This is a genomic window from Paenibacillus sp. FSL R5-0810 (assembly GCF_038002285.1).
Classification (GTDB): domain Bacteria; phylum Bacillota; class Bacilli; order Paenibacillales; family Paenibacillaceae; genus Paenibacillus_AQ; species Paenibacillus_AQ lactis.
This window is the reverse complement of the sequence record NZ_JBBOCF010000001.1, coordinates 3,577,986-3,635,656: the sequence shown is the minus strand read 5'-3', so window position 1 is coordinate 3,635,656 and position 57,671 is coordinate 3,577,986. Positions and strand designations below refer to the sequence as shown.

General features: G+C 53.4%; 41 protein-coding genes, 1 pseudogene and 1 riboswitch (2 of these 43 cut by a window edge). Of the genes and pseudogenes, 29 read left to right on the top strand and 13 right to left on the bottom strand.

The window, feature by feature from the left end; translation table 11 throughout:
* The 12 genes from MKX76_RS16425 to MKX76_RS16370 all read left to right on the top strand — a co-directional run.
* Window positions 1–2,765 carry the 3' portion of a hypothetical protein gene (locus MKX76_RS16425; protein WP_341034218.1) on the top strand. Its footprint begins 505 nt before the window's first position, so the window shows 2,765 of its 3,270 coding nt (coding positions 506–3,270); its start codon lies off the left edge, out of view; the stop codon is at window positions 2,763–2,765.
* A 26-nt stretch (window positions 2,766–2,791) separates the two neighbouring features.
* Window positions 2,792–3,031 carry an RHS repeat domain-containing protein gene (locus tag MKX76_RS16420; RefSeq protein WP_341034217.1) on the top strand — a complete coding sequence of 80 codons (240 nt, stop codon included), beginning with the start codon at window positions 2,792–2,794 and terminating at the stop codon, window positions 3,029–3,031.
* A gap of 29 nt (window positions 3,032–3,060) precedes the next feature.
* Entirely contained in the window at window positions 3,061–4,296 is a 1,236-nt protein-coding gene (locus MKX76_RS16415; protein WP_341034216.1) for a DUF6531 domain-containing protein, read from the top strand.
* Window positions 4,277–7,834 (top strand): RHS repeat-associated core domain-containing protein, encoded by a 3,558-nt coding sequence (locus MKX76_RS16410; protein ID WP_341034215.1) that lies wholly within the window; start codon window positions 4,277–4,279, stop codon window positions 7,832–7,834. The genes MKX76_RS16415 and MKX76_RS16410 overlap by 20 nt, the downstream gene beginning before the upstream one ends.
* Before the next feature lie 14 nt (window positions 7,835–7,848).
* A complete protein-coding gene (locus tag MKX76_RS16405; protein WP_341034214.1) occupies window positions 7,849–8,397 on the top strand; it encodes a hypothetical protein in 549 nt (182 codons plus the stop codon).
* 948 nt (window positions 8,398–9,345) lie between these two features.
* Window positions 9,346–11,649 (top strand): helix-turn-helix domain-containing protein, encoded by a 2,304-nt coding sequence (locus tag MKX76_RS16400; protein WP_341034213.1) that lies wholly within the window; start codon window positions 9,346–9,348, stop codon window positions 11,647–11,649.
* A gap of 204 nt (window positions 11,650–11,853) precedes the next feature.
* A complete protein-coding gene (locus MKX76_RS16395; RefSeq protein ID WP_007131600.1) occupies window positions 11,854–12,774 on the top strand; it encodes an ABC transporter permease in 921 nt (306 codons plus the stop codon).
* 12 nt (window positions 12,775–12,786) lie between these two features.
* A complete protein-coding gene (locus MKX76_RS16390; protein WP_341034212.1) occupies window positions 12,787–13,647 on the top strand; it encodes a carbohydrate ABC transporter permease in 861 nt (286 codons plus the stop codon).
* An 85-nt stretch (window positions 13,648–13,732) separates the two neighbouring features.
* Complete coding sequence (locus tag MKX76_RS16385; protein ID WP_341034211.1) at window positions 13,733–15,283, top strand: extracellular solute-binding protein; 1,551 nt, start codon at window positions 13,733–13,735, stop codon at window positions 15,281–15,283.
* A 47-nt stretch (window positions 15,284–15,330) separates the two neighbouring features.
* A complete protein-coding gene (locus tag MKX76_RS16380; RefSeq protein ID WP_034272725.1) occupies window positions 15,331–16,386 on the top strand; it encodes an amidohydrolase family protein in 1,056 nt (351 codons plus the stop codon).
* 51 nt (window positions 16,387–16,437) lie between these two features.
* The gene (locus MKX76_RS16375; protein ID WP_341034210.1) at window positions 16,438–16,794 is read left to right on the top strand and encodes a Rieske (2Fe-2S) protein; all 357 of its coding nucleotides are present in this window, start codon (window positions 16,438–16,440) and stop codon (window positions 16,792–16,794) included.
* Between the two features lie 239 nt (window positions 16,795–17,033).
* Window positions 17,034–17,498, top strand: a complete 465-nt coding sequence (locus MKX76_RS16370; RefSeq protein ID WP_341034209.1) for a hypothetical protein — start codon at window positions 17,034–17,036, stop codon at window positions 17,496–17,498.
* A 139-nt stretch (window positions 17,499–17,637) separates the two neighbouring features.
* Here the strand turns inward: MKX76_RS16370 and MKX76_RS16365 are convergent, their stop codons facing one another.
* The 3 genes and pseudogenes from MKX76_RS16365 to MKX76_RS16355 all read right to left on the bottom strand — a co-directional run bounded on the left by MKX76_RS16365 (window position 17,638) and on the right by MKX76_RS16355 (window position 19,302).
* Window positions 17,638–18,180: a chromate transporter gene (locus tag MKX76_RS16365; protein WP_341034208.1), complete on the bottom strand. Its 543-nt coding sequence runs from the start codon at window positions 18,178–18,180 to the stop codon at window positions 17,638–17,640.
* Complete coding sequence (locus MKX76_RS16360; protein WP_007131607.1) at window positions 18,180–18,779, bottom strand: chromate transporter; 600 nt, start codon at window positions 18,777–18,779, stop codon at window positions 18,180–18,182. Before MKX76_RS16360 ends, MKX76_RS16365 begins: the two co-directional genes overlap by 1 nt.
* A 39-nt stretch (window positions 18,780–18,818) precedes the next feature.
* A pseudogene (locus MKX76_RS16355) lies at window positions 18,819–19,302 on the bottom strand (Lrp/AsnC family transcriptional regulator).
* A gap of 517 nt (window positions 19,303–19,819) precedes the next feature.
* Between MKX76_RS16355 and MKX76_RS16350 the strand changes: the two are divergent.
* The 4 genes from MKX76_RS16350 (at window position 19,820) to MKX76_RS16335 (ending at window position 29,112) form a co-directional block, all read left to right on the top strand.
* Complete coding sequence (locus MKX76_RS16350) at window positions 19,820–20,899, top strand: CapA family protein (protein WP_007131609.1); 1,080 nt, start codon at window positions 19,820–19,822, stop codon at window positions 20,897–20,899.
* 440 nt (window positions 20,900–21,339) lie between these two features.
* The gene (locus tag MKX76_RS16345) at window positions 21,340–27,450 is read left to right on the top strand and encodes a phosphodiester glycosidase family protein (protein ID WP_341034207.1); all 6,111 of its coding nucleotides are present in this window, start codon (window positions 21,340–21,342) and stop codon (window positions 27,448–27,450) included.
* 328 nt (window positions 27,451–27,778) lie between these two features.
* A complete protein-coding gene (locus MKX76_RS16340; protein ID WP_007131611.1) occupies window positions 27,779–28,123 on the top strand; it encodes an antibiotic biosynthesis monooxygenase family protein in 345 nt (114 codons plus the stop codon).
* Window positions 28,123–29,112 (top strand): Gfo/Idh/MocA family protein, encoded by a 990-nt coding sequence (locus tag MKX76_RS16335; RefSeq protein ID WP_341034205.1) that lies wholly within the window; start codon window positions 28,123–28,125, stop codon window positions 29,110–29,112. The genes MKX76_RS16340 and MKX76_RS16335 overlap by 1 nt, the downstream gene beginning before the upstream one ends.
* A gap of 156 nt (window positions 29,113–29,268) precedes the next feature.
* Here the strand turns inward: MKX76_RS16335 and MKX76_RS16330 are convergent, their stop codons facing one another.
* Window positions 29,269–29,817 (bottom strand): GNAT family N-acetyltransferase, encoded by a 549-nt coding sequence (locus MKX76_RS16330; protein ID WP_340901343.1) that lies wholly within the window; start codon window positions 29,815–29,817, stop codon window positions 29,269–29,271.
* Window positions 29,818–30,175: 358 nt separating this feature from the next.
* Between MKX76_RS16330 and MKX76_RS16325 the strand changes: the two genes are divergently transcribed.
* Complete coding sequence (locus MKX76_RS16325) at window positions 30,176–33,076, top strand: family 10 glycosylhydrolase (RefSeq protein ID WP_341034204.1); 2,901 nt, start codon at window positions 30,176–30,178, stop codon at window positions 33,074–33,076.
* Window positions 33,077–33,161: 85 nt separating this feature from the next.
* Here the strand turns inward: MKX76_RS16325 and MKX76_RS16320 are convergent, their stop codons facing one another.
* Together MKX76_RS16320 and MKX76_RS16315 are read right to left on the bottom strand one after the other, a co-directional pair.
* Window positions 33,162–34,802 (bottom strand): PH domain-containing protein, encoded by a 1,641-nt coding sequence (locus MKX76_RS16320; protein WP_445669855.1) that lies wholly within the window; start codon window positions 34,800–34,802, stop codon window positions 33,162–33,164.
* On the bottom strand, window positions 34,795–35,277 hold the full coding sequence (locus tag MKX76_RS16315) for a PH domain-containing protein (protein WP_144879172.1): 483 nt from the start codon (window positions 35,275–35,277) through the stop codon (window positions 34,795–34,797). Before MKX76_RS16315 ends, MKX76_RS16320 begins: the two co-directional genes overlap by 8 nt.
* A 305-nt stretch (window positions 35,278–35,582) precedes the next feature.
* Here MKX76_RS16315 and MKX76_RS16310 point away from each other — a divergent pair, with 305 nt between their 5' ends.
* From MKX76_RS16310 to MKX76_RS16300, 3 genes are all read left to right on the top strand, one after another.
* The gene (locus MKX76_RS16310) at window positions 35,583–36,599 is read left to right on the top strand and encodes a helix-turn-helix transcriptional regulator (protein ID WP_341034201.1); all 1,017 of its coding nucleotides are present in this window, start codon (window positions 35,583–35,585) and stop codon (window positions 36,597–36,599) included.
* A gap of 39 nt (window positions 36,600–36,638) precedes the next feature.
* On the top strand, window positions 36,639–37,289 hold the full coding sequence (locus MKX76_RS16305; RefSeq protein WP_341034199.1) for a GyrI-like domain-containing protein: 651 nt from the start codon (window positions 36,639–36,641) through the stop codon (window positions 37,287–37,289).
* Window positions 37,290–37,605: 316 nt separating this feature from the next.
* On the top strand, window positions 37,606–38,277 hold the full coding sequence (locus MKX76_RS16300) for a pectate lyase (RefSeq protein ID WP_341034198.1): 672 nt from the start codon (window positions 37,606–37,608) through the stop codon (window positions 38,275–38,277).
* A 95-nt stretch (window positions 38,278–38,372) separates the two neighbouring features.
* Here the strand turns inward: MKX76_RS16300 and MKX76_RS16295 are convergent, their stop codons facing one another.
* From MKX76_RS16295 to MKX76_RS16280, 4 genes are all read right to left on the bottom strand, one after another.
* Window positions 38,373–39,197: a carbohydrate ABC transporter permease gene (locus tag MKX76_RS16295; RefSeq protein ID WP_007131620.1), complete on the bottom strand. Its 825-nt coding sequence runs from the start codon at window positions 39,195–39,197 to the stop codon at window positions 38,373–38,375.
* A 1-nt stretch (window position 39,198) separates the two neighbouring features.
* Complete coding sequence (locus MKX76_RS16290) at window positions 39,199–40,149, bottom strand: carbohydrate ABC transporter permease (protein WP_341034196.1); 951 nt, start codon at window positions 40,147–40,149, stop codon at window positions 39,199–39,201.
* A gap of 48 nt (window positions 40,150–40,197) precedes the next feature.
* A complete protein-coding gene (locus tag MKX76_RS16285; protein ID WP_341034195.1) occupies window positions 40,198–41,511 on the bottom strand; it encodes an ABC transporter substrate-binding protein in 1,314 nt (437 codons plus the stop codon).
* A gap of 206 nt (window positions 41,512–41,717) precedes the next feature.
* Complete coding sequence (locus MKX76_RS16280; RefSeq protein WP_007131623.1) at window positions 41,718–42,650, bottom strand: AraC family transcriptional regulator; 933 nt, start codon at window positions 42,648–42,650, stop codon at window positions 41,718–41,720.
* Window positions 42,651–42,831: 181 nt separating this feature from the next.
* Here MKX76_RS16280 and MKX76_RS16275 point away from each other — a divergent pair, with 181 nt between their 5' ends.
* On the top strand, window positions 42,832–44,034 hold the full coding sequence (locus MKX76_RS16275) for an acyltransferase family protein (protein WP_341034193.1): 1,203 nt from the start codon (window positions 42,832–42,834) through the stop codon (window positions 44,032–44,034).
* Window positions 44,035–44,411: 377 nt separating this feature from the next.
* Here MKX76_RS16275 and MKX76_RS16270 read toward each other — a convergent pair whose 3' ends face one another.
* Window positions 44,412–46,679 (bottom strand): helix-turn-helix domain-containing protein, encoded by a 2,268-nt coding sequence (locus MKX76_RS16270; protein ID WP_341034191.1) that lies wholly within the window; start codon window positions 46,677–46,679, stop codon window positions 44,412–44,414.
* Between the two features lie 312 nt (window positions 46,680–46,991).
* On the opposite strand from MKX76_RS16270, the gene MKX76_RS16265 reads away from it, so the two are divergent.
* The 7 genes from MKX76_RS16265 (at window position 46,992) to MKX76_RS16235 (ending at window position 54,400) form a co-directional block, all read left to right on the top strand.
* Window positions 46,992–47,945, top strand: a complete 954-nt coding sequence (locus MKX76_RS16265; RefSeq protein ID WP_007131626.1) for an ABC transporter permease — start codon at window positions 46,992–46,994, stop codon at window positions 47,943–47,945.
* Between the two features lie 13 nt (window positions 47,946–47,958).
* On the top strand, window positions 47,959–48,840 hold the full coding sequence (locus MKX76_RS16260; RefSeq protein ID WP_007131627.1) for a carbohydrate ABC transporter permease: 882 nt from the start codon (window positions 47,959–47,961) through the stop codon (window positions 48,838–48,840).
* 39 nt (window positions 48,841–48,879) lie between these two features.
* Complete coding sequence (locus MKX76_RS16255) at window positions 48,880–50,496, top strand: extracellular solute-binding protein (RefSeq protein WP_007131628.1); 1,617 nt, start codon at window positions 48,880–48,882, stop codon at window positions 50,494–50,496.
* A gap of 354 nt (window positions 50,497–50,850) precedes the next feature.
* Entirely contained in the window at window positions 50,851–51,060 is a 210-nt protein-coding gene (locus MKX76_RS16250; RefSeq protein ID WP_028404493.1) for a hypothetical protein, read from the top strand.
* A gap of 240 nt (window positions 51,061–51,300) precedes the next feature.
* Window positions 51,301–51,462, top strand: a riboswitch (FMN riboswitch).
* 141 nt (window positions 51,463–51,603) lie between these two features.
* Window positions 51,604–52,584: a DMT family transporter gene (locus MKX76_RS16245; RefSeq protein ID WP_007131630.1), complete on the top strand. Its 981-nt coding sequence runs from the start codon at window positions 51,604–51,606 to the stop codon at window positions 52,582–52,584.
* 245 nt (window positions 52,585–52,829) lie between these two features.
* Window positions 52,830–53,630 carry a Nif3-like dinuclear metal center hexameric protein gene (locus tag MKX76_RS16240; RefSeq protein WP_210095467.1) on the top strand — a complete coding sequence of 267 codons (801 nt, stop codon included), beginning with the start codon at window positions 52,830–52,832 and terminating at the stop codon, window positions 53,628–53,630.
* Window positions 53,631–53,725: 95 nt separating this feature from the next.
* A complete protein-coding gene (locus MKX76_RS16235; RefSeq protein WP_341034190.1) occupies window positions 53,726–54,400 on the top strand; it encodes a GntR family transcriptional regulator in 675 nt (224 codons plus the stop codon).
* Between the two features lie 69 nt (window positions 54,401–54,469).
* Here the strand turns inward: MKX76_RS16235 and MKX76_RS16230 are convergent, their stop codons facing one another.
* Window positions 54,470–55,246 carry a sporulation protein gene (locus MKX76_RS16230; RefSeq protein WP_028404495.1) on the bottom strand — a complete coding sequence of 259 codons (777 nt, stop codon included), beginning with the start codon at window positions 55,244–55,246 and terminating at the stop codon, window positions 54,470–54,472.
* A 407-nt stretch (window positions 55,247–55,653) separates the two neighbouring features.
* On the opposite strand from MKX76_RS16230, the gene rlmD reads away from it, so the two are divergent.
* Window positions 55,654–57,273: a 23S rRNA (uracil(1939)-C(5))-methyltransferase RlmD gene (rlmD, locus tag MKX76_RS16225; protein WP_213615981.1), complete on the top strand. Its 1,620-nt coding sequence runs from the start codon at window positions 55,654–55,656 to the stop codon at window positions 57,271–57,273.
* Between the two features lie 80 nt (window positions 57,274–57,353).
* On the opposite strand, the gene MKX76_RS16220 is transcribed toward rlmD, so the two are convergent.
* On the bottom strand, window positions 57,354–57,671 hold the end of the coding sequence (locus MKX76_RS16220; protein WP_144879152.1) for a methyltransferase domain-containing protein. 507 nt of this gene lie beyond the right edge of the window; the window shows 318 of its 825 coding nt (coding positions 508–825); its start codon lies off the right edge, out of view; its stop codon occupies window positions 57,354–57,356.

Below are 57,671 nucleotides of genomic sequence, written 5' to 3'. Positions count from 1 at the left end.
TCAATCCGGTGACTGTGGGCATGCCTTACGATACATTTAGCGCTGAATATAGTGCGGAGCCGGCCTATTCCAGAGTCACCTTGGGTCAAGGCCAGAGCTATCAATTCACGAATATCAGCACGAAAACGGACACGCTGGAAAGCGACGGGTCGACCAGCGATAAATTCGATTATGTAGTCTACCTGCCGGATGGTACAGAATCATCGAGAGGAACGAATACATCGTCGGAACCATCCGTTGCTGCAGGCAGAACCGCTGTCGTTACTATGGTGACACCGAATCCAATTACGTTCGGCGTGCCTTATCGGACTTTTGACACGCAGCCGACAGGGGGGACTGCAATCAGCCGAATTACAGTACATCCTGGTGATACGTATATTTTTAATAATAATGGTTCTCTGACGAATCCGATCAAGAATGATGCTGGTGCGGTAGACGGCCTTTTCGACTATGTAATCTACAACCAGGATGGAAGCATCTCGACCAGCGGATTTAATAAAGACAACGATCCGACGATCCCGTCTTTGGGATATGCGATAGTTACCGTTGCGGGCCATATCCCGGTTGTCTTCGATTATACGAACGATTTTTCTGTTGAACCCAGCGCGGAACCGGCATTTGAGAGAGTAACGTTATACAAAGGCGAAAGCTATGTATTCAGGAATATTAGCAACGACGACGAGTATTTGGACAGTGATGCTTCCTCCTCTCAAGGGCGTCTATTCGATTATGTCACGTATCATGAGGACGGAACGGAACGCTCGCGGGGTCAAGCAACCAGTGTGGAACCAAAAGTTTTTGCAAAGAATCGGGCCGTCGTAACGACCGTATCCGACAATCCTGTTACCTTTGGCGCCATCTTCACCGTATTCGAAGGAAGCGGACGCCCCGATGAAGCGATCAGCAAAATTACGATTTTCCCTGGCGAATCTTATATATTCCGCAACCATGGTTCATTATCCAATCCAATCAAAAACAATGCCAGCGAAGTTGGTGGAATCTTCGACTATGTCATGTATATGGCGGATAATAGCCTGTCTTCCGATGGATTTAACCGAACCTCTGATCCGAACGTTCCGAAGCAAGGCTATGGCATCGTTACGGTAGCGGGCACACAACCCATTGTATTCGATTATACGGATGATTTTACAGTAGAGCCCAGCGCAGAACCAGCTTATCTTCGTGTCACTTTGAATAAGGGTGAAAGTTATGCCTTCACAAATATAAGCTCGGAAAGAGAGTATCTGGACAGCAACGCTTCATTGTCAGGAGGTCGAAAATACGATTACGTCACCTATTACGAGGATGGTTCGGAACGCACTAGAAGAACAGGGGTGACGGTAGATCCCGTCGTATATGCCAAGAACAAAATCGTTGTGACTACGGCTTCCGATGAGCCTGTAAGCTTCGGCGGCATTTATCGCGTCTTCCGCGGGCAGGATGATCCTGGGGAAGACGTGGAACAGCTTACGATTTATCCGAATGAGTCTTATGTTTTTCATAATACGGGTCCAGACGCCGAGCTAAGGCATAATGCAGATCAGATCGGCAGCTTCATGGATTACGCGATCTACGATATGAACGGTGTGCTCACGTCGGATGGGTTTAATGTTTCCTCACGGTTGGAGCTGCCATCGCAATCGCGTACGGTTATTTCAAATCCGATGTCGGTCCCAATTCAGTATGAGTACAGAGCCGACATACAGGCAGTGGTCAGCGCAGAGCCTGCATTTCACCGTGCTATTTTGGATGGCGGGCAAAGCTATCAATTCACGAATATCGGCGGTGCAGCCAAAAAAATAGAACGAATATCCCTGACGGGAAGAAGCCCGTTCAGTTATGTCGTATACGACGCGTCCGGGGTCGAAATTGAACGTCGTACGGATGCCAGCATCGAGCCTGTCTTAGATCCAGGGCAGAAGGTCATCGTAACAGTTCCATCGGAGCAGCGCATGATTTTTGGAGCCGTCTATCGATTATTCCGGGCAGAACCGGCACAACAGCCTGGAGAAAAAATCACCGTAAGGAAGCATGAAAGCGTCATTTTCACGAATCCGGGAAGCTCTGACCAACTCTTGAAGTCCAATGCACTCCAAGGGCAAAGCTTCTACGATGTTGCCGTGTACGGACAAGGCAATCGTTCGCAACAAGCGCAAATGGATACGACGGCCCAAGAATGGGTCGTGCCCGGAAACAGCGAAGTTGTTGTTACCGTAACCTCGGACACCCCGGTTACCTTTGAATATTCGGCACCGATCACGGCGGTCGCAAGCGAAGAACAGGCATTGCTCAGGAAGGAGCTTGTAGCCGGAGCGTCAGGGTTGTTTACGAATATAGGCCCTTCTGAGGGGCAACTGATGTCCAACGCATCCCATGCGCAGGATCGATATTACGATTATCGGCTGCTGGACGCTGCGGGAAATCTGCTTAGAGAAGAAACCGAAACGGACGAGCCGCAAGCCGTTCCTGCCGGTGCGCGAATCGAAGTAAGGGTTGCCTCATCGCTAGCCGTGCTTTTCGCGGGACCATCCAGAACCATAACGTTTACCGAAGTGACGGATCCATTTATTGATCTTATCGAGCGACAGGCCGAAGACGTGAAGCTTGGAGAGAATCAGAAGGGCTACTATCGATTCAGGCCGGAAACGGACGGATTGTACCGATTTGTTTTAAAGAGAACAGCAATTTTGAGAAAGAGCCTCAAATCACCTTATATTCCGATGCTGCTCTTAACGATGCGCTTGCGACCACGATCGATCAAGTGAGCCAACATGGCTGGGATTATACGGTGTTGGAATGGGAATTGAAAGCAGGCAAGGTTTACTATCTAACGCTGACAGAGAAGGACGGTATCGGACTAGAAGGGATCATCAACTCTGCCCTCATGATTCTCGCTCCGGAAAACAAATATGACTATGGAGCGGGCAATCGCCTGACGAAGGTAATTCTTCGTACGGGTGACGAGATTCTATACGAATACGATAATAACGGGAACGTGACAAAACGCAGCAAAAAAGTATTTCCGTTCTAATTCCGGATTCATTCGATCGAGGTGACGACGTGTATAAAAAAGGATTTATCGTGGTATTATGTATCGCTTTATTGCTTGGAAATCTAGGTTCTCTAGTCTATGCCGACAGCAACAAAGTGGCAGGGGCGGGAAAGCGGGTCTCCTCTCCTGCAATCACTGCTTCTTGGCTTGTTGATCAATACGGGGTGGAAACCGCTTGGATTCAAGAGAAGATTGCCGAAGGGCATACCTTCTATCAAATGTATAAGGCGCTGTCCGGCAAGAAGAGCCAGGATGCAGCCGATGCAGCATTGGCCGAGCTCCAAATCGAAGATGCCGTTCAATGGAACGAAAATCCGGCCATATCCCCGTTATCGATGAGGGTAACAGGGGACTCGGAGGTAGACGACGCTGCTCTGGAGCAGGTGCATGTTCATGACGATGCTTCGTCTTATTTCAATCGTTACGGTGAGGATGCCGTATCCATGGCTAGCGGGAATCTGCATTATGTTAATACAGATCTAGAGCTTCCGGGAATGATCCCCTTCGAACTAACCCGGATGTATGACAGCTCCAAGGCCAACGAGCAGATTGGGGTCCGCAAGGATGAGACCGGACAAGCCGTCAATGATAGTTTCATTCGCAGACAAGAGGTTTCCTCCGCGCTCGGACGCGGGTGGAGCTGGAATCTCCCAGACTTGCAGGAGATCGGCGGCACGTGGTATTTATATTTTCCTGGCGCCGGTACCTTCTCTTTGTCTGAATCCCTGGACATCCTCGGCTATAACTGGAATGATATGGAGCTGTTGCGAGATCAAAGCGTAACTGTGAACGGACTGCAAAGCGAATACAAGCTGACGGTTCTTAACGATTATTTATATTTTTTTGATACGCAGGGCTACCTTATCCAAATTCAGGATCTTTATGGCAACACGGTAAGTTTTCACTATGAGCAGCTGCCTGATGGACGGGTACTAAAACGAATTACGAATAACGACGGAAATACCCTTCAATTCAGCCACAGTACGCTGAGCGTCTCGGTAGAGCTGGAGGGAACCGGCCGGAAAGTGCAATATCGCAAGGTGCAGAAGGAGGGATATACGCTTCTGGCCGAGGTGGTCGATCCTCTATCTCGAAGCACGAGCTATGTGTATAATCATCCGGAGTCGAAATTCAATTTTCTATCAGGACTTGCAGGTCAACCGGAACAACATGAGGATGACGGAACGGCGTTGTTGACACGGATCGTCTACCCGACCTCCCGGCATGACCGATATCCAGTATGAAGCAGCCGTTAAACAGATCGGCGATTTTGCCACTCGGCATGTGTTCAAGGTAGGCTCCCGTAAAGATACGTTTAGCACAACCTCGGGCGAACGGTTATTGGGATCACGAGTCTTTGAATACAGCGGAGAAGATTTGAACAGCTTCGGCCAAAACGTGGACTTAACAACGACGGTTAAGAGCGAGAAGCGGGAAGAGATCTATAAGCTAAATAAGTCCTTTGAAGGAAACTCAAGCCCTTCTTTGTATTTTTTGCGGGAATACCGCCAATCCAGCGATTCGGCCGGTTTCGTGCAAGCGTATGATTACGATGAAGCGATCAAACGCAACACGCCGCGGCAGGTAACGGAAACGTATATCCAGAACGGCGCCGTTTCCCAGCCTGTTTCAACAACATATAGCTATGATGAGTATGGACTGGTCACGTCGGAGACATCCAGCACCGGTCAGAAGACAAGCTTTGAGTATGAGCAGATGGCGGGAGGCGCTGCTTGGAAGAAGCCTTCCATGGTCACTGTTAAAATGAACGATACCCAAACTCAAGTAACGAAGATGGAATACGATGATCAGGGGAGCGTTACGAGTTATGTCGTGTCTGAGGGAGCTGGGGCCTCACCACTCGCACAGTCCGAGTATGCGTATGATTCTTACGGAAACCTGACGCTCACCAAAGTAAGGGATACATCCCGTTTTATTGAGCAGACGTATAAATACGAGTCCCCGTACGGGCTTCATCTGCTCACAAACGAATCCATCGTCGTCCGGGATGCTTCCTCTGGAACGTCCGTCATTGCCAGCGACTATTCGTATTGGCCGACAGGCGAACTGAAAAGCAAGAAGGACGGCGACGGCCACGTGCAGTCCTATTCGTATGATTCGTCCGGCCGAATCACGCAAATCGACTACAGCGATGGTACACGCTCTTCCGTGCGATATGACGATACCCTGAATCGTATTACGCGGACAGCCCCGGACGGCGTGATTACGACGGAGCAATATGACCCGTTCGGATTGCTGGTCCAGGAGCAGACTCATCAGGCTTTGTTCGAATATGAATATGACGAAGAAGGCAATATGACGGTTGTGACGGATGCCGAAGGCAATGCCACGACCCAAGTGTATGATGCTTTTGGCAGAAATACAAAAACGGTATTTCCGGACGGCACCAGCAGCAGTACCGATTATCAACTGGTTGATCGGACGATCACTTACACGGATGCAGCGGGCAACAAGCAGCGTGAAGTGTACGACCTTCTTGGCAGAACGACGTCGACGGAAGAGTGGAAGAACGGCGCTTACGTGCCTCTGCAACAAATGGAGTACGACTTGCTTGGACAGATTGTTGCAACGGTGGACGGCAATCAGCAGCGTACGGAATATGCCTATGATGTGATGGGACGTTTGACGTCGGTGAAGGATCCAAAAGGAGATGTCACCCGCTACGTCTACAGCATGGCCGGGGACCTAGTGCAGGTGGTGTTCCCAGACCAACAAAAGGTAACGAAGAGTTATGACGAACTCGGGCGCCTGATTAGCCAGACGGATATGAAAAACCAAACAACGCTTTATGAATATGACCACCGCGGCAATGTCACCCGGATGGTGGACCGCAACAATCAAACGCATCGTTATGAGTATGACAGCGAGAACTTGCTTCTATCGAAGAGTGGATCGGATTATTCGGTCCAATATAAGTATGACGATGCAGGCCGCCGAGCCAGCATGACAGATCAGCTCGGCACGTCGACCTATGAATACTATCCTGAGGATGGTAGGTTGAAGGAGCTTAAGTATCCGGACGGCACCAAGGTCGCGTACGAATATAATACGCAAACCAGAACAGGGTATGTCTTGACCGATTCCGCGGGTGCATCGATCCGAGTGTCTTCCGAGCTTGATGAGATGAACCGCGTCTCGGTGATGGAGATCACCGCCGGATCAAGTGGGGCTTCCATCATGTCGGCTTCGCCGATGGACCGGATGACCTTTGAATACAGCGACAACAGCTTGCTGGAGCGCCGCAGTTTCGATAGCGGACTGAGCACCGGCTTCAGCTATGAAGGGTATGACTTGTCCGGCGTCACCGTGCGTCAGGGAAGCTCATCGGTGCTTGAATTCGGATACCGCTATGACCCGAACAAAAACATCATTAGCCGAACGGAGAATGGTACGACTGGGCAATTTACGTACGATCCGCTCAATCGGATCGAGTCGGAAGCGTTGGGTGATCGTAATCTGACATACACATACGATGCCAACGGGAATCGCCTGGAACAGGGAAGCGGCAAGCTGTTTGGCTTGAAAGAGGCGGAATACACGTTCGACAGCCAGAACCGCTTATCGACAGTAACGGGGGAAGGCAAGGAAGTCAGCTATACGTACAACGGTGACGGCCTGTTGTATGAACGTAAAGAAGGCACGGCGGTTACACGTTACTACTACGACGAAGAGGCCAAGCTGATTGCGGAGGCCGAAGTTTCCGGAGGTAAAGCTGCTATTACGTACGCCTATGTCTACGACCTGTACGGCCAGTTGACGGCCAGACAGGACAGAGCTACCGGCAAGCTGCAGTACTACCAATTTAATGGGCACGGCGACGTGGTCGGGTTGGTGGACGAGCAAGGGACCCCGCTAAACACCTATACCTACGATATCTGGGGAGGACCGGTGGAAACGGAGGAGACCGTTCCGAACGTCATGCGCTATGCCGGGGAATACTGGGACGAGACGACAGGACTGCAGTATCTGCGGGCCCGCTGGTACGATCCTGGAACGGCGCGGTTTATTGGTGAGGATACGTATGAAGGGGAACTGGGAAATCCGCTGAGTCAGAATATATATACGTATGTGCATAATAATCCATTGATTTATGTGGATCCGAGTGGGAATTATTGTGTCTCACAAAATGGTCAATGGGCTAAGGCGGGCAGTTGTACGTCGGACAGCAGTATTTATATGGGAGATGATTCTGATTTCATAGGTAGACCAATAATAAATAAGGGAGTAGTTAGAGGTTATTTAGGAAAAAACGGCGCTTATACAGAACGTGTAGCATATTCAGGAAATTACTGGGCAATGCACCAGGAAGATTATTTGTATATTTTATGGATTAATACAACTGACCCTGACTTTTGGCCGAGTCTAGATCGAGGAACGCAAATTGTATTAAGACAAAAATTACTTGGAAATTACATGCAGGGTCAAATCGAATTAGGTTTCCCAGATTTCCGTGCAGGCTTTAATGCAGGTGTTGATTTAATTACAAGAGGCTCGTACTCTAAAATTAAGAAAGCATTGACACTGGCCTCCATAGCTAAAGGAATTCCAAAAAAGTTAATAAACGAGACCGCAGATGCAACATATATTAATTTAGATCTATTCAAAAATGGTAAATATGGGTCAGCTACATTAGAAAAGGATCGGGCAATAAATTCTGGAGCCGGCACTCATGGAGGTAGTTACTATAAACTAAAAATAAGAGGCGAGAGTGGTTATTGGAGCATTACCAAGGAAGGAAAGATACTTAGACGAAAAAAATAAAAGGATGTATGAATATGACAATAGAAAGCGCGACCTGTGAAGATGTTGCATCAATCGAATGTTACTTTAAACGATTGGACATGGAAGAGGAAACTGATCTAGACGACTATACTGTGGGTGTACTTGATGTCTTCCCGTATATTCTTTCAGAGAAAGAAGCTGAGCATCTCTTATCCTCATTCGAGAATCATAATCTGAAATACGAAGTCAGATTTATTGAAACAATTAGAAAAGTATTCTATAAGAACGGGAAGGAGGTTCTGATCTATTGTCCTAACATTAATGAGTACTTTTTAGAGCACACTGAAGAAGAAAGTCTGTTAACGAAAGATATAGTAAGATTGCAATCAGATGTTTTCAAAGTTACGTCAGAAAAGTATTTAGAAGAGTTTATAAAGCTATCGACACGAGAGTTACAATTTTCGAACTTCTATTTTTTGAATATACCTACCGTAATAATAGGGAATTATGACTTGAGCTTTCCTGTATATTGCTTGAAAAAGGTTGATTTTGATTGGATATGCAAGCAAGCGAAGCAAGAAGGTTTATTTATACGGCAGTAATATTGAAGACGCATGTGAGTGAAGGTACTCCATGCGTTTTTTCTTAGTTTTTGTTTTATTATAAACTGAAATATTGGGATTCGTTAGTAACATTCCATAATAATACATATATTAATCTTTTCGTTGTTTAGAAAAATGGTATCTAGGCTAATCATGCAGGCGTGTTGAGTCATAGACCCTCTATTTCCTAGTGATTGTTCAGTGTGGTAAGGACTGTCAGTAGGAAATATGCCAACTGCTCGACCTCAAAGGGTTTCCTTTGAGGTTTTTTTTATTGAGGGATGCCCCCCAGTAACAGTAGAAACATAATTCCTTCGATATTTCGTCCCCCTTGATAACCGAGTGTCTTCTTTCCCGACTCTTCAAACAGCGAATATTATACCTCCCATCAAAATATAGTTGAACTGACAGATGGCCAAGCCAAGTGGCGTATAGATGTGTATTTCGGAAAATTTAGGATGGCACTTACCTGCGAAAAGGGAGCTTACGTAGCGTCGAGCGACTAACAAGTCCCTAAAAGGGACTTATGGCGCGGAACCCGGCCGCGCGAGGCCCAACAAGTCCCGAAAAAGGACCTGTAGCGCACAAAACGTCCGCGCGAGGCCCAACAAGTCCCGAAAAGGGACCTGTAGTGCGCACCCCGGCCGCCCAGGCCCTCACAAGTCCCCAAAAGGGACTTGTTGCGCGGAAATCGGCCGCCCCGGCTCTCACAAGTCCCCAAAAGGGACTTGTGGCGTGCACCCCGGCCACGCGAGGCCTAACAAGTCCCTAAAAGGGACTTGCGGCGCGCACCCCGGCCTTCGCTGCCGAGCCAGTGCCCCGGCGCCTTGCACACTTGTGCCCGCACGCACCTCGCACCATTGCCGCCCTGGTCCGCGGCCCCGGCGTCCCGCCGTCTAACCCCGCAGGCCCCGCCACCTGCCATTTCAAACCCAAGGGGGATCCCACATGAAGCCAGCTGCGCACAATCGATCTCCTGAGCAAGGAGCCGTCCCGAACCCAGCGCCGCGGAGGCGCACCCTGTTTTGGCGCCTGTTCGCCAACTATTTTCTGCTCATCCTCATCCCGGTCATTGCCGCCAGCGTCCTTGCACAGGTGCTGGTCGTGCGAATCATCGAGCAGGATGCGGAGCGCCTGAACGACATCGTGATGAGCCGGTTCGCCGAGCAGACGGACGCTTCGCTCCAGGCGCTAAAGACGAACATGATCCAGATGCTGAGCACCTCCAGGCTGCGAAGCGTGCTGATGGGCGCAGCCGACTCGCCGGGAGGCAAGCTGCAGCCGGAGCTGCTTCATTCGCTGCGGGAGCAACTGCAGCAGCTGGAGTCGGATGAGCTTGTCGAGCGGGCGTATTACATTTTCGTGCACGAGGACCTGATCATCGATGCGGAGACGTATACGAACAAAGCCTACTATTTTACCACGCGTTATCCGATGGAGCCCCGAAGCCGCAAACAGCTGGAGGCCGAATTGACCGGCAAAAAGATGATGAATTTCACCGACTCCGGCAGCTCCCTGACGGCGGTGATGAGCTATCCCTTCAATACAAACGCCCCCGATGTGTATCTCCTGGTCGATCTGAGGACGAACAAGCTCCAGGAGCAGATTCATATTCCGGAAAGCTGGGTCCGCGGAACGGCGATCATAGACGATCGGGGCCGTTTGATCTCCGAGAACGGTTTAAACGAGCGGGACCGGCAGACGCTGCAGCAGCGGATCCATGCCGAAGGCGTATCCCCGCAATTTACGATTTCGGACAAGACCGGACTCTCGCTCATGAAATCGGCATTCGACGAGCAATGGCATTATATCAGCATGATCGAGCTAGGCACATTGATGAAGCCGGTATACGTCACCCGTTTCATAAGCTGGGCGTTCCTCGCATTTTTTCTGGTCGTCGGGGGATGGGTGTCATATTACTTGAGCCGGCGTTTATACCGGCCGATTGCGGAAATCCGGAATGGACTGAAGTCGCACCGCCGTACCGGGGAAAGCCCTGCGAATGAAGGAAATGAATTTGACGTCATTAAACGCTATTCCCAGTCCATCATGACCGAGAACCGGGAGCTGTCCCACATGGTCCACGGGATGCTGCCGATTGTGCAGGAGCAGTTCGTGACCAAGCTGCTGCTCGGTCAATACCGCGACGCCCTGTCCATTGAATACTACGCCAAGGAGATTGAGTTTACGTACAACCCCGTAGCGGCCAGAACGGTGCTGACCATTGCGCTTCACGACAATCTAGATGTGCCGGAGCATCCGACGGAAACGGGCAAAACCTTTCTGCTGGCCGAGATGAAGGACAAGATCCGTAAGCTGGCTCCGGGCCGGATATGGCTGTGCCAGACCAAGCCGAATCTGCTGGCCTGCATCGTGCAGCATGACAAGGCGATGAGTGATGGCCCCGAACATATAGCGGAGATGGCGAAACTCATTTTGCTGCAATACGGAGACTATTTTAAGGCCACCATCGGCATTGGCAAAACCGTTCAAACGATGGAGGAGCTTCACCTTTCCTACGAGCATGCCGCCATCGTGCTCCAGTATCGGGGGCTCAACTCCACCGTTGAAATTTGCGGGAGTCAGCCCGTCCGCGATTTGCAGGGAGGCGATTCCTTCCTGTCCGTGCAGGAGGTCAACCGGATTCTGAACCAGTGCAAAACCAGGGAATACGACAAGCTGCTCCGGTCCGTGCTAGATCTGCTGGAGGAAGGGCAGCGCAGAGATGCGGCCGCCGAGCAGATGAAGTATCTGCTGGCGGATGTGCTGAACACGTGGATCCGGGCAGCCGAATCCGAGCATAACGAGCTGAACGTTCCGTATTACTCCCGGTTATTTGAACGCATGAACCGCTGCATGACATGGGGTGAGCTCAGGGCGTGCTTTGAGGAGATTCACGCGTTCCTCTTTCGGCTGCCGGTACCCGGCACGCGCGCTCAGCAGATCGCCGGCATTGTGGCGTACATTCACGAGCATTACGACCAAGAGCTGTCGATCGAGGCTTTTGCCGGCATGATGAACATGTCGATCGGCCACTTCAGCCGTACCTTCAAGGAAGAGGTCGGAGAGAAATATGTGGAGTATATCGCGAAGTACCGGCTGATGAAAGCGAAGCAGCTGCTGCTCGAGACGGACCTGAAGCTGGACGAGATTGCGGAGAGGGTCGGATATTGGGGCCGAAACTCGCTGATCCGGGCCTTCCGCAAATATGAGGGCATTACGCCGGCGAAATACCGGACGCTGCACCAATAGCGTTACAAAGAGAGAGACTGATTTTTTTCGAAAAGTCTCTTTTTTTGCATGGACGAAGCCGCAAACCCTTGCTCCACGAGGGCTGCAAACCGGGCGCCCGCAGGAAAAGATGCGCGCTTTACGCCCTGAGCCTTAGGCTCGTATAGTGGGGACAACAGCCGGAGGTGTCGACTACACAAACGCCAAACAAGGAGGTGGTGGGGATTGGCGCAGCTATCGCGTATCGGATATGTGCTGAAAAAGCACAAAGCATTGTACCTGCTGATGCTGCCGGGCATTCTGTATTACCTGATTTTTAAATACGCGCCGATGTACGGCATCATCATCGCCTTCCAGGATTACTCGATCGGCCGGGGGATATGGGGCAGCAAGTTTGTCGGCTTGAAGCATTTCATTGAGTTCTTCTACGTGACGCCTGATGCGTGGAAGCTGATCCGCAACACGATCATGCTGAACGTGTATGATCTGCTGTTTCACTTTCCGGCGCCCATCATTCTGGCCGTGCTGTTCCATGAGCTGAAGAGCAAATGGTTCAAGCGATTCGTGCAAAACATCAGCTATATGCCGCATTTTCTATCCACCGTCGTCATTGCCGGTATTCTGGTCACCTTCCTGTCGCCGACGACCGGGGTGATCAACCACCTGCTGGTGAAGCTGTTCGGGATCGAGCCGATTATGTTTCTCGGCATGCCGGAATGGTTCCGGACGGTATATGTGGGCTCGGAAATATGGCAGAAGGTTGGCTGGGGCACGATCCTGTATCTGGCCGCCATTGCCGGCATCGATCCGATGCTGTATGAAGCGGCGAAGATGGATGGCGCGAACCGGTGGCAGCAAATTCGGCATATCACCTTTGTCGGCATGGTGCCGGTCATGATCATTTTGTTCGTGCTGACCCTCGGCAATTTCATGGAAGCCAGCTTCGAGAAAATATTGCTGATCTACAACACGATGAACTACGAAACGTCCGACGTTATCAACACCTTCGTTTACAGGCGGGGCATTCTCGACGCCGACTTCAGCTTCGCCACCGCGGTCGGCCTGTTCCAATCGGCGATCGGATTCATTCTGGTCGTCGCGGCGAACCGCATCGTGCGCAAATATTCGGAGACCAGCTTGTGGTAAAGGAGATGCGCCATGAAACAAAAGGTGAGCCTCGGCTCGAGGCTGTTTGACTTCTTCAACATCACATTCATGATCGTGCTCATCATCGTGATGGCCTATCCCATGGTATACGTATTCTCGGCATCGATCAGCAATAATGCCCTCGTCGCCAGCGGAGCGGTGCTGCTATGGCCGAAAAAGATAACGCTGATCGCCTATGAGCAGCTCATCTATAATCCGGATTTGTGGGTCAGCTATTGGAATACGATCCGGTATACGGCGCTGCATACGGTGCTGACCCTCATCGCGACGTCCGCGATGGCTTATCCGCTGGCGAAGCGCTGGCTGCCGGGACGGAGGATGATCTTGCTGATGGCCGCCTTCACCCTCCTCTTCAGCGGGGGGATGATTCCGACCTTCCTGATCGTCCAGCGGCTTGGATTGCTCGATACGATCTGGGCCATCGTTCTCCCGTCGCTGATCAGCACCTGGTATTTGTTCATCATGCGGACGTTCTTCGAGGGACTGCCGGAAGAGCTGGAGGACGCAGCAGCCATCGATGGGTGCGGCTCCATGCAGATTTTAGTGCGGATCGTGCTGCCGCTGTCGCTTCCCGTGATGGTGACAATCGGCCTTTTTACCGCCGTGAATCAATGGAATTCGTTCTTCAGCGCTTTGATCTATTTGAACGACCGGGAGATGTATCCGCTGCAGATCATGCTGCGCAACATTTTGATTGCCGGCACGAATGTGCAGGGCGAAGGGGATCTGACCCACCTCGAAACGCTGAAGTACGCGATGATCATCATCGCGACGCTGCCGATACTATGCGTCTATCCGTTCATACAGAAATATTTCGTCCAGGGGACGATGATCGGCGGAATTAAGGGATAACGATAACGATAACGGTAGCGATGGATGCAGGCTCATCCGTTTCTATAAGGCATGCTGTATTTTTAAGAAAAGGGAGGTTGTGTGCATGACGCGGAAGGGTTTCAGAAAGGCGCTCCTGTTAATGCTGCTGTGCGCCCTGCTCGTCACCGGCTGCGGCGGCGGAGGCGGGAAGGATGACGGGACGCTGAGTCCGGACAATCCCGTTACCTTCTCATGGCTCGTGTATGACCGGGTGGAGGGGAAGGTCAGGGACGACTGGGAGATTTTTAAAGAAATCGAGGCAAAGACGGGGGTCAAGGTGGAATTTCAGGTAGTCAGCCAGGAAGGGCTCGAAGAGAAGCGGCAGATCATGATCGCCACGAACACCGCTACCGATTTCATCCAGGTGCCTACGCAGGACGGCAGAGAGCATGGACCGGAGAAGGTATTCCTCAACCTCCAGGATTATCTCGACAAGGCGCCGAATCTGAAGGCATTCTACGAGAAGTACCCGGAAGCCAAAGCGCTGGCAACCGGCACGGATGGCGGGCTGTACACCGTCCCTGTGCTGGAAGGCGATGCGGAGGGAAAGGGCTTTAACTTCATCTGGTATGCGCGCAAGGATATTCTGGATCAGCACGGCATTAAGCCGCCGACGACCGTGGATGAGTTCTACCAATTCCTTAAAACGCTGAAGGAAAAATATCCGGACTCCTATCCGCTCATTTCCAACTCGATCGTCGGCGATACCGGTCTCTTCACGACCTTCGGCCGCATATTCACCGGCATTCACGGCTTCTACAGCCTGGATCCGACGACGGATCAGTATGCCTTCGCGCCGTATCATGACAATTACAAGGCGATGCTGGAGTATTTGAATAAGCTGTACACGGAGAAGCTGCTTGATCCGGAATTTTCGCTGCTGACGCAGGCGCAGTGGGAAGAGCGGATTCTGACGGGCAAATCGCTCGTCACGTATTTCTGGAAGGCGGACCTGGAATCGCTCGTCGCGAAGGCGCGGGATGCCGGGATTCCGGAATACGACTTGGACGCGATCCCGTCGTTTGCGGCTGACGGCATCAAGAACTATCAGTTCTCCCGTCCTGTCGTCGGCACCGTCGGCCGGGCGATCTCGGCCAAAGTGAAGGATAAGGAGCGGGCCGTGCAGTTCCTCGACTATTTGGTCAGCGAGGAGGGAACGAATTATCTCTCGCTCGGCATTGAAGGTAAAACGTATACGATGGAGGACGGCAAGCCGGTCTACAACAAAGATTTTGGCGCCTCCCCGTTCAATACGCTGCGGAAGGACTGGGGCGTCTGGTATGATCTCATCACCTTGAACAACGCGCTGTCACGCGAGGCTTGGGAGCGCGGTCTAAGCGAGAAGAGCAAGGACATCAACGCGCGCTATGCCGAGTATATCATCCCGGCGCCGAAGCAGATCGTCAAGACGGAGGAAGAGCTGGAGCTGGAGAAGTCGAAGCTGAACAATCTGAACAAATTCCTAGAGCAGAAGGTGACGGAATTCGTGACCGGCAAAACGCCGATTAACGATGAGACGTATCAGCAATTTATCGATCAGGCGAAAAAGCTGGGCGCCGACGAGCTTCTGGCCATGTACAATACGGCCTATACGCGCACCTATGGCAGCAAGTAAGGGAAGCAGATAGGGAGGAGAGGAGGAATCCGAACGTGGAGACGAAAGTGGAGACCTATAAGATCATTGACGTCGATGTTCATAACGAGCAGGATGACCGCGCCCTGCTCCCTTATCTCGAGGAGCCATGGCGCTCCCGGGTAGCGGCTTCCGGCATCGGCTATGCAGGCTCCGGGTACTATTCGCCGATCGGCGTGATGAAGAAGGATTCGATTCCCCCTGGCGGAGGGAAAGCCGGGTCTGATCCGGATTTCATGATCAAGCAGCTTATCGAAGGCTACGATGTGGAGTATGCCGTGCTGACCGGCGTCGTCTATAACATTTCATCCACGCATGATCCGGACTACGCGGCAGCCATTTGCTCGGCCTATAACGATTATCTGATCAACGAATGGCTCGGCAAACATAAAGCGTTTAAGGGTGCGATGGTCGTGGCGACCCAGGATCCGCTGCTTGCCGCCCGCGAGATTGACCGGGTCGGCGGGCATCCGGACATCGTCGAGGTGATGATCTCCAGCGCGGCGCGTTCCCCGCTCGGACAGCGCCACTATCATCCGATCTATGAAGCAGCCGAGCGGAACGGGCTCCCGGTGGCGATCCATCCGGGAGCCGAGGGCGGCGGCAGCTCAACGGCTCCAACCGCGGCCGGCTATCCGGCCCGGTACATTGAATGGCATACCTGCCTCTCCCAGATGTTCATGGCACATCTGGTGAGCATGGTATGCGAGGGCATCTTCGTGAAATTTCCGAAGCTGAAGGTCGTGCTCGTGGAGGGCGGAGTGGCCTGGCTTCCGGCATTGATGTGGCGCCTGGACAAAAACTACAAGGCGCTCCGCTCCACCGTACCTTGGCTGAAGAAGATGCCGAGTCAGTATATCCGGGAGCACTGCTACCTGTCGACCCAGCCGATCGAGGAGCCGGACCATCCGCAGCATCTGATCGATCTGTTCAATATGATCGATGCCGAGAACATCCTGCTCTACTCCAGCGACTACCCGCATTGGGACTTCGATTCGCCCCATCACATTTTGCGGGGGCTGAAGCCGGAGGCGAGACGGAAGATTTTCTACGAAAACGCGAAGCAACTGTACCGGCTGGATTAATCGGGAGAGGACGCTGGCTGCTCTATCCTTTGCGAGTAAAGGAGGGTGCTTATGACAGTGCACTACGTACTCACGGAAGATGCGATCCCGGAGGGCGGCCGCGCCGTCGTCGAAATTGACGGCCGCGAGATCGGCATCTACCGCGTGAACGGCGAATATCATGCCATCCTGAACTACTGCCCGCATCAGGGAGCCCCGATCTGCGCCGGCCCTGTCTCCGGAACGACGCTTCCTTCGGAAGTGTACAGCTACGAGTACGGCCGGGAGGGAGAGGTCGTTCGGTGCCCCTGGCACGGGTGGGAGTTCGACCTGCGGACCGGCGAGTCGCTGTTCAGCGAACGGATCAGGGTGAAGAAGTATAAGGTGGAGGTGCATGAAGGGAAGATCGGGATCGTCATGCGGAGGTAGAAGAAGTAGGACAGCAGTAGAAGTAGAACAATAGTAGAAGATGTAGAACAGAAGTAAAAGTTAAGCAGGAAAAAATAGAATGAGAGAACGAAAGTTATAAAGACAAGATAAAGCAGCGCTTCGGGATGACTCCGGAATGATCGGGAGTCGTCCCTTTTTAGTATAAAGTTATGAAATCATGTATCATGTAGGGAGGGGACAAGCCCCGCCTTACAAGATTGCATAAAGGAATGAGCAACGTGAACAAAAACAAGCGAGGAATTGGAATTGCTGCCGTAGCTATTATTTTGATCGGCCTGGGTATCTTTTTTGCTTATGATTATTTCAATCAAGAAAAGAATTGGACGATGCCGGAGCCCAATATTGACGTTCAAACGAAAACGATTGACGACATGACCATTGTGTTACGAAACGCTGCCTACCGTGATGATGAAGTTACGATTGGGTTCGAACTCCAAGGCGGCGGACCAGAGGAAAATGATCTGGGCTATAGATTCTACAGCAATGGGCAGCTGCTCGCAGATACAGAAAGCGGAGAGCAGCATAAATTGGGGGAGAATCATTATTACTTAACGGCTAAAGCCAGAGGCGTGCAGGGCCAACCCGAGCCTTTACAACTGAGGGTCCATATCTTGGCGAAATCCAATATAGAAGCTCAGGATATTTTATTTAACTTTGATTTAGCGTTGCCGAGCGGTTCTTAAGGAGTGTACAGTGAGTCCTCGCTCGGTGAATCACTTCTTGCTGCGTGTAGCGCGGAACTCAATGTTAATTAGCCCAATTAGAGGATTTTGAAAAAGAAAAAAGGCATCCCCAAGATGGGATGCCTTTCTAGCTGCTCGCTCACACCACCTGCGACAGCACCAGTCCGCCGTAAGCGAATGCCGCTACGATGACGATCGCCGGGTGAACCTTGCGGATATTCATCGCCCAGAAGGCGACGGCGGCGATGGCGAGGGATTGCACCAGCCCGATGGAGATGACCGAGCTTTTGCCCATCTGCCAGGTCAAGGTCAGCATCATGATCGCGATGACCGGCTGGACGAGAAGCGTCATGCCTTTGACGACCGGGGACGTGCGGTACTTCTGAAGCAGGTTCAGCAGCCAGATTAAAGCGGCGGCGGACGGGATGACGGTAGCTGCGAGGGCGAGCGCCATGCCTACCCAGCCGGAGACGCCATAGCCGACGAAAGCGGCGATTTTGGTGGCGATCGGCCCCGGCAGCGCGTTGCCGAGCGCCAGCATATTCGAGAAATCCGGATCGCTCAGCCAACCGTGATGCGTGACGATTTCCTTATACATCAGCGGGATGGAGGCGGGGCCGCCGCCGTATCCGAGCACGTTGGAGATGAAGAAGCTGATCAATAGCTGAAGCCAGTCTTCCATCAGGCCGATCCCTCCTTATCCCCGCGCTGCTTCTTAAGCTTAGCCACGACTTTGAAATGCACGGTTCCGTAAGCCAGGAACAGGACGATCACGATGGCGGGGTGAAGCTGGACCGTCTCCAGCAGCAGAAACGAGATCACAAACAGGCCAATGCCGACATAAATGCCAAGTCCCTTGACGGCCTTCTCTCCGAATTCGTAAGCCATCGTGCCCAGCATGACGGCAATGACCGGCGTTACGCCGGCAATCATCCCGGCAACGATTTTGGAGCTGCTGAGAAATGTCACTGCCGAAAGCAGCGCAACCATGGCAATACAGGTTGGGAAAATGTGGGCGATCACGGCGATGATGGCGCCGATCACGCCTTTTTCCCGGTAACCGAGATAGGCTGCCATCTTTGTGGCGATGGGCCCGGGCAGCGCGTTGGCAAGGGCCAGCACTTCGCCGAACTCATCATCGTTCACCCAGTGGTAACGGACGACCGCTTCATGGCGGATGAGCGGGATGACCGAAGGTCCGCCGCCATAACCAAGAATTCCGGTTCGGAACATGCCGATGGTCAATTCGATGTAGGGATTGCTGCGGTTGTTAGAGCTCACGATATAAGTCCTTTCTTTCGTAAAGATAAACACACGGCATCAGAGTCTGATGCTCATCCGGCTTTTATAACGCTTGATGAGGATCTGCGTTATCTACGCTCGTAATGCCCGGCAGCGGATACAGCTTCTCATTTAAAAACATTTCCATCTGTTTATGGTCCGTAAACAGCCCGTGCATATGCAGCTTGCTCGGCCCTGTCATATGGTACAGGCTTGTGACATGTGGCTCGTTCTCCAAAGCGTCCGCCACCTGCTGCAGATGCTTCGGCTCAACCTCCACGTTAAAAAAGGCGGATACCGCGATTCCGACCTTCTCCGGATTGATCACCGCCGCAAACCGCTCGATTACGCCGCTGTCCATCAGGGCGGTGACCCTTGCCTGCACCGCTACGCGGGACAGCCCGACCTCCTTGCCCAGATCCGTGTATGAGATTCGGCCGTGCTTGCCGAGGATGGAGATGATTTTGCGGTCCGTTTCGTCGATCGGGAGCGAGGCATAGGCCCCTTCGGAATGAACATCCATTTCGATCAGCTCCTTCTTTTTTATGAATATGTAACGCACAAAAGCTTAAATGACAACAAAACGAAATCAAATAGATCATTTTGATTACGACGTGTTTAAATATATAAGCAATTGATTTCACTTTCAATATTTCTCTTCTGAATTGAAACTTTTTACCCGCAAATTCAGTCTAAATCTATGAAATATTAAAGATATAAGTTGCAATTAAGAAAACGATGCAGGCGAGGGAGTAAAATGATTCCGAAGAAGTGGAACGGTCGCCTTTGGTTTCAGATTTCTACCGTAATAAGTTCTATTAAATCATGAAATCTGAAACCAACAGCGATTGTAGGAACATTTTACGTACTTGCCCTAATATACATTCATTTGTTCAACTTATATAGAATGGCATTCATTGGAGGGAGATCGTTCTATTAATTGGATGAATTAATAGAATTACCCTTTTCTATCAATTTATGATAGAATACTCCGGTGAAGAAAAGGCTTCATAGGATTTCATAGAAAGGCGGCAGCTTAGATGAAGAAATTAATCGCCCTCATTCTGGTATGCGCAATGCTGCTCCCTGTTTCCATCGTATCCGCCGCGTCGGCTGGCGGGACCGGGACGGCCACGAGCAAGACGAGTGCAGCAACCAAGACGAATGCTTCCAAGAACGAGCCGATCGATCTCGTTTTTGTCGGGGATATTTTGCTGGACGGATATGTGGGGAACCAGATCGAACGTTACGGGAATCTGTATCCGTTCAAGAAGGTGGCTCCTATTTTGAAAAAAGCGGACATGGCCTTCGCCAACCTTGAAACGCCGGTGTCCGTCCGCGGCAAGGCCGCGAACAAAACCTTTGCTTTCCGCTCCAAGCCGGATACGCTGAAAGGCCTCGTATACGCAGGGATCGACGGCGTAACGCTGGCCAATAACCACATTCTGGACTATGGCCAGCAGGCGATGCTGGACACCATCACCCATCTGAAACGCCAGAAGATCGGGTATACCGGCGCAGGCCGCAACATCGACGAAGCGTTCAAGCCGTATGTACAGACGGTCAAAGGGAAGAAGATCGCCGTGTTAGGCGTCAGCCGCGTGCTGTCGGACAACTCCTGGATCGCCGGCAAGAACCATCCGGGGGCCGCATCCGCTTATACGATGGAGCCGATGCTCAGCCAGATCAAAAAGTCGGCGAAGGCGAATGACTTTACGATCGTTTATATTCATTGGAACCAGGAATTCGCCGATTACCCTGATGATTACGCCCGGAGCATGGCGAAGAAAATGATTGACGCAGGAGCGGACATCATCGTCGGTTCGCACAGCCACACGCTCATGGGAATTGAGTATTACAAGAACAAGCCGATTTACTATTCGCTCGGCAATTTTGTTTTCAACCGCTCCACGCGCGGCGGAGACAAGACGCTCCTGTCCATGATGGTCCATTTTGAAATTCAGGGCTCCAAGATTACGAGCCGGATCACCCCGGTGAAGATTCTCCAGGGCCAGCCGAACCTGATGGACAAGAAGTACAACAAGGAGATCATCGCGAAGCTGAACAAGCTTTCCTATAATGCGAAGATCGATGCCAACGGCAATGTAACGAAGAAGTAACGAGCCTTGCGCAACTTTAAGAACAACCGCAGCCTTTCGTGGCAGCGGTTGTTTTTTTGTGTCTGATCGGATCGTGTAGAGGCAGAGGGGAGCGAAAAGCGTCGAATGACGGCAACCCGCCCCGACATAACTCCTTTCCATGATTCTACAATTTACGCGATTACGGCATGAGGGCAGAAATTCCTGCACAAATAATAAAATTTTATTTTATAAAATATATTGTATTTTGAAATTAAATTTCAATATGATTAGAGAAAGAGGATTCTGCTAGCTTGGCGCAAACGCCTCTTTCAAGTTTTTAAGAGAGTTAACTTCGGATTTACAGAGAAAGGAGGTGGACTTAACAAGTCACCGTTATACTTCCGTATGCAAGCCCGTTATTCGGGCGGCCTTCAAGCATGAGGAAGCACCCCTACAAGAACGAAGGAGGAATTGATGATATGTTTCGAAGGAAGAAAAGAATATCTTCACTGCTGAGCGGTGTGATGTTCCTTTCCCTGCTGTTTCCCGCCGGTGCGCTTCAAGCGGCGGAGCCGGCGGCAGCAGCTGCCCCATCCGGCCTTATTGATATGCGGCAAATGGAGATTGGACCGGGCGCTACATATACTTGGATGAACATGCATAAGGGGAGCGGGGAGCAGAAGGTCCATATGGTGGAATTCGATCCGGCGCAAAGACAGCTTGAGCTCCAGCCCGGACTAACCGACGGCAAGGTATACGGCATGCAGGGCGTGAGCAAAATGGCAGCCGATGCCGACAAGGAAGGCAACCGGGTGATTGCCGCCGTCAACGGGGATTTCTACGATATGTCGACGGGCATCCCGCTGGGGTTGTTCATGGGAGACGGAGAGCTTCTGACCGACCCGCCGAACGGCAGGAATGCTTTCGGCATCCGGCAGGACGGGACAACCTTGTACGGGAGTCCAAAATTAACGAAGACGGTCCGGATTGACGGGGCTGATGCGGGCTTAACGTCTATCAACCGTCTGAGAGGGACGGACGCACTTGTGCTGTATACCGAAAAATTCAACAAGACGACGATGACGAACAGCCTGGGCGATGAGGTCGTTCTGGATATCGTCAGCGGACGCGCGGCAAGCGGTGAAACCCTGGTCATGAAGGTCGCTTCCGTTCATAAGGACCGGGGGAATTCGCCAATCGGCCCGAATCAGGCCGTTCTGTCGGCTTCGGGCCAGCAGCGGGCCAAACTCGCGAATCTTCAACCCGGCGATGAAGTGACCGCCCGGTTCGAGCTGGAGGACGCCTGGAAGGACGTGACGATGGCCATCGGCGGCACGGTGATGCTGGTCAAGGATGGCATCGTGCAGCAGCATGCGGATCCGGCCATTCACCCGAGAACGGTGGTTGGCACGAAGGCGGACGGCTCTGTCGTTCTGTTCGAGGTGGACGGCCGCCAGCCGGGCTTCAGCGAAGGCGTCAATTACATCCAGCTCGGCGAGATGCTGCAGGAACTTGGCGTTGTTAACGCGCTTAATCTGGATGGCGGCGGCTCGGCAACCTTCGTCGCCCGCCTGCCGGGAGAGACCGAACGCAAGGTGCTGAACTCCCCTTCGGACGGCGGAGAACGCAAAACCGCGAACGGCATTCTGCTCGTGAACAAGGCGCCGGAAGGACAAGCGGAGAAGCTTGTCGTATCGCCGAACCTTGCGCGGGTGCTGACGGGATCGTCCGCGGTATTTACGGCAGCGGCTGTTGACGCGAACCTTCATCCCGCGGCGATACCAGGCACGCCAGTATGGCAGGCCGATTCTGCATTCGGGAGTTTCGACGCCAATGGCAGATTCACAGCGGGCAGCCAGCCGGGAGAGACGGAAATAGCCGTTCAATCGGGATCGCTGAGGGGCAGTGCGAAGCTGGAAGTCGTTGATCAAATAACGGAGCTATCCTTCCGGGATGAGGTGATGACCTTCCCGTCCGGCTCCACGAATACATTAACCGTCACGGCCCTCCGTAACGGTCAGGTCATTCAGGCCGACAACAGCCGCTTTGAGTGGCGCGTCGAAGGCGATATCGGAACCATTGACGGCACCGGCACGTTTACGGCTGCCGATAAACAGAATGTGAGCGGCAAGATCTATGTTAAATACGGCAGCGTGGAGACCTCCATCGATGTGAACGTCGGGCTCCCGCCGGTTATGCTGGAGGATTTCGAGAATGGCCTTGGCCGGTATAAGGAAAGCGCGGGCGCGCAGTTTAAGTCGACCCGGGTATCGGTCGAGACGGACGATACCTATGTCCGATCCGGCAGCGGCGCGTTGAAGCTGGAGTATGATTTTACCGGCATGACGGGGACTTCCGGTGCATATCTGCAGACGAACAGCGCGGCAGACAATATCGAAATTCCGGGCTATCCCGAGAAGATCAGCATGTGGGTGTACGGCGACGGCAAGGGGCATTGGCTCCGGGCTCAGCTTCGGGACGCTAAGGGAAATATCCCGTTGAATTTTACCGATGAGAGCGACGGCGTGAATTTTGTTGGCTGGAAGTACCTTGAGGCTGACGTGCCGAAGGGAAGAACGCTTCCGCTCGTCATGGACATGCCTGTCCGTTATATGGAGACCAAGGCGGACAAGAAGGATGCCGGAGCGATCTACGTGGACGAAATCCGGGCATTGTACGGCCCGGCTAACGACGATATTGAACCGCCGGTTCTCAAGGGCTTCTCGCCTGCCGCCGGCGAAGAGATCACGAAGAATACGCCAACGATCACGGTATATGCGGAGGATGCGGGCTATGATCCTTCGAAGCATCCGGGAACGACGCTAATCGATCCGGACCGGATTCGCTTCTATGTAGACGGCGTGCTTGTGCAGCATACGCTGTATCCGCCGGAAGGAAGAATCCACTATACGCCAAGCGTTCCGCTTGCAGACGGCATCCATCAAGCGAAGGTGACCGTCCGCGACCTCTCCGGGAATCAGACGACCAAGGAGTGGCATTTCACGATCAATACAGGCGCAGACGCAGCAAAGATCGTGTATGATACGCCGGACACCGTCTACTTGGGGAACAGCTATACGCTGGATATCGGCGGCGTCAACACGTCCCGGATCCGCAGCGGACATATTGAGTTCCAGTTTGATCCGATGAAGCTGGAGAATGTGCGGCTCATTCGAGGCGACAAACTGGATTCGTCCCAGGTATGGGCGGATATCGATCAAGCGAAAGGAACGGTTAAGGTGACCTGGAAGGACATCCATACCGCATCTTTAAGCGATGATGAAGTGATTGGACGGATTGGGTATGACGTGAAGAAGGATGCTGAAGGTACCAGCGTGATCTCGCTGAAATCCGGCGCGCTAACCTTGACGGACACGGGGGATACGGAGTTTACGTTCTTCGGCCTCCCGATCACTTCCAAGATTGCTGCACATTTGGCGCTGAACTGGAATGAAGAGGGAGCCGTCGAAGGTTATGAGACGGTATTCCACGTAACCGACGCCCAAGGTGCCGCGGTTCAAGACGTGCAGATTACGGCGGACGGCGCGCCGATCGGTACGACGGACACGACGGGCGAGCTGAGGACAAACGCGTTAACATCGCAGATCAAGACCTATACGGTTCAAGCGGTGAAGGACAATCAGTACAGCCCGGCTGTGGCGTTTAAAGTCTCTCCGCTGTCCGGAACCGAGACGCCGACGAACATCAGTGTTGGCATGGGGGCGGATCCGGCATCCTCGCGGATGTTCAACTGGCATACGCACCCGGCGATCGAGCATACGGTGGTCGAGCTGGTGAAGCAATCCGAATTTACCGGGTTTGATGCGCCGAACGTACAGACAGTCAGCGGGACAAACGAACTGTACCACACGCTCGATCTGGGGACGGTTCGTGTCCATAAGGCCGAAGCCGGCGGCCTGGAGCCCGGAACGGCATACGTATATCGCGTTGGGGACGGCCAGGGCCATTACAGTGAACAAGGCTCGTTTGAAACAGCGTCCTTGACGGAAGAATCGACCAAATTCTTGTACTTTGCGGATTCTCAGGCATCCACCGCGAAGGAATTCGAGCTCTGGGGCCAGACGATTGACAAGGCTGCAGGCGAGCATCCCGATGCGGAATTTATGGTGCATGCCGGGGATATGGTCGATAAAGGCTTTTTGGAAGCGCAGTGGAATGACTGGTTCCGGGAGGCGCAGCCGCATTTCCTGAATACGACGCTTGTATCGGCGATCGGGAACCATGAAGTGATGGGATCGAAGGAGAACGGCGATTTTCTGGCCCATTTCAACCAGCCGGGCAATGGCTTGGACAGTCTGAAGGGCACGAATTTCTCGTTCGATTACAAAAACATTCATTTCATCATGCTGAATAGTGAATATGAGCTGGAAGAGCAGAAGAAGTGGCTTGAGCAGGAACTTGCGGCCAACAACAAGGAGTGGACGATCGCGATCTTCCACCGCGGCCCTTACGGAAGCATTTATGATTCCGCCGAGGTACGCAATCAATGGGCGCCGGTTCTGGAGAAGTATGAAGTGGATCTTGTATTGAACGGGCATGACCATATCTATGTCCGCTCCTATCCGATGAAGAATCTTGCCATTGCACCGGACGGCAGCGGAACGACATACGTTGTGGCCGGCTCGACCGGGCCGAAGTTTTATGCCCATACCGAACGGGGCTGGCACCAGGTTGTGGATGAAGAGAAAACCCAGATGTACGCCTCCGTGGAAGTGGAGGGAGATGAATTGCGGTTCGTTACGAAAACGATCGGCGGCCGCCTCGTCGATGAATTTACGCTCGCCAAATCCGGAACGCCGAAGCCGAAGCCGGAAAGCATCGTCGTATCGCCGAAGCAGCTCAAGCTTGCCGTCGGCGACAGCCGTCAGCTGGCAGCGGAAGTGAAGCCGGACGGCGCAGAAGCTTCGGTTACGTGGTCAGTGTACAGCGCCGAGCCGCAGCAAGCCGTCAGCGTGTCGGCGGACGGCATCGTGACCGCCATCGAGCTTGGCGAGGCCATCGTTCGGGCGACAAGCACCGTCTCGCCGGATGTATTCGCCGATGTACGGATTATGGTCGGTAAGGAATCGGATGTCTCCCTCGAATCCATCCGCTTCAAGGGCAAGCCCGTACTGAAGATGGGCGACACCGACCAGACCGTGACGGAGGCCGTATATTCCGACGGCAGCCGGATCCCTGTCATCGAGGGCGTGACGTATGAGAGCAGCAAGCCGGAAGTAGCCTCCATCGATGAACGCGGGACCGTCCGGGCGCTGGCTGAAGGAAGCACGGTGATTTCGGCAACCTACGGAGGACTTAAGTCGGAGTACGGCTTGAAGGTCATCCGAACCGGCGGAAATCCGAATCCGAATCCCGATCCTTCGCCGCCGGTGGACCCTCCGGGCAAGCCTCCGGTGTTCCCACCGGTAAAGCCGCCGGTGATACCGCCAAAACCGCCGGTTACCCCGCCTCCGAACAGGATTACTGTAACGGCTGAGGAATTGGCCGACAAGCTGGCAAATGGTCAGGCTGTGTTGACGGTGAACGGCGAGTTCGAGGAGCTGATCCTGCCGGGCAACGCGGCTGAGCTGGTTAAGGAAGGTGCGATCCGGGTTGTGGCTAATCATATGACAATCACGATCCCGGGCGAAGTTCTTGCTCAGCTGCGCAGGCTTGAGCAAGGGAATGAACCGGACAAGGGCTCCATCAAGCTGAGCAGCGAGAAGCTGAAGGAGTCCGCAGCCAATCAGCGGATTGCAGATGCTGCCCGAAGAGAAGGGGCACAGCTGAGACAGATTGGAGCTTTGTACGAGCTCGGGTTGGAATGGGTGTCCGCGAACGGTACGGCCAACAGCTTGAAGGAATTCGACAAGGCAATCATTTTAGAACTGCCGCTGCCACCTGGTACCGGTGGAAGCAGAGTCTCCATCTACTATGTTTCCGACTCTGGAGAACTGGAGTATATTCCGGGGATCTTGAAGGACGGCCGCATGTCGGCACCGATCAAGCACTTCAGCGCATATGGCCTCCTGCAGTACGAGAAGATGTTTGCCGATGTGCCGTCAACGTTCTGGGCTGAGGAAGCGATTGGAGACTTGGCTGCCAAACAGCTGATCAAGGGCGTTTCCGCGGAACGCTTCGCCCCGGCCCAGAAGGTAACCCGGGCTGAATTCGCGGCGATGCTGGTCCGGCTCCTGGACATCCAGGCTGAAGGGCCGGTGCCGTATAGCGATGTCGCCTCCGGCAAGTGGTATGCGGACGCAGTTGCTGCTGCAGCCGATGCAGGCATTGTCTATGGAACGAGCGGCGACCGCTTTGTACCCGAAGCGCCGATCAAGCGGCAGGAAATGGCGGCCATGCTCGTTCGTGCCTACGCTTATGCGGTGAAGCAGCCGGATGCAGCGGACGTGACCCGCAGCGGTTTTGCGGATATCGCCGGATCTCCGGACTGGGTACAGGAGGCCGTTAATGCGGCATATGCCCTCGGCTTCATCAAGGGGCATACGCCAAGCCGCTTCGCACCGGAAGGACTTGCGACACGTGCGGAAAGCGCGCAGGTCATGTTCAATCTGTTGAATAAGCTGCAGTAATCACGGATGAACCGCCCTCCCATCTCCTTGCAGGACTGCAGGAGTGGGAGGGCGGTTCTTTCGTATGTATGTCCCGGACCTCCTATAAGTGCCGGAGATGCGATCCCGGCCTGGGCAGCGGAGGACAAATCGTACCCGGGAAAATCGCTCCCGCAAACAAGGCCTGCTGCGGCCGCCCGGACGTTCGGAATCGAGGCGGCGGAAAATTTTAGATATTTTCATGCGGCAAACTCCCTTATAATGAAAATCAAAGGCTAAGAGAGGCACCTTCAAAGATACTTTACTTAAAGAAGGCCCTTGATGGCCCGATGAAAGGAGCTTGAGGACCATGCCGTACGCCAAAACGCCGAGCCCGCCTTATTATGCGTGCATCTTCGTATCGGAGCGTACCGAGGGGGACAACGGTTATGGAGCGATGGCCGACAAAATGGTGGAGCTGGCCTCCCGGCAGCCGGGCTATTTAGGCATCGAATCGGCGCGGGATACGTCTTTGGGCATCACGGTGTCCTACTGGGAGTCGCCGGAAGCCATCGCCGCCTGGAAGGCAAATGCCGCTCACCAGGTTGCCCAGAAGCGGGGAAAGCAGGAGTGGTATCAGAGCTTTGCACTAAGAGTATGCAAGGTGGAAAGGGATCATTTTTTTGACCACAGCACACACGAGGAGGAGTTATGATGCAGCAATCGAAAATCAAATGGGGGATCATGGGGACCGGCTGGATCGCCCAGCAATTTGCCTCCGATCTGGCGCTTGTCAGCAACGGCGAGGCGCTGGCGGTCGGGTCGCGTACGGCGGGAAGTGCCGCCGAGTTTGCTTCCAAATATGACATTCCGCGGTCATACGGAAGCTATGAGGAGCTGGTTCGGGACCCTGACATCGATGTCGTCTACATAGCCACCCCGCATCCGCTTCATCACGAGAACGTCCGTTTATGTCTTGATGCGGGCAAAGCCGTATTATGCGAAAAGCCGTTCACCATCAACAGCCGCGAGCTGGAGGATCTGGTCGCCGCGGCCCGCGAACGCAAGCTGTTCCTGATGGAAGCGATGTGGACGCGGTTCCTGCCGCCGATCGTGAAGGTGCGCGAGTGGCTGAAGGAAGGACGGATCGGCGAAGTCCGCCTGTTGAAAGCCGATTTTGGATTCCGGAGCGGCTGGAACCCCGAAGGGCGACTCCTTAATCTTCAGCTTGGCGGGGGCGCGCTCCTGGACGCAGGCATTTATCCGGTATCCTTCGCATCGATGATTTTCGGGGCCGAGCCCGATCAAATATGGAGCACGGCACATATCGGGGAGACGGGCGTAGACGAGCAGTTCTCGGTGATCTTATCCTATGATTCCGGCAAAACCGCTTCGTTAAACGGGGCGATCCGCCTCGGCATGACCAATGAAGCCCACATTTTCGGAACGAACGGACATATTCATATTCCCTCCTTCTTGAACGCCAAATCGGCAACGCTTCACGTCGACGGCGAGGACACCGTGCATTTTAACGATGACCGCAAGGAGATCGGATATGCTTTCGAGGCTTATGAAGTGGGCCGTTGCCTGGCCGAAGGGCAGCTTGAGAGCGATGACATCCCCCTGAATGAATCTGTCGCGATTATGAAGCTGCTGGATCAAATCCGGGGCCAATGGGGCTTGAAGTATCCTTCGGAAGGCTGAGCCAGGTCAGCTTATAGATAGAGCTAAAGGGAAAAGGGCATCAAATTGGCCGACGGATAGCAGTGAACAAGCAGTGCGGAGCAACCCGCGCTGCTTTTTTGCCATTGAGACCCTCAGTGGATAGATTGATACTGCGGCATCGACTATTGCCTTCCCTTATATTTCCCAATATTCTTGTGTGATGCTGTATAGATTATGATGCTCCCAAACGCCGTTTATTTTAAGATAGTATTCCGAAAAACCGTCATATCGAAATCCTGCTTTCTCTAAAACACGGATAGAGGCCTTGTTTCGAGGCATAACCCCGGCTTGTACCCTATGTAACCCTCCAAGCCCAAAAGCGAATTTTAGCGCCAAGCGAACAGCTTCCGTGGTATATCCTTGTCCGTTATATTGCTCATCCAAGAAATAGCCCAGTGTGCAGCTTTCCCATGCTCCACGGACTACATTGCTTAAATTGACCCGTCCAATGAGATTATCATTGTTTTTCAGGAAAATCCCAAACCCGTATCGGGAACCATTACTCCAATCGTGTTGCACTTTCTCCAAAATGCTTCGCTGCCCCTCTACCGTGTAGTGAGAAGCGGGAGCGGATGGTTCAAATGGTTTAAAGAATTCCCTATTTCGAATTCGTAAATCGAGTAACGAATTAAGGTCATTCAATTCCAATCGACGAATGTAAATGCGGTCAGTATCCAATCTCATTCTCTCACCTCAACATAAATCACTTCTTAGTTAATCTGCCAAATGGCGTATACCATGCCTTAACATAGCCTTATTTTAAGAGCGCTACACATGATTTACAACGTTCCCTGCGAGCGACTACGACGTCTACGCCATCACTCTTCCAAATTCCTGCCGAATCTCTAAAATTTTATTTTATAAAAACTATTGAAATTTGAAACAAAATTTCAATATGATAGAGGCAGGATGATCGTTGGTTTTATTTCCCTTCGGTTTTCCATATCACGCGTAGGAGGTGGGCGGCAGCTCTCGATGAAATCGGATGGTTGTCATTACCAATATTCCACGATGTTTAGTGGCAAGGAGTGAATTAGTGAATATGAACACCTCAAGGAGCGTTCAACGAAGCAAATCCTTTTTGTCTTTGGCTTTGGCACTGGCTGTCATGATCAGTTCGGTATCCGTGTGGGGCAGTTCGGGAGCCGCTTACGCAGACGATGTTCCGAAATCGCTTGTTATCGAGGAGTTTGAAACCCCCGGGAATTTATCTGCCTCCGCCGTGAGGGGGAAAGCCCAGCTGGGGATGATCAGCCATCCCGATCCGGTATATTACGGGTATCATGCTGCGAGTTTAACCTATGATTTTGTCGGCAGCGAGTCGGGCACGTCGGCAGCGTATCTCAATTTTAAAGACCTCGACGGCTCGGCCGGCAGAAGCGTTCCGGGCACTCCGAAAGCGCTCGGCTTATGGGTATACGGGGACGGCGGGAATCACTGGCTTCGGGCGCAGCTTCAGGATGCGGCAGGCGGCAAGCACGCCGTTGACTTAACCGCTACCTCGGGATTCAGCTGGAAAGGCTGGAAATACGTCAAGTTTTCCGTTCCATCCACCATCAAGGCTCCTCTCAAAATCAATCAAATTTATATCACCGAGTTAAAAGATACAAATAAAAACAGCGGCACGGTGTACTTCGATCGATTGACCGCATTCTACACCGATTCCCAGATCTACGGGCTCGATATCGGCGGTTTGACGCCGATGGGCGTCGGGGAAGCCATCAAGCCACAGATCTATGCGACGTATGCCGGCGAGTCCGAACCGGTGCGACTAACCTCAGGCGTGAAGCTGACGAGCAGCGACGAGACGATCGCTACGGTTACGGGAGCTACATACGATGCGATTGAAGCGCTTTCACCGGGCGTAGTTACGATTACGGCAGAGTACGCCGATGCGCCGAAGGCTCAGCTGGAGCTGCATGTAACGGCAGATGCTCCTTCCCCTGACCAATTGCTTGTATCCGGTCCGGTTCATCTGGAAACCTCGGTTACCGGCGCCTTGAGAACAAGCGTGGTTTATTCCGTTTACGGTACGGCCATGGAGCCGGTTCTGCTGGCGGAGGGGGTTGCTTATGCCAGTGACCGTCCGGACGTCGTCACCGTGGATAGCGGCGGAGGGCTGCAGGCCGTCGGGAAAGGCACTGCGGTGATTACCGTTTCTTATAAAGGAGCAGCCGCGCAGCACGCGATTACGGTCACCGATCCGGTGCCTGTTCTGCAGAGCATTGCACTGCAAGGATTAACCTCGGTGACGGTTGGGGATTCGTTCGAAACGTCCGTCTCGGCGACCTATTCGTGGATGGACGAGCCGATAACGATTACGGAAGGCGTTGCATTTACTAGCAGCAATCCGGCAGTGGCATCCGTCGATGAGAAGGGGGTTGTAAAGGGCTTGAGCATCGGTTCATCACGCATCACGGCGACTTATGAGGGGAAGACCAGCTCGCTCTATATCATCGTGAACAAGCAGGCTGAGCATCCGAAAGCCGAGATGAGAGCCGCCTGGATTGCCACCGTTGACAATATCGATTGGCCGGCCAAAGGGGTTACCGATCCCGAGCAGCAGAAGCAGCAGTTCATCCAGCTCCTTGACGAACTGGAAGCAGCCGGGATGAATGCGGTTATCATGCAGATCAAGCCAACGGCGGATGCGTTCTACCCGTCCGAGTACGGTCCATGGTCCGAGTGGCTGACCGGCGTCCAAGGCAAGGACCCGGGCTACGATCCGCTCGCTTTCCTGCTGGAGGAAGTGCATAAGCGGAATATGGAGTTTCATGCCTGGTTTAATCCGTACCGGATCAGCCTTCAAGGAGATATCAACAAGCTTGTAGCCGATCATCCGGCAAGACAGCATCCGGAGTGGGTGGAAGCATACGGTGGCAAGCTGTATTTCAATCCGGGCATACCGGAGGCCCAGCAGTTTATCCTGGACGGCATTATGGAGGTTGTGAAAAACTACGATATCGATGCGGTGCATTTTGACGACTATTTCTATCCGTATCCCGTAACGGGCGTTGATTTCCCGGACGAGGATACGTATGCCCAGTATAAAGGGGCCTTCACGAACAAGGCGGACTGGAGAAGAAACAATGTGAACCAGTTCATTCAGAAGGTCAGCCATGCGATTAAGCAGGAGAAGAGTTATGTGAAGTTCGGCATCAGTCCGTTCGGCATTTGGAAGAACAAGTCCAGTGATCCAAGCGGGTCGGAAACGAATGGACTGGAAAGCTACAATGCCATTTACGCCGATTCGAAAAAATGGGTTGAAGAGGAATGGATCGACTATATCACGCCGCAAATCTACTGGAATATCGGCTACTCGGCTGCCGCCTACGACAAGCTAATCGAATGGTGGAGCGATGTGGTCGCCGGTCATAACGTGCATCTGTATAGCGGGCAAGCCGTATATAAAATCGGGACAACGGCCGAGTGGTCCAATCCGGAGGAAATGCCGAATCAGGTGAAGTATAACCGCAGCTTCGAGGAAGTCCGCGGCAGCATGTACTTCAGCTCGAAGTGGTTCGCCGAGAATGCGCTTGGCTTTACGGACCGGTTGAAGACAGATCTGTACCGGTATCCGGCACTGGTGCCGGCCATGCCGTGGCTCGATACGGAGGCTCCGTCCGCGCCGCGGAAGCTTAAGGCCAATAAGGCTCATGGCGTAAACCTGAGCTGGGAGCCAGCCGGGGACGAGACCTACTATGCGATCTACCGGTTCGACGGGGGGAATGCCGGCAGCATAGACGATCCGGCAAACCTGCTGGGCACGTTCAGAAGAACCGGTAACGGGACGCAGCATTTCTCGGACGACACGGTGATCAAGCATCAGACCTATACGTATGTGGTGACTGCCATTGACCGTCTTCATAACGAAAGCGCGGCGACCGCCGTCCTAACGGTGAAAGCCGGGGGAACCGGCAAGCCGCCCGGAAAATCGAAGTAACCGGGAAGCACGGTACCTAAAAGCATGGAGCGACCTGAGTAACTGAGAATGAAGTGCCTGAATGAAAAGAGAGAGATCAGCTTTGTCACGAAGCTGATCTCTCTCCTTTTTTGTTTTGGAACCAAGCCCAGACGGCCATGATCTCCCGTTCGTCCATCCCGACGAGGCTCTCGTTAATGTCGCTTAATATCATCTTCACTTGAAGGGACAGCAGCCCCCGTCTTCGCTGTCTTCGTGTGCCGGTAACCTCGATCGCGATGATCTGCGGCCGCCGGATATATTTCGTGGAAAGGGCCAGGAACCTGCTGCGAATCGTAAGCTGCTTGCCGGTAATGTTCAGGCCGGAATCGCGGTGGGCCGCCAATCCCCACCCTATGGCAAACGGGAACAGGAGCAGCGAGAGCATGCCGAGCCAGCCGAAGTACCAGATGCATCCGATGCTGACCGCAGCGGCAAAGGCCAGCTTCCACCGAAGATACATCCATTTCGCATGGGGCGGCGGCGAAGCCGTAATGGCCTGAACGCCCAGCTGGGGCGTGACCCGCGCGAGCAGCTCCGGAATGTCCGCGGTTTTTATCAGCGGGTGAAGCATGAAATGCTTCTCCGATTCGGACGTAAGCACGTGCACCTTCACTTCGGCATAGCCGAACCAGCGGCGGAAGATGCCTTCTTTTACCGTGGCAGCCAGCACCCGTTCGGGGGAAAACAGCAGCCTCTTTTTCTCGAGCAGACCGTAGCTTACGGAGATTTGCTTGCCGATCCGTTCTACGGTAAACCCGGCGTATTTAATCATATACAGAATGACGGACAGCAGCCAGGCCAGCACGACGGCAAGTATGGCAATGCCTGCCCAGTGTCCCGGGAGAATCCGCCCTGCCGATTGAAACAGGCTTTGGTATATTTGATCCGGAAGCAGGTCATCCGCAAACGACATGATACCGCCGACGAAGGCCAAAGCCAGGGACAAATTCGGGGAAGACAGGGCAGCGGTAAGCAGACGGCGAGACGGCAGCTGAAGCAAAATGCTCCGTTCTTCCGGAGAGACCGATGCAGGCGGAATAACGTTACCGCGGTCGTTAGGGTAGCCGCCGTCGCTGCCTGCTCCTGGCGTATTTCCGGATGCTTCAGCCTCATCCCGTTCCCATGACGCCATGCGTTCTTGTGGGGAAGTGCCTTCGATCATCTGTTCCGTACCATCCGCATTGACGATGGCGCCGTCAGCAAGTGCTGCCACATCGTGCGTTTGCGCTGCAGGCCGATTCGGCTGCAAGGCCCGTGTCCGGTCCCGGAGCCAAAGCTGAAGCCGTTCCGCTTCGTGGTCCGTTACGGCTGGAAGCACACCGCCATCCTCCGATTTGCCCGGCGTCTCGATGCGGATCTGCGTCAGCCCGAGCAGACGCTGCAGCAGCGGCTGCTCGGTATTCATCGTATGAATTCGTCCAGCATATATGGACAGCTCCTCCCGGAATAACACGCCGCGCCGTATCAGGATTTTGTCCTCTTCCAGCGTATAGGCAAACCGTTTCCAGCGTAAGTATCCGTACAGAAGCAGAAGGGCTGCGAGGGCGACAATGCCGGCGGATAACCAGTACCATGGGACATCGTCCAGGGATTTTCCGTTAAAGAACTTGATCGATACAAAAGCAGCGAGCGGTACGAGCGATTTGACGCTGTTCACGAGCGGAAACAGAATGTAAAGACGGTGGAGCCTGCTTGCTTCATTCATCATGATCCACCACTTTGGCCAGCTCGCCGATCTGCTTCTTCAAAGCCTCCGCCTCTTCCAGCTTGAGCGCCTGGATGACGTGCGTCGTTGCGGCGGTAACTACCTTGACTTTGGCAAGTCCGTATTTGCGGAGCAGGGGTCCCCGTTCCAATTCAACGTGCTGCACGCGGGTCATCGGAACGAGCGTATCGCTCAGCCAAATCCAGCCGGATCTAAGCTCCAGCTCCTCTTCGCTGACCCGGAAGCCAAACTGCTTATAGGTGAAGGCCGGCACCGACCAGGTAAACCAGGCTCCTGCCAGCAACAACCCGATAGCGATCCACCCCGGCAGCAGGGTCCAGCCGAAGATGCCCGCAACGACGAGATAAGCGATAGCCGCTAACAAAATGACCCCGTCGGTAATAAAGCCTGTCAGGCGTGAAATGGTAACAGAGTCGGGGTGACACCGGCGCATGGCGTCCATTCGATGATCCATTGTTGGTTCCTCCTCGATGTTTTGAGAATCCGGCAGTTCTGATGACATATGAACTTCTATGTAGTTGTTTACGCTTGTGGGAAGCCGTCCGTTTCATCCTGCCGACCGAATACTGTAATGTCCGTCCGTCTTATAATGGTTCATGTCTGTCATTATAGCATCCCGACTTGAATGGCTTGTGAACCTGACTTAACGATTGCATTAACAGACAGCGGTTCCGTTAAGCTCGAATTAAGATTAGGCAGCGGCCGGAAGCGGCTTTTTTTGTATAATGGAAGGAATCGGACAGGGAAGGACATGAGTTAATGAAAATCGATCGTCTATTAGCAATTACCGTGCTGCTCTTGAATCGGGGAAGATGGAGCGCCAGCGAGCTGGCCGAACGCTTTGAAGTCTCCGCGAAAACGATATACCGCGATATGGATGCACTTTGCCGGGCAGGGCTGCCGATCGTTGCCCATCAGGGCACATCCGGCGGATTTGAGATGATGGAGCAATATACCATTGACCGGTATTGGTTGACGGCAGAGGAGATGGGTTCGCTAGTGACCGCTGTCAAAGGAATGAGGAGTGCGCTGGATGACCGCGAGCTGGATATGCTGCTTGAGAAAGTGAAGGCGCTGCTTTACAAGGTAGAGCACGGCTGCGGGAAAGGGGATGCATATGAACATGGCGACGTAAAAAACGGACCGGGAAGTGATCGGAGCAGGCCCTCTGTCGTTATGGATTTTCAGCCTTGGGGACAGCGGGAAGGTTTGAAAGCAACCGTCAGCCTTCTGAAGAAGGCGATCCAGGAAAAGCGGACCGTATCGATGCGTTACATCGATTCATCCGGCACGGCCGAGTGCCGAACGATGGAGCCGGTGTCCCTGATTTTGAAGGGAAATGTGTGGTATGTGCAAGCCTACTGCCTGGAGCGTGAGGATGCCCGGGTGTTCCGGGTGTCGCGGATGCAGGATGTAAAGCTAACGAACCATCATTTCGAGCCGAGGCCGATGCCCTTGATGGAACGGATGGACTGGGAGGATGCCTGGTCGGAGGTGCCGGAGCAAGAGGTTGTATTATGGTTTGGGCCGAAGGCTCGCCGACGGGCAGCGGACGTGTTCCCGGCAGAGCAAATGGAGCTCTTGGAAGACGGCTCCTTCCGCGTGCGGGTCATTCATAAGGTGGACGAATGGTTTTACGGCATGGTTCTCAGCTTTGGCGACCAGGTTATAATCGAGCATCCCGAGGAAGCCGCACAGGAGGTCAGGAGAAGGGCGGAAAATTTGTTGAACCGCTACGGCAACCCGGACAGGCAGCTGTCCACGTTCCCCCTTTAGAATAGATCATAGATTCAATTCTTAAAGGAGGGCGTCATCATGAATACAAACATCGGCAGCCAGAAGAAGCGCCGGATCGAATCCAGACCGGCTATGTCCGTATGGGGAGCGGGTGCAAGGACGACAAACGAAGCGGAGGCGGGGGCAAACGGCGTGATTCCCCGGTTATGGGAGCATTATTTCCGGAGCGGGATCAAGGAGGTTGCCGGCAGTGATCAAGCTGTCTATGCGGTATATACGGATTACGAAAGCGACGCTTCAGGTGCGTATACACTCGTCATTGGCCATGAAACGGAAGGAATCTTCGGAGATGGGCAGGGCAGCGAAGAGGTTGAGCACGTTAGGCGTGCGGAAGGCCAGAGCATAGAGAGCATAGAGAACGTAGAGCGCGTAAAGGACGTAGAGAGTGTAGAGCGTATGAATCGTGCAGGGAGCGCAGACGTCGCTAAGCGCGAAGAAGATGGAGCTATTGTAGAGCGCAGCGTCTTTATACCGGAATCCAGATATTTGGTATTCCCGGCGAAGCCGGGTCCGTTCCAGGAAACGGTGCCGCAGGCCTGGCAGGAAATCTGGAGTTATTTCCAGAATGCCGAGGAAGTACGAGCCTATTCGGGAGACTTTGAACATTATCGTTTCCAGGCGGCTGATCCTGCCCATCCCGTCGTCGAGATCTATATTGCGATTAAATAGCCGAAGAATGTGAAATCCCAGGCCGTCCTCGTGTTAGAGGGCGGTCTATTGATGATAGAAACGATAGAAATGAGAGGATTCGATCATTTTGCAATAATCATTATATTTTACATAAAATGTTTAATCGACGACCTAATATGATGATTATACCGGTTATGGAATAAATTTGATATCTTTGGCTTGCGGGTATCCACCCGAGGTGCACATCGGTACTAGTACGATATCCGACTTCGGAACGGAAGGGGGCGGTATTTTTCAGGCAGATGCATGGCAAAAGGATGAATTTGTTGAAAAAAGAAGCGAAAGGATGAGGATGATGAAAAAATTTCTAGGCATGATGTTATGCGCAGGCTTGGCGATATCGTTGTATGGTGTCCAACCATCAACGGCTGAGGCTGCCACGGTGGTGAATGAGACGATCCGCGTGGAGGCCGGTCAGACCTTCGACGGCAAAGGCCAGACCTACGTGGCCAATCCGGACACGCTTGGTGACGGCAGCCAGGCCGAGAACCAGAAGCCAATCTTCCGGCTGGAAGCGGGCGCGACACTGAAAAACGTCGTGATCGGCGCGCCTGCGGCAGACGGCGTCCACTGCTACGGAAATTGCACAATCACAAATGTCACTTGGCAGGATGTCGGCGAGGATGCGCTGACTCTGAAATCGTCCGGTACGGTCAACATTTCGGGGGGAGCGGCGTATAAAGCGTACGATAAGGTGTTCCAAATGAACGCGGCCGGAACGATCAACATTCAAAATTTCAGAGCGGACGACATCGGAAAGCTGGTTCGGCAGAACGGCAGCACGTCGTATAAAGTGGTGATGAACGTGGAGAATTGCGACATTTCGAATGTGAAGGACGCGATCCTGCGAACGGACAGCAGCAGCTCCACGGGGCGAATCGTCAACACGCGCTACTCGAATGTGCCGACGTTGTTTAAAGGCTTTGCTTCCGGGAATACAACCCAATCGGGGAATACGCCGTATTAACCTGATGATGGACTAGCTATGCAACGGGAAAAGCTCCTAAGCGTCTGCCATGACGCGAAGGAGCTTTTCTGTGCCGGAAACGGCGTTCCCGAAGATTATTTAAACCCGGTTAAAGCGGATCCGGATTTCATGAAGTACTTCTGGCCGAAGAAATAGATCAGAATCATCGGAACCGCCATGATGGTGGAAGCCGCCATCAGCTTTTCCCACTGGGCCCCGTGATCCTGCTGGAAGCTCTGCAGGCCGACGGTGATCGTCCACTTGGCCGAATCGTTCAGATAGATCAGCGGGCCCATGAAATCGACATAGGACCACACGAAGGAAAACAAAGCGACGGTGGCTAAAGCCGGCTTCAGAATCGGCAGGATAATCCGGGCGTATATCCGCAGCTCCGAGGCGCCGTCGATCTTGGCCGCCTCCGACAGCTCCATCGGCACGCCGAGCAGAAATTGGCGCAGCAGAAAGATGAAGAAGGGAGCTCCGAAGAAAGCGCCGATCGTCAGCGGCACGATAGTATTGACCCAGCCAAGGTTCGTAAAGATGATATACTGCGGGATCATCTGGACCTGAGCCGGCAAAATCATGGTTGCCACCACGATGGTGAATATGACCTTTCTCCCTTTCCACGGGATCCGCGAGATCGAGTAGGCTACGAGCGGTGCGGACAACAGCTGCCCGATAATGTTCAAGATGCAGATCAGGAACGTGTTCATCATATATTTCGTGAAGGGGATCGCCTCGACCGCCGCTTGGTAGTTCGACCATTGGACCTTTTCCGGGAAGATCGTCGGCGGAAACTTGAGAATCTCCTCCGGCGTCTTGAGCGAGGTCATGACAAGCCATAGGAACGGGAACAGAAATACGATTGATAACAGGATAAGCAAGACGTACGGCAGCACGGCTTTTAATCTGACGGCCACGTTACTCACCTCCATAATAGACCCAGCGGCCCGATGTTTTGAGCAGCAGCAGCGTCATCAGCAGCACGATGATAAACAGAATCCAGGCCAGGGCCGACGCGTAGCCCATCTTCAGAAAAACAAAGGCTTCCTGGTACAGATTGACGGCATAGAACAGAAGCGACTGTTCCGGTCCGCCCAAGGAGCCGCCGTCCGCTTTGCCGCCAGCCAGAATATACGATTCGGTAAAGATCTGGAATGCACCGATGAGTCCCATGATGAGCTGGAACAGAATGATTGGCGACAGGGCAGGGAGCGTAATCTTCCAGAAGCGATGCCAGGCGCCCGCCCCATCCACCTGCGCCGCTTCATAGTACTGCTTCGGAACGCCCTGCAGGGCGGCCAGGAAGATCAAGGCCCCGGCTCCTGAGCCCCATAGACTCATCAGAATCAGCGAAGGCTTCGTATAGCGCGGATCCAGCAGCCAGGCAGGATCGGGCAGGCCGAAGGCCCGCAGCGCCATATTGACCAAGCCGAAATCGGGGTTAAGCATCCAGGTCCACAGCAAGGCGCTGGCGACGATCGGAATGACGGAGGGAAGGTAGAAGATCGTCCGGTAATAATTGATCCCCCTTGCCTTGAAGTTCAAGACGACGGCGATCAGCAGCGATGCCGCCAGCGTAATCGGCACAGATGCGAAAGCCATGAAGAACGTGTTCCCGAGAGAGGTGTAGAAGCGGTCATCCTGCAAGATATTTTCGTAATTTTGCAGTCCCACCCACCTAGGCGTACTGAACAGATCGTATTCCGTCAGGCTCAAATAGAGCGAACCGAAGAACGGATACACAGTAAAAGCCAGAAAGCCGACGATCCAAGGCGAGGCGAATGCCAGGCCGAGCCAAAAGTACCGGCGTTCCTTCCTCGACCAGCGGGCTTTAGGTCTTGGTGAATGTACGGGTGCGGAGGCATTCATCTTCGCGTACTCCTTCCATTTCGAAGATCGTAATCAGTGCATGATGGTTTATTTGACGAGCGGCTGGATTTTTTCCTTCACGTTCGCAAGTCCTTCCTCGATGCTGACCGTGCCGCGGAGAATCGCGTCCACTTGGGCGCTGAATTCCGTCATGTACTCGTTCGTGAAGGAAGTGGCCGGGAAGGACTTCAGATTCTCGCTTGCCGAGTAATCGAGAAATTCCTTGAAGCCGGGCACATTCTCGTAGAGCGGGCTCGCGAATGCCGAGGTCCGGGTCGGCAGGTTGCCGATGGCCGCCGTGAACTCGGCCATTTGCTCCGGCTCCGTCATCCACTTGATGAAGGCCCATGAGGCGTCCGGATGCTTCGCCCCTTTCGGAATGTAGAATACGCTGGTCGTGACATTGCCCGGATTTTTGCGTTCGGGATGATTCTCGTCATATGGAATCGGAGCAATGCCGTAATTCAGATCGGGCGCGAACTGCTTGATGAAGGTCGGCAGCCATTCGCCGTCGACCGTCATGGCGTACTTGCCCGAGAAGAACGGGTTCTGCGCCGACATGTATTGTCCGAGTCCCGATGAGAAACGGTCCAGGTTATCCGAGCCGTATTGGTCCCAGATCTCCTTCGACAGCTTGATGGCCGATTGAATGCCTTCATGGTCAGGCGTCACCTGCTTGGCCGCTTCGTCATAGAACGAGCCGCCGTAGGCATATGAGAACGTGTAGGCGTCCATTCCCGGCCATAAGCCGAGCCGCGACAGTCGGCCGCCGTCTTCGACGATGCTGAGCGCCTGAATGTATTCCTTCAGCTCGCCAAGCGTTTCCGGAGGGCCGTCATAACCTGCTTCCTTAAGGATATCCTTGTTGTAGAACAGCATGGACACATGCATGGCCGTCGGAATCGCATAGGTGGCGCCTTCATGCTGCGATGTGCTCAGCGCTGCAGGCACGAAGTCGTCTAGATCGACCCCGTCCTTGGCGATATAATCGTCCAGCGGCATCATCGCTCCGCGCAGGCCCCATGGGACGACGTTCTGTCCGAACTGGGAGGCAACATCCGGCGGATTGCCTCCCGTAATGGCGGTCAGCTGCTTCTGGTAGTCGCTCTGCGAAAGGCCCTTGACCTGGATTTCCGGATGGGCCTCGTTCCATTTGGCGATAAGCTTCTCCAGTGCTTCGGCTTCCGGACCGGTCCAGCCGTACCAGAAGCTCAGCTCCACGGCATCCGCGGCAGCGGGCTGGTCCGGTTCTTCGCCGCTTGTCTTGCCGGGCTCTGCGGTGCCCCCGCTTCCTCCCGAGCATCCGGCGACCATGATCGATAACAGCAAACACCATAAACCAAACCATGTTTTCTTCTTCATCCTTCTTCCTCCCCTTTTTCGAAGTCCGATTAAAGATTGTCTGCTTAAAAAATAGATCATTTCCCTCCCAATCCATCAACAAATCCTGGTGCTCCAATAACCGGTCCTGATCCCGTTATTTGTAGGATATCGTAGCATTTCATTTCGCCATTTCATTTCACTATCGTGCGTAAAAATAGGATTATCGTATGATTTGCCAAGCTACTCTACTTGATCGCCTGTTTGCGGAACTCCGTCGGGGAGATGCCGGTGTATTTTTTAAAGATGCGGCAGAAATAGGATAGCTCGTTGAATCCGGTGGAATAGCATACGTCCGTGACGGACAGCTCGGCCTGCTTGAGCATGACCATGGCCTGAAGAATCCGGAGGTCGGTCAAATAGCGGTTGAAGGTTTTGCCTGTCCAATCCTTGAATACCTGACAGAAGGTGGACCTGGACAGATTCGAGAGATCGCACAGCGCGTGAAGCTTCAAATCCTCCTGGTAGTGGCGGTGAATGTAATCGACCACCTTGGTCATGATCTCCCGGTACTTCTCGGATTTCTCGAATCCTTCCCGGACGAGCTCGCCGTTGACCTGCCGTACCAGAATGGAGAGCAGCACGAGCAGCTGGGCCTTGAGCGTCAGCTGAAAGAAGGGGGCGCGCCGCTCATATTCCATCAGCATCTCCTTCATCACGTTACGCACTGCGGTTTCGGTTCCGCCGTCCAAAGAAATCCGGGCCTGGGCATCCGTATCCTCGCGCAGAAACGATCCCAGAAAGGCCGCATCGAAGAAGACCTCCTCCTCCGGAAGCTCCTCGAACCGCTCATTCACAAACGAAGGCATGAACTCGCAGCCGTAGATTTCATAATCTCCGTCCTTGGGGATCGTGACGCTGTGCAGCGTGAACGGCGGGATGACGAAGATATCGCCTTTGGTCAGCTGATAGGCCCGGTTGTTCACCGTGTGCGACAACGTGCCTTTGGCCACGTACCATATTTGAAAATAGTCGTGGCAGTGCGTCCACAAGCTCTGCTGACGGATCAATCGATACATTTTGCAAGGAAGTCCTTCCAACATCTCCATCTTTGAGTTAAAATAAACGACACCTGATCCCGTTAGTTTCTCAAGATCAACTTGGCTCCAATAAATACGCATTGTTTTTCCCTCCCTGATCGTATCCCTAATTTTTAAGAAAACGCTTTCAAAACATATTTCGTCAAAGCTGTTTCCTTCCCCCCGACGATCTCTAAGAAATTTGCAGCGTCCTTCTTCCTCCCCTTTGGAACCATAAGTCGCCGGTTTCGTGTAAGCCGGGTTTCAAAGGGAGCTAAAGACCATGAAAAAAATCGTGTATTTGGATGGCTTGCGAGGGCTTGCGGCCTTTGTTGTCGTAATCGCCCATTTCGTTCAGGTGTTTATGCCTTCCGTGATTGAAGGGCGGGAGGAGATCCGGCATTTCGCATTCGAGGAGGTGCTGGCGGAAACGCCGCTGAACCTGCTGTTTAACGGCAATTTTTCGGTATGCCTGTTCTTTGCGCTGAGCGGCTATGTGCTGAGCTGGCGCTATTTTCGCACCGGGGACCGCACGATTCTGTATTCCGCGGCAATAAGAAGGTATTTTCGGCTGGCGGGACCTGCGTTTGCGTCGGTTGTGATCGCCTATGTCTGCATGATTGCCGGCTGGGGCATGTTCGACGATGTCAGGGGACTGACCGGCTCGTCGATGCCGGATCCGTTTGCGGCGGATGCGAGCCTGCTTACGATGGTGAAGGAGGGGCTGTTTCATACGTTTTTCACCTATGGCGCGCAGTATAATCCGGTGCTGTGGACGATGACGTACGAGCTGTTCGGTTCGCTGTTCATTTTTGCGTTTTTGCTTCTCTGCGGCAGACGCCGTATCCGCTTTGTCCTATACGCCGCCCTTGTCTGCTGGCTGCTCGATTCTTATTACCTTGCGTTTGTGATCGGCGTGCTGCTGAGTGACCTTCAGCACAGCGGGAGGGACCGGCTGGCACGGGTCCGGCGTCCTTGGATCAATGCCGTCCTGCTCGCCGCCGGCCTGTTCTTCGGCTCGTATCCGTACATTCATCCAGCCGGCACCCTTTATGCCGTGCTCTTATGGGAATCAAGCAAGTTTGACTTCTTTGTGTTCTATCACGTGATCGGGGCAGGACTGGTGCTGACGGCTGTGCTGAATTCTAGCCGGCTGCAGGCTCTCCTGGGCAGCAAGTGGTGCGCGTATTTGGGGAAAATCTCGTTCTCGCTCTATCTCGTTCATTTCACGATCCTATGCACTTTCGGCTGCTTCCTGTTTTTACAGCTGAGCGCCGTTCTGCCTTATGGCATCAATCTTCTGATCACGTTCACGGTAACGCTGGCGTTCATCATGGCATTCGCACACGGGTTCTACCGGCTCGTTGACGCCGTGATCCTTGATATGTTGTCCCGGTGGAACAAACGGATGTTCATCGGAGCGAAGCGGGCGGGGAAGAAAGGGGGAACAAAGCCGGTATCAGCCGGCGAACAAGCGATGGATTAACCGCAAAGCCGTCTGGCGAGGCATGGAATCGACGATTACCGCGAGGCACGGAACGTGAGGCCCGGCACCGCGATCACCGTCAGGCGAGGCAAGGCACAGTGATTGCCGTCAGGCGAGGCAAGGCACCGCGATTGCTGTCTGGCGAGGCCCGGCACCGGCGGTAGCCGTCTGGCTAGGCACGGAATCGGCGATTGCCGCCAGGCACATCATCGCCATTGCCGTCTGCAGGAGCCACAGCACGAGGAAACGCCCGGCCTGATTTCAGCATGCCGGGCGGCGGTGCGCATATAAAAAAACAAACCTTCTCTCGGCGGCGGGGCATTCAGCCCCGCCTTGCACAAGAGAAGGTTTGTTGTGGTTGCATTCCATCGATCCGATCATCCGCTGCTGGCATGGGTCTGCACCACTTGCTGCCTGCGGTAGGCACCCGGCGTCATGCCGACCGCTTTCTTGAAGGTCCGGTTGAAGGAGGTGATGTTGAGGTAGCCGACGCGCTGGCTGATTTCATTAACGGTCAGGTCGGTGCAAGTCAGCAGCTCCTTCGCTTTATTCATGCGGATCCCAAGCAGATGATCGCTGAAGTTGAGGCCGGTTTTCTCTTTGATGTACACCGAGAGATAGGCGCTCGACAGGTTCAGCTTGGCGGAGAGATAGTCGAGGGACAGGTCCTCCGCATATTGGTTATGAATGATGCTCAGGAACATGGCGATCAGCGGTTCCTCGCCGCTATCCTTCTTCTTCCGTATCAGGGCGCAGGACGCTTCGATCAGCTGGCGGAAGACGCTTTGGTATTCGCGCAGGCAGTGGCATTCCGCCAGCCGCGAGCCCCACTGCTTCAAGGATTGAAGCTGAGCTTTGTCGACCTGGGCCATTTCCGCATAGCCGATAATTTTGGAGGCGGCGGCATCGGCGAAGAAACGGAACTGGGCAATGCCGGCCTCTTTGCGCTGCAATGCCGCAAGCGCCTGCTCAATGATCTGAAGCGCTCGGCTGTCGCTGCCTTCCTGCAGGGCATCCAGCAATCCCTTCTCCTGGGACGGGCTGAGATGGACCGTCGTCGGAAGCGTCCGCGGCTTCGTCACCAGCTGCGATTCCTCCACAAGAAGGGCTTGCTCGGTCAGCGCCTTGACCTGACGGTAGGCTTCATTGAAGCCGGAGGAATCGTGAACCTGCGAGCTGACAGCGATGGTAACGAGGAACAGCTCGGTCTCGTTGTTCAGCATATCTTTCATTTCCTCCAGCAGTTTTTCCAGCTGACTGGCTTCTTCGCGCTTGAAGATCGAGATGATCTCGTTCTTCTCGATCTGGAACGTATGCGAATCCGGGTAGCGCTCCGCCGTAAACAGATGGATATGCTCCAGCATATGACGGACCGCTTGATCCGTCTGCAGCGGCGGCTCGCCGCTCGGATTCAGGCGGAACCGGATATGATACAGCACGACGATAAAGCTGCCGTCATCCGACAGGAAATCCTCCCATTCGCTAATATCCGTATTGATGCTTTTCAACTGGCTGATATAGGAGTAGCTGGTCAGCACCGATTTTTGCTTGTTCAGGCGGTCCCGGATCTCCTCCTTCTCCCGCAGCAGGTCCTGGATGCGGCTCTTGATGAGATCGTATTCATTGATGCTGCCTTGATACGGCTGCGGCGCGTGAGTCTTGCGATTGAGCACCGTCGTCAATATCTGCTTCACCGGCTTGTGCAATCTGCGGCTGAAGAAATAGGAGGCCGCCAGAGCTACCCCGAGCGATAGCGAGAAGATGAGCAGCAGCGCCCCGGTCAGCCTGCTCAGTTGAGCAGACACATGACTGTATGGGACGGCCGAGATGTAGGTCAATCCGTCGTCTCCGGCTTCCGCAAAATAGTAAGTTCCGTCCTTGAGCACGGCTTGCTGCCCAGAGGCAAACGTCGGCAGCTCATTGGCGCCAAGGTCTCCCCATGTGTACAGCACATCCCCGTCCGCGTTCAAAATCGCAAGCGAGCGGTCGCTTGGCTCCCCGAAGAAGGATTGAGCGGCCTTGTCGATATCGATCAGTGCGATAATCTGGTAACGGCTGTCCAGCTGCTGATAGACGAAAGGCATCAGTTTTTTCTCGGACAGATCATTATGGATGCGGTAGACCGCAGCCGGGAGCAGGCTGAAGGATTCCCCGCTGCTCTTGTAGCTGTTCCAGAAGGCGTAGGGGTACTGCTTGCTAGTATAAGACCGGTCGAGCATATAAGGAGCATTCCCGCTTCCGGATTTGCTGAGCACAAAATCATGCTCCTTCAGATAGATCAGCGTATCCTCCAGGAAGAAGAGCGGGTTATAGATATCGCTCCGCATCTGGAGCATGACATCACGGGCCTTCAAATAATTGACCTCGTTGCCCGTCTGCTGGCGGAGCTGATTATTGAACCCGATTAAATCGGCGTGATTATATATGTCAAATAACAGCACCTGCAGCCGGCTGAACTGGTAGGAGAACCGTTCCGCCGTGTCGTGGACCGCCTGCTGGCTCGTATCGATAATTTCTTTTTGAAGGCTGGATTTAAATAGATGGAAGATCACGGCATAGAATAGGCCGAACAAAACGATGATGGCCAAAAAGCTGAGGAAAATTTTGAAGAACAGGCTTCTGCTCTTGCTTTTGATCCAGTTCATAAACGATCCCCCTTTTGTATGTATTCGCGTTTATGGTCCTCCCCACAGTATAAAGGACAAGTATTAAGGATCGTGCTGCGTGGTGTTAACCCACCGTAAAAAAGGAATAGTCATTATTTTAGATTTTAAGCTTTAATTTAGGAAAAACGCCCGGCAGCCCGGCAATCCAATGAAAGGCGAGACATCGAAAAAATGGTCAATACCCATCCCGGCAATCGGTCGTATATGATGCAGATGTGAACCGAAGAGCAGGAGAAAGGTTCAGAAACGAAAGTGAGGGGATGTCCGATTTTAGAGCGTCAGGTTCGTAACATGGAAGCGCATTCAACAAAACCCGGCAGCACACGTGGCAGCAGCGTCTGGCGAGGTACGGTGAAGCAGGTGCGCAAAAACTGGCAGCTGTATCTATTATTCCTGCCGGTTCTGCTCTACTTCATCGTGTTTCACTACGTGCCGATGTACGGGGTACAGATCGCCTTCAAGGATTTTATCGCCAATAAAGGCATTCTGGAAAGTCCTTGGGTAGGCTTCAAGCATTTCGAGCGCTTCTTCAACAGCTTCTACTTCTGGAGAATCATTAAAAATACCCTTGGCATCGGGCTGTATGAATTGATTGTCGGGTTCCCGATTCCGATCATACTTGCCTTGATGATCAACGAAGCGCGGTCGGGCCGGTTTCGCCGGTTCATTCAAACGGTAACTTATGCACCTCATTTCTTGTCAACGGTCGTGGTCGTCGGCATGATCATGATGTTTCTGTCTCCGGTCAGCGGACTTGTCAATTTCATTATCACCTCCTTTGGCGGGGAACCGATAGCCTTTATGACGGAGCCGTCCTGGTTTAAGAGCATCTATGTGTGGTCCGGCGTCTGGCAGAGCATGGGGTGGAGCTCCATCATTTATTTGGCGGCGCTCGCGGGCATCGATCCGCAGCTGCATGAGGCCGCCAAGGTGGACGGTGCAGGCTGGTTCCGGCGAATCTGGCATATCAATCTGCCGGGGATCGCCCCGACGATGATCATTCTGCTGATTCTGAACATCGGATCCATTCTGGGCGTCGGCTTCGAGAAGGTCTTCCTGATGCAAAATTCGCTCAACATGGAAGCCTCGGACGTCATCGCCACGAACGTGTACCGAAGCGGGATCCTGGGCGCCCAGTACAGTTACTCGGCGGCGGTCGGATTATTCAACTCCGTCGTCAACTTTATCATGCTGATTACCGTCAACCGGATCGCCCGCAGAGTCAGCGAGACCAGCCTATGGTAAGGAGGAAGCAGCTATGCCCCAAAGCCGGAGCGAACGCATTGCCGGAATCTGTATTTACATTATATTATCATTAATTTCGCTTGTTGTATTGTATCCGTTATATTTTGTGCTTATCGCTTCGATCAGCGCGCCGGAGACGGTAATGCGCGGAGAAGTATGGCTGTGGCCCAAGGAATTGTCGTTTGTCGGATACGAGCGGCTGTTCGCCAACAAGGAGATCATTCAAGGATTTCTGAACACCGTTCTCTATACGGTAACGGGGACGGCGCTGAACCTCGTGATGACGATCGCGGCGGCGTATCCGTTATCGAGGGCGGACTTTAAGGGACGCAACGGGTTCATGCTCATCATCGTCTTCACCATGTTCTTCAGCGGCGGCATGATTCCGAGCTACCTGCTGGTTAAGGAGCTTGGCATGCTCGATACGATCTGGGCTATGATTATTCCGTCCGCGGTATCGGTATGGAACATCATCATCATGCGTACGTTCTTCCAGAACTCCATTCCGAAGGAGATGCAGGAAGCGGCCTTCATCGACGGCTGCTCGAATATGCGGGTGCTGTTTCGCATCGTGCTTCCGCTCTCCGGTCCGATCCTGGCGGTTATGGTGCTGTTCTACGCGGTCGGCCACTGGAATTCCTATTTCACCGCCCTGATCTATCTATCCGACCGGTCGAATTATCCGCTGCAGCTGTTCCTGCGGGAAATTCTCGTCCAAGGGCAGATGCAGGAAATGGTCGATATCAGCGACGATTCGCTGGCCCGGAGTCTGATGGATGCGGAAGCAATCAAATACGCGGCGGTCATTGTGACGAATCTGCCGATGCTGCTCTTGTATCCGTTCTTGCAGAAGTATTTTGTCAAGGGAGTCATGATTGGAGCCATTAAAGGCTGACATATTCAAATGATAAGACTATAGGAGGCAGTGACAATTATGGTGAAAAAATGGGTTTCACTCACATTGACAGCGGTGCTGGCAGCGGGGCTGCTGGCTGGCTGCGGGAGCAAAAGCGGGGATGGCGCAACGAAGGAGGGGGAGACGGCCAAGTCCAATTTCAACGAGACCGGCATGCCGATCGTAAATGAACCGCTCAACCTGACCTTCTTCACGGGCAAATCGCCGACAAACGGAAGCAAGTTCGAGGATACGCTCGTATGGAAGACGTATAAGGACATGACCAACATGAACATTACGTTCAACCTTGTTCCGTTCGAGACGCTGACCGAGAAGCGGAACCTGGCGCTTGCCGGCGGGGATTATCCGGACGTGTTCTACTCCGCCCGGGTAGGGTCGGCTGAGCTGACGCGCTACGGCGAGCAAGGCGTCTTCATTCCGCTGAATGACCTGATCGATAAATATGCGCCGAATTTCAAGAAGCTGATGGAGCAGTACCCGGATATCCGCAAGGGCTTGACGATGCCGGACGGCAACATTTATTCCCTGCCATCCTTCTACGATCCGGAGCTGCTCTCGATGCTGATCGGTACGCCGCTGTGGATCAATCAGGAATGGCTGGATAAGCTCGGTATGGAGGAGCCGAAGACTACCGAGGAGTTCTACGCCTACCTGAAGGCGGTTAAGGAAACCGACCTGAACGGCAACGGCAAGCATGACGAGATTCCATACTCTGCAACGGGCATCACCGGTCTCGTTGACCATTTGAAAGGCTCCTGGGGCCTTGGAACGAGCGGGCTTGGCCATAAGTTCGTCGATGTCGATCCGGAAACAGGCAAGCTGCGGTTTACGAAGGCGGAGCCGAAATACAAGGAAATGCTGGAGTTCATGAACAAGCTGTATAAGGAAGGACTGCTGGATAAAGAGATCTTCACGATTGAAGGCGGCGCTTTGAACGCGAAAGGGCAGGAAGGCTTGCTCGGGGCTACCGTCGTGCCGAATCCGGAGACCGTCATGGGACGCAAGGAATATATCGGTCTCGGTGCGCTCAAGGGACCTCACGGCGATCAGCTGTACTCCCACGTGAAGGTGCCAATGGTCCACGTAGGGGCATTTGCGATCACGGACAAGAACCCGAATCCGGAGGCGACGATTCGCTGGATGGATTACTTCTATGGCGATGAGGGAGCGCAGTTCTACTTCATGGGTAAAGAAGGCGAGACCTACACGAAGAATGCCGACGGTCAGCTTGAATATGTGAAGGAAATTACCGAAAATCCGGACGGCTTGACACAGGACCAGGCGCTGGCGAAGTACTTTACATGGCTTGGCGGCAGCTATCCGGGATTGGTGCGGGAGAGCTGGTTCAAGGGCTCCGAGACGCTTCCGAGCGCGATGGCGGCAGCCGAGAAGGCGGAGCCTTATGCAGTGAAGGAAATTCTGTATAACTTCAACTTTACGCTGGAAGAGACGGATATCATGTCCTCGATCGGCAAGGATATTCAGGATTATGTCACCGAGATGGAGGCGAAGTTCGTCAATGGCTCCGCATCCTTCGACCAGTGGGACGAGTACGTGAACACGCTGAACAAGATGGGCCTGGAGGAATACATGCGAGTGTATCAGGCGGCATACGACCGCTACCAGGCGGAGTAACAAGCGGTTGGTTTAGGGTATAAGCTATTATTGTGCAAGCATGAGCAGCCCGCTCAAGGGAATATCCCTTGATTGCGGGCTGTTTCCGTTATTCCTGAGAGGTATTGCTCGTATATATGCGCTGAGGTTTGATATAAAGGCATAGACGTCAATTACGCATCTCCAAGCAGCACGATCAGGGGCATTGTGGAAAGAACGTGTCCGACTGGCGCCGTGATTTTTGCTGGTGATTTTCTCTATATGGAATGGTAATATTTATGAAAAGATGTTGACCCGCAGGTCGTTGCAGCGTCAGGAGCTCAAGTCATCATTGGCGGGAGTTATGATGATGGTTTAAGAGGGGGCTGTGTAGCGATGGAGCGGAAGGTTTCCATGAAGAAGATTCCAAAAGGGGTAGCGGAATGGGTATTCAGGCCGAGACGCAGGTACGGGCGCTTTCCGAGAATCGAGCGGATGGTGGAATTGCTGTTCAAAGCGATACTCATTTTTTGGGCTTTTATCGTGATTCGCTGGTTTATCCTGATCACGGTTGCGACGATGAGGCATTTCGGCGTGTTTGATTAAGCAGTATCATTGTCAAAGAGCTGTCCATTATAAGACAGGACTAGAATCAGAGTGAAAAAAGTTGTGGTAACTATTATATATTTGCTGTATAATTGTTAGTAAAGAAAAATATATCTTTTTAATTTGAAAGAAAAATGTATTTTCATGAAACCATTCATGGTATAATTTCCATACCATACAACATCAACCGGGATACCCTGGTTTGAGTTTGTTGCAGCATTTAAAAAATAAAACATGAATATGGATCTTCGGGGTAAGGTGAAATTCCTGACCGGCGGTGATGCTTCGATTCGAAGCTTAGCCCGCGACTCGCGACAAAACAGCCTTCGCAAGGCCTGCAATCGCGACTGACTTGGTGCAATTCCAAGGCCGACGGTATAGTCCGGATGGGAGAAGATCAAAGCTTGGTTTGCTGTGGATTTTTTTCGAAAAATCGCATGATAGCAGGCTTATTTGATCAGCCCCCGTTTACGCCGACATTGCTCGGCAGGCGGGGGCTTTCTGCTGGTAAGACCTCCGTATTCAGGATGAGGAGAGGTAAAGATGGATAACGTAAATATCGGTGTCAAGGTCAAGCCTTACGACTCCGGCGCACAAGCAAGGGGCCGAATGCGGGGAGGATTTTGGCTTGTCGTATTGGGAGCGGCCCTCTGGGGCGTGGACCCTTTGTTCAGGGTCATTCTTCTGAAAAACCTGACGTCGGCGCAGATTGTTTTGCTCGAGCACATCATCATTTCCTTGATTGCCATTCCGGTTTTGTGGAGAAACCGCGTTGAATTGCGAGGTATCGGCTGGCGCCATGTCGGAGCGCTGCTGTTTATTTCCTGGGGCGGCTCCGCGCTGGCCACGATCCTGTTCACGATGGGCCTGTCAAACGGCAACCTGAACGCCGTCCTGCTGCTGCAGAAGCTTCAGCCGCTGTTTGCGATCATGCTCGCCAGCCTGCTTCTGAAGGAGAAGCTGCCTCGCCACTTTGGCATTTTGCTTATTGTTGCTCTGGCGGGCACTTATCTGCTTACCTTTGGCATGACGCTGCCTATTGGTCACTGGAACGATTTTGTGCAGATCGGAAGCCTCTTATCGTTGGGCGCAGCCGCATTATGGGGCGGCTCGACGGTGATGGGACGGCTGATGGTCGGCAAGCTGAAGTATGAGACGGTGACCTCGCTGCGCTTCGTGCTGGCGCTGCCGCTGCTGACCTTCATGACGTGGAACGAAGGAGCCGCATGGAATATGCCGGCATTCGGTACCGGCGCTTTTGCCGCGGTATCCTTGAATCTGATCGGCCAGGCGCTGCTGCCGGGACTCTTGAGCCTGCTGGTGTATTATAAAGGGCTGACTACTACGAAGGCCTCCGTCGCAACGCTTGCCGAGCTGAGCTTCCCTATGGTCGGCGTTCTCATTAACTGGATCGTATTCCAGGAGGTTGTGACAAGCGCCCAGCTGCTGGGCTTTCTGCTGATCTGGATCGTTCTGTTTGTCATATCGAGGCAGTCGGAATCGTCTGAGCGGACGCTATCGTAATGAATGACTTCTTAATGAATAATTCATAGTCTAAAGCTTCACGGCGTGTAACTTCCATGCTGCATGATTTCATAACCGTCGTTAACAGCCTTTTTCCCTTGGTAACGGAGCTATCTTCGCTTCTAACCTGCGGGGAGAAGGCTTTTTTCATAGGTCTGGATAAAAAAGCAGTTGAAATCGGAGCAACTCTCGATTAAAGTGGTAACCAACTGCCATACTAGTATGAAAAGGTGGATGGGTTGCCTATGACTATAACGGTCCAAGATGTCATTGATCGATTAACGGGACAATCCGGATCGCCGGATGCCTCGGTCGACGGAATCGTGGCGGGGGACGGGGGCGCGGCTGTTCGGGGAATTGCGGTTGCCTTCATTGCTTCGCACGACGTGATCGTACGGGCGGCGGAATTGGGCGCGAATTTGTTGATTACGCATGAGGGCGTCTTTTACAGCCATCATGAAGCTGGGCCGGATCATTTGGGGGACAGCCCGGTCGTTCAGGCCAAGCTGGAGCGTATCCGCTCCGAGGGGATGAATATATACCGGCTGCATGATGCTCCGCATCGGACCGAGCCCGACGTGATAACCGAAGGGCTGGTTAAAGCCTTGGGCTGGAATGACCTGCTCGAGAAGCATCTGCTAACAGCGGCCATCGTGGTTCTGCCGGAGGGGATGACCGTTCAAGAGATCGCGGAATATATCAAGGATCGGCTGCATCTGCCGTACGTTCGCTTTGTGGGCAGCCGGGACACGGTATGCAAACGGATCGGAATCGCGGTTGGCTATCGGGGAGGCGGGCAGCACGCCATTCCGCTGTATGAACACGAGCGGATGGATATGCTGATTGCAGGCGAAGGACCGGAATGGGAGACGCCCGAATACGTCGCCGATGCGGCTGCGCAAGGACGGGACCAAGCGCTGATGCTGCTCGGGCATGGGGCGAGCGAGGAGCCGGGCATGCGGCTGGTTGCCGATCGGCTTCGGGACTATTTTCAGGAGCTTCCCGTTCATTTTCTCCCGGCACGTCCGTTGATTCATATCATCTAGACTTAAACTTGTTCGGTCGATGTACTACTGTATCTGGAAAGATATCGAGAGAGAGAGAATATCAAGAAATTGTATGGATAGAAAGAGGTAACCGTATGTCAACAGGGCCAAGGATCAAAGGATCGACCCGGGATTATTCATATCATCTATTAAAAGACCGTATTATGCGCCTCGATCTGGAGCCGGGCACCAAAATATCGGAGAAGGAAATCGCCGAAGAGCTGCAGGTCAGCCGAACGCCGGTACGCGAAGCTTTCATGAAGCTTGCCGAGGAGGAGCTGCTGGATATCATTCCGCAGAGCGGGACGCTTGTATCCAGGATCAACCTTTCGCATGTGGAGGAGGGTCGGTTTATCAGGGAGAAGATTGAGAAGGAGATCGTTGCGCTGGCTTGCGAGCGTTTCCCGGAGGAGCACCGTTTTCGCTTGGAGACCAATCTTGCGCTGCAGGATGTGAGCGCGGACAACCGCAACCGATATAAGCTGTTCGAGCTGGACGAAGAGTTCCATCAAATACTGTTCGCAGGCACGGGGAAGGAACGGACATGGAAAATGCTCCAGCAGCTCAATATCCACTTCAACAGGCTGCGTCTGCTGCGGCTCTCGATGGACTCCAACTGGGAGACGATCATTGCCCAGCATAAGGAGATTTATCGGCTGATCGTGAGCGGGGAGACGGAGCAGGCCGTGAAGACCATGGAAGGCCATTTGCGCCTGGTCGTTGTGGAGCAGGACCTGCTTCGCCAGAAGTACCCTCAATATTTCATATAACAGCTGAAAAAAAGATGGCCCCTCTATCGGCAGAGGCCATCTTTTTTTGCTTGAGCCTGATGAACAGGCTTATCGTATCGATCGTTGAATGACTTGATCGAGAAGATCCGCAACGCGCGACGGTCCTTCTTGAAGATCCGCGCTGCTCAGCGTCAACCAGCTGTGGCGCTCATCCATATCCAGCGAGCGTTCAAGCCAGCCTGCAACACCGCTTCCCTTCCGGTCAACCTCGACCAGAACCGAAATTCCGTCGCGCTGGGGATACAGAATCAGCTCCAGCTCACGCATCCGGCTTGCGTATTCACGTCCCGGATAGAATTCAATTTCCTGCACGAACGGAACCCCGCGTCCCAGTCGGGAATGATATTCGCAGGAGGCCGTTTTAAACTGGAACCCGAGCTCGGAAGCCGCGTCGAATATAACAGCTGCCTCCGGCCCTGGCGTAACCTCAATATAGTCGTAATCCTTCGGATCGATTGCATTTTCGATATCAAGTCCGGTATGGACCCATACCCGCTGTCTGGAGAGCGTGAGCGGCGTTTCCAGCGGAAGCGGGAAGGAGAACGGGATTTCCAGTTCATCGCCCGCCTTTACAAGCAGGGAGTCGGTAATGCTAACCTTAGCCAGCACGCAGGATTCCGTGAATTTGCTGTCATCCCGCTCGCGGATATACTCGGTCATTACCTTTAGGTAGATGCGGTCCACCTTCTGTTCCACATTGCCGCCCCGAATATAGACGATCCCGCTTACTTCCTCCCCCGGATAATATGAGGATTTCTCCAGGCGGGTATCAATCTGCGCTGCGCCGATCCCGACGCTGGCCAAAATTTTGTTAAAAAACGACATGAACGTTGTCCTCCTTAAAGTATATAAGACGAACGATTGAACTGAATGTGGGCCAAGTACGTAAAATGTTCCTACAATCGTGCCCGCAGCCCATTCATTGGTTCATCCTATATTAGGATGTATAATACTGGCTTATACGGACAAAAGCGGCCGGAAGTTTCTTACATCAAGGCATTTTTTAAAAAATATTTTTTAGGGAAATAAAGTGGTGCTCTCGCAGATTCGCCGTGCCGACACGATAGCTTCGCGGGGGGCTTATTCATGCGATCAACCGATGACATGTATCCTCAACAGGGCTTGCTTCCCTCTCATCTGCATAGATGCAGCGGCTTGCCGCCAAGAGTTAGCTTTCGCGGAGGGCGCATGGTATAGTGAAGTCGATACCCTTTAAGGATGGAGTATGTAACATGAGCAAACAACAACGTTCTGCGCATAATAACAAAAATAGCAAGCATGGCAAGGCAGAAGGAGCCAAACCGAGCGGACCAGCGGCGTCGAGCCGTCCGAAGCCTTCCGGGAAGCCGGCCTACTCGCGAGAAGATTCGAAGCCGGCAACAGGCCGAAAGGCTGCTTCTTCCAAGGAAAGGCCGAATCCGAAAGCGGGGAAGGCGCCTCATTCATATAACCAGAAACGGCGTTCAACTTCCAATACCACCAACGCGGAGGAGCTGAAGTCCGGCGATATCATCATCGTGACAATCAAGCGGCTCGGCATCAACGGCGAAGGCATCGGCTACTATCGCCGCAAGGCGGTCTTTATTGACGGCGCCATTACGGATGAAGTCGTCAAGGCGGAGGTCCAAGAGGTTCAGCCGAAATTCATCAAGGCCCAGCTGCTGGAAGTGGAGAAGCGTTCACCCCACCGGATCGAGCCGCCGTGTCCGGTGTTCGGGATATGCGGAGGCTGCCAGATCCAGCACATATCCTATGAGGGCCAGCTTGCGGCGAAGACCGATATCGTCCGGGAGGCGTTCAACCGGTACGCCGGATTGGACAATCTGCGGTTTAAGCCGATCCTCGGGATGGAGCATCCGTGGAATTATCGGAATAAAGCCCAGCTGCAGCTAAAGCGGCAGGGCCGCGAGGTCATAGCGGGACTGTATGAAGCCGACAGCCATTCCATCGTCGATATCAGCGGCTGCCCGATCCAGCATCCGAAGGTGAACGAAGCGGTGGAAAAGGTGAAGTCGGTGTTGGAGGAATTGCGCATTCCTCTATATAAGGAGAACGGGAGCAAGGATGGGGTGCGAACCATCGTGGTCCGCCACGGCTTCCAGTCCGGCGAGCTGCAGGTGACGCTCGTAACGGCAGGCAGCCGTCTGCCGCGGCAGGACGACTTTGTTCGAATGCTGCGCCTGACGATGCCGGAGGTCAGCGGCATTGCCATGAACATCAACCCGAAGAAGACCTCCCTCATATTCGGAGAACGGACGATAACCCTGTGGGGAGCCGAGAACATGCAGGAATCGCTGAGCGACCTGCAGTTTGCGCTGTCGCCGCGGGCATTCTTCCAGCTGAATCCGCAGCAGACGGTGAAGCTGTATGAATCGGTGCGTGCTGCGGCCGGACTGACCGGCCAAGAGACGGTCATTGATGCCTACTGCGGGACAGGCACGATTGGGCTGTGGCTGGCTCCGTATGCGAAGGAGGTCCGCGGGATCGAGACGATTCCCGAAGCGGTGGAGGACGCCCGTATTAACGCGCAGCGCAACGGCCGCACCAATGCAAGCTTCCATGTCGGACAGGCGGAGGAGCTGCTGCCGCGCTGGGTCAAGGACGGATTGCGTCCCGACGTCATAATCGCGGATCCGCCGCGGACCGGCCTGGACCCGCGCTTTCTGGAGACGATCCTCCGCACCAAGCCGAAGCGGTTCGTGTACGTCTCCTGCAATCCGTCGACGTTGGCGAAGGATTGCAAGGTGCTGCTGGACGGTGGCTATGAGATCGATTGGGTGCAGCCGGTCGATATGTTTCCGCAGACGAGTCATGTGGAGTCCTGTACACTGCTGGTGCGGAAGGACAATTAAATCGAAGATGATTGGCCAAATCAAAGAGGGGCGGAGCCCCTCTTTTTTTTGTTGACGTAATATCATGCGGCAGCATTAGCCTAGGAGGTTATCTTTTGTGCAATCATTTTGGTCATGGCATGTTGGTGAGGAATACCCGATGAATTGCAGTCGAATACGATTTCCGAGCATTCCTTCATGAGCCAGTCGCGATAATGCGTGAGTAATTCCCCGGAGTGCCACTTATAGGCATTTGGTTCTTTTTCAGGTGGCGGAGCAATAAACGGTTTATTTACAAACACATTAAAGACGTGAATGCCGTTTTCGTTTGTAAACTGCTTATAATTATCAAATATTTCTTTACGATATTCCGGCTTTATGTAGTGCAGCACACCACTTGAAAAAATAATGTCATAATG

Coding starts and splice junctions, on each gene's coding strand:
- MKX76_RS16320 (WP_445669855.1), bottom strand. CDS start 34,802: ATGAATGAAGCAAGCAGGCTCCACCGTCTTTACATTCTGTTTCCGCTC.
- MKX76_RS16300 (WP_341034198.1), top strand. CDS start 37,606: ATGAAAAAATTTCTAGGCATGATGTTATGCGCAGGCTTGGCGATATCG.
- MKX76_RS16365 (WP_341034208.1), bottom strand. CDS start 18,180: ATGGAAGACTGGCTTCAGCTATTGATCAGCTTCTTCATCTCCAACGTG.
- MKX76_RS16235 (WP_341034190.1), top strand. CDS start 53,726: ATGTCAACAGGGCCAAGGATCAAAGGATCGACCCGGGATTATTCATAT.
- MKX76_RS16325 (WP_341034204.1), top strand. CDS start 30,176: ATGAACACCTCAAGGAGCGTTCAACGAAGCAAATCCTTTTTGTCTTTG.
- MKX76_RS16410 (WP_341034215.1), top strand. CDS start 4,277: ATGACCGATATCCAGTATGAAGCAGCCGTTAAACAGATCGGCGATTTT.
- MKX76_RS16390 (WP_341034212.1), top strand. CDS start 12,787: ATGAAACAAAAGGTGAGCCTCGGCTCGAGGCTGTTTGACTTCTTCAAC.
- MKX76_RS16375 (WP_341034210.1), top strand. CDS start 16,438: ATGACAGTGCACTACGTACTCACGGAAGATGCGATCCCGGAGGGCGGC.
- MKX76_RS16255 (WP_007131628.1), top strand. CDS start 48,880: ATGGTGAAAAAATGGGTTTCACTCACATTGACAGCGGTGCTGGCAGCG.
- MKX76_RS16245 (WP_007131630.1), top strand. CDS start 51,604: ATGGATAACGTAAATATCGGTGTCAAGGTCAAGCCTTACGACTCCGGC.
- MKX76_RS16335 (WP_341034205.1), top strand. CDS start 28,123: ATGCAGCAATCGAAAATCAAATGGGGGATCATGGGGACCGGCTGGATC.
- MKX76_RS16315 (WP_144879172.1), bottom strand. CDS start 35,277: ATGGATCATCGAATGGACGCCATGCGCCGGTGTCACCCCGACTCTGTT.
- MKX76_RS16400 (WP_341034213.1), top strand. CDS start 9,346: ATGAAGCCAGCTGCGCACAATCGATCTCCTGAGCAAGGAGCCGTCCCG.
- MKX76_RS16290 (WP_341034196.1), bottom strand. CDS start 40,149: ATGAATGCCTCCGCACCCGTACATTCACCAAGACCTAAAGCCCGCTGG.
- MKX76_RS16385 (WP_341034211.1), top strand. CDS start 13,733: ATGACGCGGAAGGGTTTCAGAAAGGCGCTCCTGTTAATGCTGCTGTGC.
- MKX76_RS16270 (WP_341034191.1), bottom strand. CDS start 46,679: ATGAACTGGATCAAAAGCAAGAGCAGAAGCCTGTTCTTCAAAATTTTC.
- MKX76_RS16275 (WP_341034193.1), top strand. CDS start 42,832: ATGAAAAAAATCGTGTATTTGGATGGCTTGCGAGGGCTTGCGGCCTTT.
- MKX76_RS16240 (WP_210095467.1), top strand. CDS start 52,830: ATGACTATAACGGTCCAAGATGTCATTGATCGATTAACGGGACAATCC.
- MKX76_RS16345 (WP_341034207.1), top strand. CDS start 21,340: ATGTTTCGAAGGAAGAAAAGAATATCTTCACTGCTGAGCGGTGTGATG.
- MKX76_RS16305 (WP_341034199.1), top strand. CDS start 36,639: ATGAATACAAACATCGGCAGCCAGAAGAAGCGCCGGATCGAATCCAGA.
- MKX76_RS16350 (WP_007131609.1), top strand. CDS start 19,820: ATGAAGAAATTAATCGCCCTCATTCTGGTATGCGCAATGCTGCTCCCT.
- MKX76_RS16310 (WP_341034201.1), top strand. CDS start 35,583: ATGAAAATCGATCGTCTATTAGCAATTACCGTGCTGCTCTTGAATCGG.
- MKX76_RS16285 (WP_341034195.1), bottom strand. CDS start 41,511: ATGAAGAAGAAAACATGGTTTGGTTTATGGTGTTTGCTGTTATCGATC.
- MKX76_RS16405 (WP_341034214.1), top strand. CDS start 7,849: ATGACAATAGAAAGCGCGACCTGTGAAGATGTTGCATCAATCGAATGT.
- MKX76_RS16330 (WP_340901343.1), bottom strand. CDS start 29,817: ATGAGATTGGATACTGACCGCATTTACATTCGTCGATTGGAATTGAAT.
- rlmD (WP_213615981.1), top strand. CDS start 55,654: ATGAGCAAACAACAACGTTCTGCGCATAATAACAAAAATAGCAAGCAT.
- MKX76_RS16265 (WP_007131626.1), top strand. CDS start 46,992: ATGGAAGCGCATTCAACAAAACCCGGCAGCACACGTGGCAGCAGCGTC.
- MKX76_RS16260 (WP_007131627.1), top strand. CDS start 47,959: ATGCCCCAAAGCCGGAGCGAACGCATTGCCGGAATCTGTATTTACATT.
- MKX76_RS16250 (WP_028404493.1), top strand. CDS start 50,851: ATGGAGCGGAAGGTTTCCATGAAGAAGATTCCAAAAGGGGTAGCGGAA.
- MKX76_RS16230 (WP_028404495.1), bottom strand. CDS start 55,246: ATGTCGTTTTTTAACAAAATTTTGGCCAGCGTCGGGATCGGCGCAGCG.
- MKX76_RS16280 (WP_007131623.1), bottom strand. CDS start 42,650: ATGCGTATTTATTGGAGCCAAGTTGATCTTGAGAAACTAACGGGATCA.
- MKX76_RS16340 (WP_007131611.1), top strand. CDS start 27,779: ATGCCGTACGCCAAAACGCCGAGCCCGCCTTATTATGCGTGCATCTTC.